This window comes from Bacillus sp. FSL K6-6540, assembly GCF_038007545.1.
Map to the genome: position 1 here is coordinate 5,803,747 of NZ_JBBOXH010000001.1, position 57,195 is coordinate 5,860,941.

At 51.7% G+C, this 57,195-nt stretch carries 55 protein-coding genes, 2 tRNA genes and 1 riboswitch (2 of these 58 cut by a window edge); of the genes, 11 read left to right on the plus strand and 46 right to left on the minus strand.

The window, feature by feature from the left end:
• Together MHH82_RS25765 and metA are read right to left on the minus strand one after the other, a co-directional pair.
• Nucleotides 1-803 carry the 5' portion of a PLP-dependent transferase gene (locus MHH82_RS25765; RefSeq protein WP_145040488.1) on the minus strand. Its footprint begins 382 nt before the window's first position, so only the first 803 of its 1,185 coding nucleotides appear in the window; the start codon lies at nucleotides 801-803; its stop codon lies beyond the left edge, outside the window.
• A gap of 24 nt (nucleotides 804-827) precedes the next feature.
• Entirely contained in the window at nucleotides 828-1,745 is a 918-nt protein-coding gene (gene metA / locus MHH82_RS25770) for a homoserine O-acetyltransferase MetA (RefSeq protein WP_015737127.1), read from the minus strand.
• A 131-nt stretch (nucleotides 1,746-1,876) separates the two neighbouring features.
• Nucleotides 1,877-2,005, minus strand: a riboswitch (SAM riboswitch).
• Nucleotides 2,006-2,447: 442 nt separating this feature from the next.
• Here metA and corA point away from each other — a divergent pair.
• Entirely contained in the window at nucleotides 2,448-3,383 is a 936-nt protein-coding gene (corA, locus tag MHH82_RS25775; RefSeq protein WP_009594304.1) for a magnesium/cobalt transporter CorA, read from the plus strand.
• A 153-nt stretch (nucleotides 3,384-3,536) separates the two neighbouring features.
• Here corA and MHH82_RS25780 read toward each other — a convergent pair whose 3' ends face one another.
• From MHH82_RS25780 to MHH82_RS25840, 12 genes are all read right to left on the minus strand, one after another.
• Complete coding sequence (locus MHH82_RS25780) at nucleotides 3,537-4,562, minus strand: HRDC domain-containing protein (protein WP_340968470.1); 1,026 nt, start codon at nucleotides 4,560-4,562, stop codon at nucleotides 3,537-3,539.
• A gap of 185 nt (nucleotides 4,563-4,747) precedes the next feature.
• Complete coding sequence (locus MHH82_RS25785; protein WP_096776417.1) at nucleotides 4,748-5,644, minus strand: ROK family protein; 897 nt, start codon at nucleotides 5,642-5,644, stop codon at nucleotides 4,748-4,750.
• 401 nt (nucleotides 5,645-6,045) lie between these two features.
• Nucleotides 6,046-6,336, minus strand: coding sequence for a hypothetical protein (locus MHH82_RS25795; RefSeq protein ID WP_340968474.1), 291 nt, complete (start codon nucleotides 6,334-6,336; stop codon nucleotides 6,046-6,048).
• Between the two features lie 15 nt (nucleotides 6,337-6,351).
• Nucleotides 6,352-7,248 carry a 5'-3' exonuclease gene (locus MHH82_RS25800; RefSeq protein WP_015737130.1) on the minus strand — a complete coding sequence of 299 codons (897 nt, stop codon included), beginning with the start codon at nucleotides 7,246-7,248 and terminating at the stop codon, nucleotides 6,352-6,354.
• Nucleotides 7,249-7,551: 303 nt separating this feature from the next.
• Nucleotides 7,552-7,908 carry an arsenate reductase family protein gene (locus MHH82_RS25805; RefSeq protein ID WP_340968476.1) on the minus strand — a complete coding sequence of 119 codons (357 nt, stop codon included), beginning with the start codon at nucleotides 7,906-7,908 and terminating at the stop codon, nucleotides 7,552-7,554.
• On the minus strand, nucleotides 7,905-8,969 hold the full coding sequence (locus tag MHH82_RS25810; RefSeq protein WP_340968477.1) for an RluA family pseudouridine synthase: 1,065 nt from the start codon (nucleotides 8,967-8,969) through the stop codon (nucleotides 7,905-7,907). Before MHH82_RS25810 ends, MHH82_RS25805 begins: the two co-directional genes overlap by 4 nt.
• Before the next feature lie 3 nt (nucleotides 8,970-8,972).
• Entirely contained in the window at nucleotides 8,973-9,533 is a 561-nt protein-coding gene (locus tag MHH82_RS25815; protein WP_340968479.1) for a cob(I)yrinic acid a,c-diamide adenosyltransferase, read from the minus strand.
• Nucleotides 9,534-9,757: 224 nt separating this feature from the next.
• A complete protein-coding gene (locus tag MHH82_RS25820) occupies nucleotides 9,758-10,021 on the minus strand; it encodes an aspartyl-phosphate phosphatase Spo0E family protein (RefSeq protein ID WP_009590300.1) in 264 nt (87 codons plus the stop codon).
• Between the two features lie 118 nt (nucleotides 10,022-10,139).
• The gene (locus MHH82_RS25825; protein WP_015737134.1) at nucleotides 10,140-11,345 is read right to left on the minus strand and encodes an aminotransferase class I/II-fold pyridoxal phosphate-dependent enzyme; all 1,206 of its coding nucleotides are present in this window, start codon (nucleotides 11,343-11,345) and stop codon (nucleotides 10,140-10,142) included.
• 14 nt (nucleotides 11,346-11,359) lie between these two features.
• A complete protein-coding gene (locus tag MHH82_RS25830) occupies nucleotides 11,360-11,860 on the minus strand; it encodes an Lrp/AsnC family transcriptional regulator (RefSeq protein WP_009590307.1) in 501 nt (166 codons plus the stop codon).
• A gap of 191 nt (nucleotides 11,861-12,051) precedes the next feature.
• On the minus strand, nucleotides 12,052-12,438 hold the full coding sequence (locus MHH82_RS25835) for a spore coat protein (RefSeq protein WP_009590302.1): 387 nt from the start codon (nucleotides 12,436-12,438) through the stop codon (nucleotides 12,052-12,054).
• Nucleotides 12,439-12,478: 40 nt separating this feature from the next.
• Nucleotides 12,479-12,715, minus strand: coding sequence for a hypothetical protein (locus MHH82_RS25840; RefSeq protein WP_009590298.1), 237 nt, complete (start codon nucleotides 12,713-12,715; stop codon nucleotides 12,479-12,481).
• 139 nt (nucleotides 12,716-12,854) lie between these two features.
• Between MHH82_RS25840 and MHH82_RS25845 the strand changes: the two genes are divergently transcribed.
• Entirely contained in the window at nucleotides 12,855-14,081 is a 1,227-nt protein-coding gene (locus MHH82_RS25845) for an NAD(P)/FAD-dependent oxidoreductase (protein ID WP_340968485.1), read from the plus strand.
• Nucleotides 14,082-14,251: 170 nt separating this feature from the next.
• Here the strand turns inward: MHH82_RS25845 and MHH82_RS25850 are convergent, their stop codons facing one another.
• From MHH82_RS25850 to MHH82_RS25865, 4 genes are all read right to left on the minus strand, one after another.
• Entirely contained in the window at nucleotides 14,252-15,460 is a 1,209-nt protein-coding gene (locus tag MHH82_RS25850; RefSeq protein WP_340970156.1) for an MFS transporter, read from the minus strand.
• 138 nt (nucleotides 15,461-15,598) lie between these two features.
• On the minus strand, nucleotides 15,599-16,162 hold the full coding sequence (locus tag MHH82_RS25855; protein WP_015737139.1) for a hypothetical protein: 564 nt from the start codon (nucleotides 16,160-16,162) through the stop codon (nucleotides 15,599-15,601).
• A gap of 161 nt (nucleotides 16,163-16,323) precedes the next feature.
• Nucleotides 16,324-16,743: a DUF350 domain-containing protein gene (locus tag MHH82_RS25860; RefSeq protein ID WP_009590305.1), complete on the minus strand. Its 420-nt coding sequence runs from the start codon at nucleotides 16,741-16,743 to the stop codon at nucleotides 16,324-16,326.
• Between the two features lie 110 nt (nucleotides 16,744-16,853).
• A complete protein-coding gene (locus MHH82_RS25865) occupies nucleotides 16,854-19,223 on the minus strand; it encodes an endonuclease MutS2 (RefSeq protein WP_340968488.1) in 2,370 nt (789 codons plus the stop codon).
• A gap of 156 nt (nucleotides 19,224-19,379) precedes the next feature.
• Between MHH82_RS25865 and MHH82_RS25870 the strand changes: the two genes are divergently transcribed.
• Nucleotides 19,380-19,739, plus strand: coding sequence for a phage holin family protein (locus MHH82_RS25870; protein ID WP_015737141.1), 360 nt, complete (start codon nucleotides 19,380-19,382; stop codon nucleotides 19,737-19,739).
• A 322-nt stretch (nucleotides 19,740-20,061) separates the two neighbouring features.
• On the plus strand, nucleotides 20,062-20,448 hold the full coding sequence (locus tag MHH82_RS25875) for a cytochrome c oxidase subunit II (protein ID WP_009593061.1): 387 nt from the start codon (nucleotides 20,062-20,064) through the stop codon (nucleotides 20,446-20,448).
• 93 nt (nucleotides 20,449-20,541) lie between these two features.
• On the opposite strand, the gene zapA is transcribed toward MHH82_RS25875, so the two are convergent.
• From zapA to MHH82_RS25945, 14 genes are all read right to left on the minus strand, one after another.
• Nucleotides 20,542-22,539, minus strand: a complete 1,998-nt coding sequence (zapA, locus tag MHH82_RS25880) for a cell division protein ZapA (RefSeq protein ID WP_340968491.1) — start codon at nucleotides 22,537-22,539, stop codon at nucleotides 20,542-20,544.
• Nucleotides 22,540-22,798: 259 nt separating this feature from the next.
• Nucleotides 22,799-25,249, minus strand: coding sequence for a phenylalanine--tRNA ligase subunit beta (gene pheT, locus MHH82_RS25885; RefSeq protein ID WP_145040500.1), 2,451 nt, complete (start codon nucleotides 25,247-25,249; stop codon nucleotides 22,799-22,801).
• 29 nt (nucleotides 25,250-25,278) lie between these two features.
• Nucleotides 25,279-26,313: a phenylalanine--tRNA ligase subunit alpha gene (gene pheS, locus MHH82_RS25890; protein WP_340968494.1), complete on the minus strand. Its 1,035-nt coding sequence runs from the start codon at nucleotides 26,311-26,313 to the stop codon at nucleotides 25,279-25,281.
• A gap of 451 nt (nucleotides 26,314-26,764) precedes the next feature.
• Nucleotides 26,765-28,633, minus strand: coding sequence for a ribosomal protection-like ABC-F family protein (gene abc-f, locus MHH82_RS25895; RefSeq protein WP_340968496.1), 1,869 nt, complete (start codon nucleotides 28,631-28,633; stop codon nucleotides 26,765-26,767).
• A 590-nt stretch (nucleotides 28,634-29,223) separates the two neighbouring features.
• Nucleotides 29,224-29,294, minus strand: a tRNA-Gly gene (locus MHH82_RS25900).
• Between the two features lie 78 nt (nucleotides 29,295-29,372).
• Nucleotides 29,373-29,446 (minus strand) — tRNA-Pro (locus MHH82_RS25905).
• Between the two features lie 183 nt (nucleotides 29,447-29,629).
• A complete protein-coding gene (locus MHH82_RS25910; RefSeq protein ID WP_009593056.1) occupies nucleotides 29,630-30,595 on the minus strand; it encodes an aldolase catalytic domain-containing protein in 966 nt (321 codons plus the stop codon).
• Between the two features lie 78 nt (nucleotides 30,596-30,673).
• Nucleotides 30,674-32,191, minus strand: a complete 1,518-nt coding sequence (locus tag MHH82_RS25915) for a leucyl aminopeptidase (protein ID WP_340968499.1) — start codon at nucleotides 32,189-32,191, stop codon at nucleotides 30,674-30,676.
• Nucleotides 32,192-32,269: 78 nt separating this feature from the next.
• Complete coding sequence (locus MHH82_RS25920) at nucleotides 32,270-33,394, minus strand: ATP-binding protein (RefSeq protein WP_009593063.1); 1,125 nt, start codon at nucleotides 33,392-33,394, stop codon at nucleotides 32,270-32,272.
• Between the two features lie 325 nt (nucleotides 33,395-33,719).
• Nucleotides 33,720-34,127, minus strand: a complete 408-nt coding sequence (locus tag MHH82_RS25925; RefSeq protein ID WP_015737147.1) for a hypothetical protein — start codon at nucleotides 34,125-34,127, stop codon at nucleotides 33,720-33,722.
• 276 nt (nucleotides 34,128-34,403) lie between these two features.
• A complete protein-coding gene (locus MHH82_RS25930) occupies nucleotides 34,404-34,943 on the minus strand; it encodes a peroxiredoxin (RefSeq protein WP_009593058.1) in 540 nt (179 codons plus the stop codon).
• A 173-nt stretch (nucleotides 34,944-35,116) separates the two neighbouring features.
• The gene (leuB, locus tag MHH82_RS25935; protein WP_015737148.1) at nucleotides 35,117-36,193 is read right to left on the minus strand and encodes a 3-isopropylmalate dehydrogenase; all 1,077 of its coding nucleotides are present in this window, start codon (nucleotides 36,191-36,193) and stop codon (nucleotides 35,117-35,119) included.
• A 655-nt stretch (nucleotides 36,194-36,848) separates the two neighbouring features.
• Complete coding sequence (locus tag MHH82_RS25940) at nucleotides 36,849-37,241, minus strand: hypothetical protein (RefSeq protein ID WP_340968502.1); 393 nt, start codon at nucleotides 37,239-37,241, stop codon at nucleotides 36,849-36,851.
• A 92-nt stretch (nucleotides 37,242-37,333) separates the two neighbouring features.
• Complete coding sequence (locus MHH82_RS25945) at nucleotides 37,334-37,615, minus strand: hypothetical protein (RefSeq protein ID WP_340968504.1); 282 nt, start codon at nucleotides 37,613-37,615, stop codon at nucleotides 37,334-37,336.
• 136 nt (nucleotides 37,616-37,751) lie between these two features.
• On the opposite strand from MHH82_RS25945, the gene MHH82_RS25950 reads away from it, so the two are divergent.
• Nucleotides 37,752-38,732 carry an aldo/keto reductase gene (locus tag MHH82_RS25950; protein ID WP_009589355.1) on the plus strand — a complete coding sequence of 327 codons (981 nt, stop codon included), beginning with the start codon at nucleotides 37,752-37,754 and terminating at the stop codon, nucleotides 38,730-38,732.
• A 258-nt stretch (nucleotides 38,733-38,990) separates the two neighbouring features.
• Here MHH82_RS25950 and MHH82_RS25955 read toward each other — a convergent pair whose 3' ends face one another.
• The 4 genes from MHH82_RS25955 to ilvB all read right to left on the minus strand — a co-directional run bounded on the left by MHH82_RS25955 (nucleotide 38,991) and on the right by ilvB (nucleotide 44,081).
• Nucleotides 38,991-40,529 (minus strand): 2-isopropylmalate synthase, encoded by a 1,539-nt coding sequence (locus MHH82_RS25955; protein ID WP_009589363.1) that lies wholly within the window; start codon nucleotides 40,527-40,529, stop codon nucleotides 38,991-38,993.
• A gap of 164 nt (nucleotides 40,530-40,693) precedes the next feature.
• Nucleotides 40,694-41,686 (minus strand): ketol-acid reductoisomerase, encoded by a 993-nt coding sequence (gene ilvC, locus MHH82_RS25960; protein ID WP_009589347.1) that lies wholly within the window; start codon nucleotides 41,684-41,686, stop codon nucleotides 40,694-40,696.
• 165 nt (nucleotides 41,687-41,851) lie between these two features.
• Nucleotides 41,852-42,337: an acetolactate synthase small subunit gene (ilvN, locus tag MHH82_RS25965; protein WP_009589349.1), complete on the minus strand. Its 486-nt coding sequence runs from the start codon at nucleotides 42,335-42,337 to the stop codon at nucleotides 41,852-41,854.
• A 1-nt stretch (nucleotide 42,338) separates the two neighbouring features.
• Entirely contained in the window at nucleotides 42,339-44,081 is a 1,743-nt protein-coding gene (gene ilvB / locus MHH82_RS25970; protein ID WP_015737150.1) for a biosynthetic-type acetolactate synthase large subunit, read from the minus strand.
• A 609-nt stretch (nucleotides 44,082-44,690) separates the two neighbouring features.
• Between ilvB and MHH82_RS25975 the strand changes: the two genes are divergently transcribed.
• A complete protein-coding gene (locus tag MHH82_RS25975; RefSeq protein WP_340968509.1) occupies nucleotides 44,691-45,140 on the plus strand; it encodes a GNAT family N-acetyltransferase in 450 nt (149 codons plus the stop codon).
• On the opposite strand, the gene MHH82_RS25980 is transcribed toward MHH82_RS25975, so the two are convergent.
• The 6 genes from MHH82_RS25980 to MHH82_RS26005 form a co-directional block, all read right to left on the minus strand.
• Nucleotides 45,141-45,461: a hypothetical protein gene (locus MHH82_RS25980; RefSeq protein WP_340968511.1), complete on the minus strand. Its 321-nt coding sequence runs from the start codon at nucleotides 45,459-45,461 to the stop codon at nucleotides 45,141-45,143.
• 204 nt (nucleotides 45,462-45,665) lie between these two features.
• On the minus strand, nucleotides 45,666-46,025 hold the full coding sequence (rplT, locus tag MHH82_RS25985) for a 50S ribosomal protein L20 (protein WP_006212255.1): 360 nt from the start codon (nucleotides 46,023-46,025) through the stop codon (nucleotides 45,666-45,668).
• 30 nt (nucleotides 46,026-46,055) lie between these two features.
• Nucleotides 46,056-46,256, minus strand: coding sequence for a 50S ribosomal protein L35 (gene rpmI, locus MHH82_RS25990; RefSeq protein WP_007127239.1), 201 nt, complete (start codon nucleotides 46,254-46,256; stop codon nucleotides 46,056-46,058).
• A gap of 26 nt (nucleotides 46,257-46,282) precedes the next feature.
• Nucleotides 46,283-46,777 carry a translation initiation factor IF-3 gene (gene infC, locus MHH82_RS25995; RefSeq protein WP_009589332.1) on the minus strand — a complete coding sequence of 165 codons (495 nt, stop codon included), beginning with the start codon at nucleotides 46,775-46,777 and terminating at the stop codon, nucleotides 46,283-46,285.
• Between the two features lie 280 nt (nucleotides 46,778-47,057).
• Complete coding sequence (locus MHH82_RS26000) at nucleotides 47,058-48,296, minus strand: glycosyltransferase family 2 protein (RefSeq protein WP_009589322.1); 1,239 nt, start codon at nucleotides 48,294-48,296, stop codon at nucleotides 47,058-47,060.
• Between the two features lie 271 nt (nucleotides 48,297-48,567).
• Entirely contained in the window at nucleotides 48,568-48,732 is a 165-nt protein-coding gene (locus MHH82_RS26005) for a hypothetical protein (RefSeq protein ID WP_015737153.1), read from the minus strand.
• A 230-nt stretch (nucleotides 48,733-48,962) separates the two neighbouring features.
• Here MHH82_RS26005 and MHH82_RS26010 point away from each other — a divergent pair, with 230 nt between their 5' ends.
• On the plus strand, nucleotides 48,963-50,090 hold the full coding sequence (locus tag MHH82_RS26010) for an MGDG synthase family glycosyltransferase (RefSeq protein WP_340968516.1): 1,128 nt from the start codon (nucleotides 48,963-48,965) through the stop codon (nucleotides 50,088-50,090).
• 119 nt (nucleotides 50,091-50,209) lie between these two features.
• Here MHH82_RS26010 and trmB read toward each other — a convergent pair whose 3' ends face one another.
• The gene (gene trmB, locus MHH82_RS26015) at nucleotides 50,210-50,923 is read right to left on the minus strand and encodes a tRNA (guanosine(46)-N7)-methyltransferase TrmB (protein WP_340968518.1); all 714 of its coding nucleotides are present in this window, start codon (nucleotides 50,921-50,923) and stop codon (nucleotides 50,210-50,212) included.
• Between the two features lie 191 nt (nucleotides 50,924-51,114).
• Complete coding sequence (locus tag MHH82_RS26020) at nucleotides 51,115-51,297, minus strand: hypothetical protein (protein WP_015737155.1); 183 nt, start codon at nucleotides 51,295-51,297, stop codon at nucleotides 51,115-51,117.
• A 310-nt stretch (nucleotides 51,298-51,607) separates the two neighbouring features.
• Here MHH82_RS26020 and MHH82_RS26025 point away from each other — a divergent pair, with 310 nt between their 5' ends.
• From MHH82_RS26025 to MHH82_RS26040, 4 genes are all read left to right on the plus strand, one after another.
• Complete coding sequence (locus tag MHH82_RS26025; RefSeq protein WP_340968520.1) at nucleotides 51,608-52,561, plus strand: TIGR01212 family radical SAM protein; 954 nt, start codon at nucleotides 51,608-51,610, stop codon at nucleotides 52,559-52,561.
• On the plus strand, nucleotides 52,561-53,151 hold the full coding sequence (locus MHH82_RS26030) for a class I SAM-dependent methyltransferase (protein WP_340968522.1): 591 nt from the start codon (nucleotides 52,561-52,563) through the stop codon (nucleotides 53,149-53,151). Before MHH82_RS26025 ends, MHH82_RS26030 begins: the two co-directional genes overlap by 1 nt.
• Nucleotides 53,152-53,225: 74 nt before the next feature.
• On the plus strand, nucleotides 53,226-54,194 hold the full coding sequence (locus MHH82_RS26035) for a type I phosphomannose isomerase catalytic subunit (protein ID WP_015737157.1): 969 nt from the start codon (nucleotides 53,226-53,228) through the stop codon (nucleotides 54,192-54,194).
• Nucleotides 54,195-54,249: 55 nt separating this feature from the next.
• Nucleotides 54,250-55,215, plus strand: coding sequence for an alpha/beta hydrolase (locus MHH82_RS26040; protein ID WP_036659998.1), 966 nt, complete (start codon nucleotides 54,250-54,252; stop codon nucleotides 55,213-55,215).
• 141 nt (nucleotides 55,216-55,356) lie between these two features.
• Here the strand turns inward: MHH82_RS26040 and MHH82_RS26045 are convergent, their stop codons facing one another.
• Both MHH82_RS26045 and MHH82_RS26050 read right to left on the minus strand, forming a co-directional pair.
• A complete protein-coding gene (locus MHH82_RS26045; RefSeq protein WP_015737159.1) occupies nucleotides 55,357-55,533 on the minus strand; it encodes a hypothetical protein in 177 nt (58 codons plus the stop codon).
• A 215-nt stretch (nucleotides 55,534-55,748) separates the two neighbouring features.
• A protein-coding gene (locus tag MHH82_RS26050; RefSeq protein WP_340968525.1) for a B12-binding domain-containing radical SAM protein crosses the window boundary here: on the minus strand, nucleotides 55,749-57,195 show its 3' portion. The gene runs 326 nt beyond the window's last position; 1,447 of the gene's 1,773 nt are visible here — the last part of the coding sequence; the start codon falls outside the window, past its right edge; it ends in the stop codon at nucleotides 55,749-55,751.

Below are 57,195 nucleotides of genomic sequence, written 5' to 3' on the forward strand. Positions count from 1 at the left end.
AAAAAGGATGCCACCGCGGTTGCATTCGATTCGTGCCGGTCCATGCGAAGCGCAAGTGTCTTCATCCCCCTCATTAACTGGTAGGAATCGGAAGGACTCAGCACCGCCCCGATGGAGTTATGAAGGAAGGCCATCTCCTCGGATAATTCCTTGCCCTTCGTCACGATGATGCCTGCCAGCACATCGTTATGCCCTCCCAGATACTTGGTGGCGCTATGTATGACGATATCCGCCCCAAGCTCGATGGGTCTCTGGAAATACGGGGTTAGCAGCGTATTATCCACGATGCTGATCAATTGATGGCGTCTTGCCCACGTACAGACGGCTTCGATATCCGTAATCATCATGAGCGGATTCGTCGGCGTTTCGATAAATACGGCCTTCGTGTTCGGTCGTCTGGATCCTTCCAGCGCATCCAAGTCGTTTGTATCCACGTAGGTTGCCGTTACCCCGAACTTGGACATGATCCGCTCCAGCAGCCGATACGTCCCTCCGTACAGATCGAGCGACACAATCAGGTGATCGCCTTGACCGAACAGCGCAAAAATCGTCTGAAGGGCCGCCATGCCCGAGCTGCAGGCAAAGCCGGCGTCACCGGATTCCAGCTCGGCGCAAGCATCCTCGAGTACCGAACGTGTCGGATTCTTGGTGCGGGCATAATCAAACCCCGTGCTCTGGCCTAATTTAGGATGGCGGTATGCCGTAGCCTGATAAATCGGAAAATTCACTGCTCCCGTTACCGGTTCCTGCACCGATCCGATCTGTGCCAGCCGGCTCTCTATATTCAAAGGTTTCTTCTCCATCACAAACTCTCCTCCCGTACGCTGTTAAATTTGCGGACCGATATCATATGGCGTTTCCTGATATACATAGTAATTGAGCCAATTAGTGAATAATAAGTTTGCATGCGCGCGCCATATGGACGGAGGCGTTCTTGTTGGATCGTCGTTCGGGTAATAGTTGCGCGGCAGCGCGATGTCCATGCCTTTGGCAACGTCCCGGTCATACTCCCATTTCAGGGAGTCCGCATCATACTCGGAATGCCCTGTGGCAAAAATCTGCTTGCCGTCCCGGCTGGACACCAAATAAATCCCTGCTTCCTCGGACTCGGACAGGATGACCAAATCATCCACGCCTGTTATGTCTTCGCGCCGAACTTCCGTATGACGGGAATGCGGAACAAAGAACATTTCGTCAAATCCGCGGAGCAGCTTGGTACACGCTTCATTGATCGTATGCGGAAATACGCCAAAGCACTTTTCCTCGAGGCTGTATTTCGGCACGCCGTAATGATAATAAAGCCCGGCTTGCGACGCCCAGCAGATATGGAGCGTGGAGGTTACATGGGTCTTGGTCCATTCAAAAATTTCAGTAAGCTCATCCCAGTAATTCACTTCTTCGAACTCCAGCTGCTCGACCGGAGCTCCTGTAATGATCATGCCGTCAAAACGACGGTTCTTCACTTCTTCAAAGGTTTTGTAAAATGATTTCAAATGCTCGGCCGACGTATTCTTCGATACGTGGGAACTCGGGTGAAGAAGGACGACATCCACCTGGAGCGGGGAGTTGCCGATCAATCGCAGCAGCTGGGTCTCCGTCGTTTCCTTGGTTGGCATCAAATTGAGGATCGCAATCCGCAGCGGGCGGATATCCTGATGAAACGCGTGACTCTCATCCATGACAAAAATGTTTTCTCCAGCCAGAACTTCCTTTGCCGGCAGGGCATCCGGAATTTTAATTGGCATCTCGGCTCACTCCTTCGAAATATGAAATGATACATCCATAAAGCTGTGAGAAAGAGCGTTAGACTGTATAAACGCAAGAAGACCTTTCTCGAAGTAGAGAAAGGTCATCATATACGTATCACAATGCGCCTCTCTCATCTGTCAGGCTATACAACGGCTTATACAATCGTCGTATCTCCTGCAAGAATTAGCACCGTGCGATGTTGCCGCCGGTTGCCGGGTTTCATAGGGCTAGTCCCTCCACCTGCTCTTGATAAGATTTCGCTTTATTCAGTTGTTTGGAATTGTTTCGTAATTGATACCTACTTTAAATCATCCTCAATTTTTCGTCAAGAACCTTTTCATGAGTTTGTCACACTTCACCAAAGGTTTCCATACCCTATATCATGGCCCTTGGACTGCTCCGGATTTCACTTGAAAGGTCCTACACCCGGCGTTATACTAGACAAGTGCTGTTTAAAACCGAGTATGAAAGAGGTGACATGGAAGATGGACGGTGACCCGAGCCAGAAACTGGATGCACAAGACGCACAACCGCATAGGATCAAGATCAGCTTACCGGCAGAGGGCAGCGTTATTTTTCATGCGCTTTTTATCGTATTCTAACCTTCCTCGATTTATGCCCGTACACCGGTGGGCTGATATCCTGTGCCTTAACTGCTTGACTTAAGCAGCTTGGATTAGACAAAGGAGTGATATCAGATGAAAATCCGGTTGGTCGATTCGGGCGTATTTACCCCTGTTGATGACATCGAAATGACGCTGACAGCTCCGGCCAGCGGCTTCTACTGGCTGGATGCGGACGTGGATGATTTAGCCGAACTGCAGCCCCTCTTCTCCCTGCATGATCTTGCCGTTGAGGATTGCCTCAGCGAAGAGGAGCAGCGTCCCAAAATTGAAATATACGAGAACCACTATTTTATCGTCGTGAACAGCATCCGGTTTGACGACGAAGAGATTTTCCTTCGGGCATTGAATGTTTTCCTGGGCAGGCATTTTATTATTACGGTGACCAAGCAAAAGATCCATGAGCTTCGCACCGTCAAACCGCTTCTCTGGGAGGATGAAGTCAGCACGCCTGACCGCTTCCTCTATCTCTTGATCGACCTCGTCACGGACAACTACTTCTCCGTAGGGGACCGAATTGAAGCACGGATTGAAAAGCTGGAGGAAGACATTCTGATGCATACCAAAAAATCCCATCTCAGCGAAATCATCGGTCTGCGAAGCGAGATTCTTTGGTTGAAAAAGGTGCTTGGACCTCAGAAGGAAGTTATCAATACGCTCAACAAAAAAGATCTTCGGCTGATCGATGACCAGCTGCAGAAATACTTCAGCGATATCTATGAAAATGCCGTTAAAATTTCCGAAACGTTCGAGACCTATCGGGATCTCATGGGGAACCTTCGGGAAGCCTACCAATCCAGTATCGCCAATCGGGCCAATGAAATCATGCGCGTGTTTACCGCTATTACAACGATCTTTATTCCATTGACGCTGATTACGGGCATCTACGGCATGAACTTTGAGTATATGCCGGAACTTCATTGGAGATATTCCTATTATGTGGTTATCGGCATCATGGTTTTTGCCGGCGCGCTCATGTTTTATCTGTTCCGTAAAAAGGATTGGATATAAGACACCCTGGTCAAAAGGGGCGAGTATTGACCGGATCACAACGGTTCATACGAACCGCCGCAACTACAACTCAATTTACAAGCACGGCGAATTAGCATCAGGACGGATCTCCCTGCAACCGGGAGAATCCGTCCTGACTTCGTTTAAGGCAGATTAACCGGCATTCGCTTTGCCGGGCTGATCCCGCCGAAAGCGGATCCGTATGAGACGAAGCCGCTCATACAGCCTCTCCGTTCCGCCCAGCTCTTCTGATTCTGCGTTCTCGGCTTGTCCCTGTCCGTATACCCGCTGTAACACAGGTTTAAGAAACGTATCGCCCAACTCTTCAAACGCCTTCCATACGTTTTCCTGCTCCGCAGCCGTCATCGTGTTCAATTCGACCTGGAGCAGTTGCTCCGTATCATAGCCTTCCTTCTCAAGCCCTTCCAACTCCTCGACCAAATCCCGACGCGACAGCGAGGTACGCGCTTCAAGCTCGGTCAGCGAAGCGCCCTCGGCTATGCCAATCAGCATCGCACGGCGGGTTCGGAAGCGTTCAAGCTCCTGCTGATATCTCTGTTCCTTCTGTTTATACAGCCAGGACAAGAACTCCTCTTCCGGCAGCTGCGCATCCACCCAATCCAGGGGAAACGTTGTGGTTCGCTCGGTTTTCGCTGTAATTTCCAGCCATTCCACCCCGTGCTCCGAAGCCTTGCTAACCCCGATTCCCGGAAGCTGCAGCAGCTCTTCCTCACTCTGGGGAACAAAGGCGCTGATCATGCGCAGCACCCGGTTGCTGGCAATGAAATAGGGCGCTTTTCTTCCGGATGCGGCCTTTCTCCTGCGCCAGGCGCACAACTCCGTGTACAGCTCCTCCGATCCATACAGCTCGCTGTAACACTGCAGTTTCTGAGTGCCGAGATTCTTGCTCACGGTCTCCCCCGGTTCATGGAATACCCCTTCGATTAGCGGGCGGAAGCCTTCTCCGAGCTTCTTCGCAAGCTGGTGCCGATACACGCATAGCAGCTCATTCCATGAGTTGCCTTCATACCATTCGTCATCGGAAACTTCACCGTCCGGTTCCATATTCCGCCAGCCGAGTCGCCATCCTCCTTCTTCCTCGCCGATCCATACTTGGGCCGAACGGAGATGACCTGACTCATCCGCTCCGCTCATCCGATTCATGAACACAATTTGCATCCCTCGATAACCTCCCGTTTACACAATCAGCATAAAGGCGGAACAACGCAAAAAAGCACCTCTCCTCCGCGCAGCGGCAAGAAAGGTGCTTCCTTCGTTCCATACATTATACTGTTGAAACTATAATACCATAATCTGTAATAGAATCCAATCCATTTTGAACTTGCCCTATATAAGAAATCAGGCTAAGCTTGAATGCTTTTGGCTTCATCCACTGCCAGCTTGGCCAATGCCAATGCGCCGCAGAGACCCGCATTATCGCCGAGCATCGGCGGAACGATGAATTGATCGATCCCGTCATGAAGGCTTGGATGCTGAACATATCCTGCCAGGAGCTCTTGAAGCTTCGTGCGGATCAGCGGGAACAGCTGCTCCTGCTTCATCACGCCTCCACCCATCACGATCCGCTGAGGGGACAGGATGAGGACATAATTCATCAGCGCTTGAGCGAGATAATAAGCTTCCATCTCCCAAGCCGGATGATCCGGCGTCAATTCCACGCCGGGAACACCCCAGCGTTTGCCCAGAGACGGTCCCGCAGCAAGCCCCTCCAAACAGTCTGCATGATAAGGACAGGTTCCTTCATATTTGTCTTCGGGATGACGGCGGACGTAGATATGCCCCATCTCCGGATGGGACAGGCCGTGAATCAGTTCGCCGGATACCACTGCACCTGCCCCTACTCCCGTTCCGATGGTGATATAAAGACAGCTGTCCAGTCCCTGGGCCGCCCCCCACGTATATTCTCCAAGAGCCGCTCCATTTACATCGGTATCAAACCCGATCGGAACGTCAAAACGCTCTTCCAATGCTTTGACGATATTGTAATTGCTCCAATGCGGCTTCGGCGTCGTTGTAATGCAGCCATAGGTCGGGCTGCCTTTCACCGGGTCAATTGGTCCGAACGAACCGACTCCGATCGCCTCTATATCCTTATCCGCAAAAAAGTTAAAGACGTTTGCCATGGTTTCTTCAGGGGTTGTCGTCGGAAAGCTCACTCGCTCCACAACCGTTCCATCCTCCGTACCCACGCCGCAAACGAACTTGGTTCCTCCTGCTTCAATTGCTCCAAGTAAACTCATGCTTCTTCCATCCTCTCCACGATGTGCTGTGCCTTGTTCTCTATATGGTTGCTAACAAGCTCTATTCGAAGCATATGTAAACATTGTGCTCCCGTCAAGTCTGCCTGCCTCTTTCTCTGCCTCTGCCCGTTCCGAGACGCGGGAGTAACAGCCATGAGAACAAAACAATAACCGTCACCACGCCCATGCCGGCCCGCTTTCGCCATTGCTAACCGCAACGTAAATCGCCGTGGGCAGCGTTTGCGTGACGCACGGTATATTGCTTGCAACCCATCCAGGTTGCCTCAAATTCGCCTAAACCTCCGGCAAAAGCCAGAAAGAACGCCGATACGCCTGCCTCGCGGACCTGCGGCAGCGCGGATCCAGCTGTTTCTGCTCAGTACCATTAGCGGACGGAAAGCCTACCACAATTGCAGGAGCATCAGCTGCGTTTCGCCGGCCGTTCTGCCGACAAACGCGCGCCGGGACATCCAGCGTGCCGCCGCTGATCCCAGTATAAAGGCACTGATGCTGGACAGCAGTGATGTTTTTATCGACTGCCATTCCGGCAACCCGAGCCGAGCATTTTCGTCGTGGTCACGACGACGGCTCCACAAACACAATCCAGCCACCATGAAGACGCCGCTGATTTCAGGCTTCCTGGTGAATTGAAGAAGTGCCCCGGCCTGCTGCGGATGTCTCCGGTACGACACCTTCGACCGAAGCGGCTAGGAAACCACCGCCACCCCAAAAAGATGGCCAAGACTCTTCATTTCCAGCTCCTCCAGTTTGGTTAACGCACGTTCGTGATCCACGCTCAGGCGGCACAAATCGAGCTCGCATTCCATTGGAACCTCGCAATGAATTTCGGCCAGGGCCCGGGACAGATGCAGCATCTCCAAATCCGCTTCGATCTTGGTGCGAACCCCTTTGGTCAATGAATCGAGATTCGCAAGGATGCCCTCCACGGATTCATATTCCTGGATCAGCTTGACAGCCGTCTTCTCGCCGATCCCGCGTACGCCCGGATAATTGTCGCTCGTATCTCCCATCAGGCCTTTTACATCGATCACCTGTCTTGGTGAAAGCCCCTTTTCGGCATAAAGCGTCTCCGGTGTATAGTGCATATAATTGCCATGCCCCTTTTTCATAATGATGACCGAAGTCGAATCGTTCACGAGCTGAAGCAAATCGTGGTCGCCCGACAGGATCATGACGTTCATGCTATCGCCGAACCGTCTGGCAAGCGTACCGATGCAGTCATCGGCCTCATAACCCACAACGCCCAGATTCGGGATCCCGAGGCATTCCGTCACGTCGCGAACCAGCGAGAACTGCGGAACCAAGTCATCCGGCGCTTCCGGACGATTGCCTTTATACGAGGCGAATTGCTCCGTACGGAATGTTTTTGAGCCCATATCCCAGCAGCAAGCTACATGGGTAGGCTGAAATTTATCGATGGCATCCCACATATACCGCAGGAAACCGTAAATCGCGTTGGTTGGCACACCCGCTTTGGTACGACGGATATAACCGCTGGACGCGGTTGCATAATAAGCACGAAATAATAAAGCCATCCCGTCGACGAGCATTAAGGATGGTTGTGGATTGGGTATCACGGTCATGATCGCTCCTAACTTTAACTTCTCTGGTATAACCTTAAAATATACCTTGTCATTATACCATATCCTTATATGGACTTGGGCTTGTCACAGGGTATTTCTTTGAATTTCCTATCGTGGGCTGTTCACAAAAAAAGAACATTCCGATGGTCGAAAAACCATGGAATGCTCTGCCTTCATCAGCAGGACGACATCGTTACCGGCGAATGGCTGCCCTTCGGCAAACCGATTCCGCGACTCTCGTAATCAATCACTAGCCGCAGCCTGTCTTTTGTGTCTGTCATGTCCCAAAAACGACCGTTACTTCTACCATGCCTCCTGATATTGCTCCGCTTTGAAGCCGACGGTTACTTTGCTGCCGTCGGTCACGATCGGACGCTTGATCAATCTTCCGTTGGAAGACAACAGTTCGATCTTCTCCTCATCGGAAAGGCCGGGCAGCTTGTCTTTCAGGTTCATTTCCTTGTATACCTCGCCGCTCGTATTGAAAAATTTCTTTAGCTCCAGTCCACTCTTGGCGATCAGGTCGGCTAACTCATCCTTCTTTGGCGGTTGTTCGAAAATATGTTGAAGCTCCAGCTCATGTCCTTCGTTCTGCAGCCATTTCACGGCGTTACGGCAAGTCCCGCATTTCGGATATTGATATACTTTCAGTTTGCTCATTCAATAGGTTCTCCCTCTAATGTTGTAGTGTTACATAATGAAGTGACAGCTTCTTGCGCGAGCGCTAATCTCAATGATTTCATGTCCTCAGGCAGCGGGGCCGTGAATACCATCGTCTTCCCCTCAATCGGATGCATCAGCGTCAGGCTTGCCGCATGCAGCGCCTGCCTGTCCATATAGCCGTCCAGCCTCATGATCGTTGCGGCTAACGGATCCAATGACCCGACGGCCCCATTGGAATCCTCATCCCTCTCCGGCGCATCCGGTAACAATTCCTGATCGCTGTATACGGGATGCCTGTACATCTGATCTCCGATCAATGGACAACCGATGCTTAGCATATGCACCCGAATTTGATGCGTCCGGCCTGTTTCGAGCTTCAATTCAACCAAGGATGCGGAGGGGTAAGTTTCGCGTACCCTATACCGCGTAAGCGAAGGATATCCTTCCGGAGTTACGATGCGCCGGTGGGGCTCCAACGGATCCCGATCAATCGGACCGTCAATATCGCCTGTCTGCGAAGAAGGTCTTCCATGCACAAAAGCGACATACCTCTTATCGACGGTGCCGGCAATCATTTGTTCGGAAACATGCTGATGAATATACGCATTCTTCGCGATTACCAGTACGCCGGAAGTCTCCTGATCGAGCCTGTGAACCGCTCTGAACCGGTAATTCCAGCCCTTCTCCTGCCAATAATGAACGACCCCGTTGGCCAGCGTGTCGGTGTAATGCCCATGCGTGGGATGCACGATGACCCCTGCCGGCTTGTTCAAGACAAGCAGATGCTCATCCTCGTACAGAATATGAAGTTCCATGGGCTGGGGCAGCATATCGTTGGAACGTTCCTGCTCCATCCGAATTTCGACCAAATCGCCCGCTTGCACTTTAACGCTAATATATACGCGGGTCCCGTTCAGCATAATGCCCTGCTCCGTCAATTTGAGGCGGGAGAGCAGCTTGCGGGATACCCCCATTCTTTTTTGCAAAATGGTCTTAAGCAGCATGCCGTCTTCGTGTGAAGGCACGACATAGCGGATTGGCGGATAGTACAGACTCATCTATTACCGGAACACCTTTCCGCTTCGCTCATATTCAACATCAGGTATCCCGGCATGCACATTGGCTGCCCGTGCGGCAACAAAGAAATAATCGGACAACCGGTTCAAGTACCGGCGGACCTCCGGATTGATCTCGGTGGTTCGCTGCAGCGTAACGGTCAACCTTTCTGCGCGGCGGCATACGGTCCGGCATACATGCAGCGAAGAAGACAAGGCGCTTCCGCCCGGCAGAATAAAGCGCTCAAGCGGAGGGTTCTTCTCTTCGAATGCATCCAGCCACGCCTCCAGACGATCCACAAGCTCGGCACCGACCTTGAGTTTATCCTCCCGCGGCCTCGCATAAGCCAGATCCGAGCCGCAATCGAACAGTTCATGCTGGATTTGAACGAGCTGAAGATACAGCTCCTCAAAATCGGCTTCCTTGGCCACGCACACGGCCTGACCGACAAAGCTGTTCAATTCATCGATCGTGCCGTACGCTTCGATGCGCGGATCATCCTTGGGCACGCGACCGCCAATAATCGAAGTCTCCCCCGCATCTCCCGTTCTTGTATATACCTTCATCACATCTTCCTCCATTTCATATCTTGAACGAACACCACAACATCTTATTATGCTCACTATAGCATAATTTCGGATCACGTTCCCGCTGCGGCCGAATAAACCCAAGGCCGATAATGCCTGAGGGAAGTGCTTTAGGTTGGCGTTTGGATTTAAACACAAACAAGGCTGAACCACGAGTATTCTCACTCTAGGAACAGCCTTGTATTATTTAATGGTGAAATATTTTAGAGTTTCTTTTTGGGATGGGCCTTCATATATTCGTTGATCTTCAGATCCAGCAAACTGCTGATCTCGATCACGATTTCCGACGTGAAGGACTGCTCTTCCAAAAATATTTGCTCCATCTTCCGGCGGAGCATGTGAATTTCGTCTTCCAAGGTAATTTCCTGAGGAGTGGATTTGGCTGATTTAATTGACCATTTACCGTGATTATTGTCTTCAGCCGTATAATCACCACGGTAGTTTGACAATTCATAATCACAAAACACTGGTGATCCCTCCTTGGAAAGTAAAATTCTGCCCCCAAAATAAAATTATAACATAATTTTCGTCAATGAAAAGTGAATCTTTTGTTAATTCAAGGAAAAAGTTCAACGAATTCCTTGCCTACTTTATTTTTTCAACAAAATTGCCCATTCGCTCCAATGCCTCATTCAGTTGAGCAATGGATGTAGCATAAGAACAGCGAATGAAACCTTCCCCGCCAAGCCCGAAAGCAGTGCCCGGCACTGCGGCCACTTTGGCTTCGGTCAGCAATCGCTGAGCAAATTCTTCAGAGCCGAGTCCCGTTCCCTTGATGCTTGGGAAGGCGTAGAACGCTCCCTGGGGTTCGTGGCAATCCAGACCGATCTCCCGCAGCCCCTGCACAACGAGTCTGCGCCGCTGGTTATAGGATTCAACCATACGGTCCTTCTCCCCCATGCCGTTACGCAATGCTTCAAGCGCGGCGACTTGCCCCATGGCCGGTGCACACATGACCGTATACTGATGAATTTTCAGCATGGCGGCAATGAGATCCGTATGGGCGCACACATATCCCATACGCCAGCCGGTCATAGCAAACGCCTTAGAAAAGCCGCTGACCAGTATGGTGCGGTCCATCATGCCGGGCATCGAGGCAAAGCTGACATGCTTGCCTTCATACGTGAGCTCGGCATAAATTTCATCGGAAATCACTATCAGATCGTGCTTTTCCACCACTTCCGCAATCGGAAGCCAATCCTCGTAGGTCATGATCGCCCCTGTCGGATTGCTCGGATAACAGAGAATCAGAATCTTTGATTTGGGCGTGATTTGCGCTTCCAGCGCCTCGGCCGTCAGTTTGAAATGATGCTCAGCCGTCGTTTCGATGCCGACGGGCACGCCGCCGCCGATTGAAGCGATCGGCGAATACGAAATGTAACACGGTTCCGGAATCAGAATTTCATCTCCGGGAACAATCAAGGCCCGCAGCGCCAGATCAATCGCTTCACTGCCGCCCACGGTTACGATGATTTCATTCGCAGGATTATAGGTCACATGAAAGCTGTCGTTCAAATATTCCGCGATCGCTTCCCTCAGCTCCGGCATGCCGGCATTGGACGTATAGCCCGTAAACCCGCGTTCCAATGAATATACGCACGCTTCTCGTACATGCCACGGCGTAACGAAATCAGGCTCCCCGACGCCTAGCGTGATAATATCCTTGTTTCCGCTGACGAGATCGAAAAATTTTCGGATTCCGGAGGGTTGAATATCCCTGACTCTAGGCGCCAAATAGGAGCTCATCGATTTCCTGTTATTTTCTGCAAGCTGCTGTTCGTTCAAAATCATAGCACACGCTTCCTTTACGGCGAGATCAGGAGACGATTGTCTTCTTGACGTTCTTCAAAAATAATCCCGTCTTGTTTATATTTTTTCAAAATGAAATTCGTTTTGGTCGATAAAACAGAATCAATAGGCGACAGTTTCTCGGAAACAAAATTGGCCACCTCGCGCAGGTTACCGCCTTCCACTTCGACCAGCAGGTCGTAGGCGCCAGACATCAGATAAACCGACTTCACCTGCGGGAACAAATAAATCCGTTCCGCGATTCCTTCAAAGCCTCTTCCGCGCTCAGGCGTTATCTGAACCTCGATCAGCGCCGTAACCTTCTCGTCCTCCACCTTGCCCCAATTGACAACGGTGGCGTACTTGACAATGACGTGATCTCGTTCAAGCTCCGCAATGGAGGTCTTTACTTCTTCCTCTTCTACACCGAGTAGAGTAGAGAGTAGAGCCGGCGATCTTCTCGCGTCCTCTTTCAGCAGGTCAAGCACCTTCAGTTTCAATTCGCTTAGCTCTTCCATGTACGTATCCTCCAGCACTTATTCCGAATAACCGCTCGTGACACACAGTTTTGTCGGAACAGAGATTAATACTTATATTACAATAACTTACACGGGATGTGCAAAAGAAAAAAACCGATGCATGCCCGCAGCGAAAGCTGGAGGTGTCATCGGCGAAATCGTTGCGTTAACCATAGGATGGTTGGGTTACATTACATATAAGGAGCAGGGGATACATTGGTTGCATGGGGCTCAACGTTCGGATTGTGCGCATACGCGCCCATGCTTGAAGTTTTTTGATTAATCGTTTCCCGAGTTTTTTGTACGGACTGCTGCGCTTGTTTATGCTGCTTGTCCACGTCGTATTTCAGCGCATGCGTGCCTGCGGTGTACATGTTCTGCTGCTTCATCATATTAAAGAATTCGCCTTGCAGACTCAGCGTATCCGTGGTCAAATTGGTAAACATTTGACGCACGTCAGGGCAAGTGGCTTCCGTCGTGGCTGTCGTATATTCTCGAACGGCCCGTTTCAGCTCTCCCAGTATCGGGCTGAGCAAATCCTCTTCGGGCAGGAATGAAGATCCGTTAGGGGTTGCCATCGTAGTTCCTCCTTTGGGTTGTAGGTTATGCACTGTCCGCTTACTGCGGCTGGTTGGGCGCAACGCTGCTGTGGGTCTGAAGGGAGTTCACCAACATATCAAGATGCTGCTCATGTCGCTTGACGAATCCAAGCAGTGCCTGCTGAATGGCAGGGTTCTGACTGGCTGCCGCCGTAGCGGCACAATGCTTGGCCAGCATGGTCTCGTTGGAGATGCAGTCCACGATATAATCCAGCTCTTTTGAAGTGAGAGGCTGTAATTGCTGATTGGGTGTCATACGGTTCGTTGTTCCCCTTTCCATTTAGGTTGACAGGACCTAGTATGCCACCGTTGTACAAATCTATGTCGCAAGATGTCATGAAATGCGGAAGGAACGACCAAACTAATTGCGATGTGACGAGGAGAGGGGATGGATCATGTTACTGACCGGCGGAACAACGCCCTGGAAATATTTAAACACCGAACCGGTAAAAAAATACCCCGCGCTCTCGGATCGGCTTACCTGCGACGTGCTGGTCGTCGGAGGCGGTATCAGCGGTGCCCTGATGGCCTATGTCCTGAGCGTGCAAGGCGTCGACGCCATACTCTTGGAGAAAAATCGAGTATGCGAGGGCAGCACTTCCGCCAATACGGGACTGCTGCAAATCTCCAACGACTGTCCCCTTTCCGATTTGATTCAACATTTCGGCGAGGACCGGGGTACTGCCTTCTACAGGATGTGCAGAAATGCCATACGTCGGCTCACTGAAATCGCGAATACGTTGTCAAGGGATTCCGGGTTGATCTCTCGAAGCAGCCTCTACTATGCCAGCAACCCTCAAGATATCGGCTTGATTCGTCATGAGTATGACCTCCTCAAACGCAAGGGCTTCGACGTGCAGTACTGGAACCGCGATGATGTGAAGGCTAAATTTCCGTTCTCAAAGGAAGCCGCCATCTATACCCGCGGCGATGCCGAAGTCAATCCCTACCGTCTCGGACATCATCTTCTTCAAGATGCCGGCGATCAGGGGCTGCGAATTTATGAAAACAGCGAAGTGAAAGAAACCAGGTATACAGACAACGATGTCACCGTCATGACGGATCAGGGAAGCGTTTCAGCCAAACACGTGATCTGGGCTACCGGGTACAGCACCCAAGAATGGAAGCCGGATTATCAAGTGGATCTCCTCAATACCTACGCCATTATGACCGAGCCTGTTCCCGATCTGTCTTCGTGGTATGAGCGGGCTCTCATATGGGAGACCGACCGTCCATATCTCTATTTCCGAACAACGCCGGACCGGCGGATCATGGCCGGCGGACTGGATGAGCCGCTGCCTCCTTCAGGCAAACCGGAGGAATACGCCGAGCCAAGAAGCCAGAGACTGCTGAATGAAATTCATAAGCTGTTCCCTACGATGACGGACCTGAAAATGGCATGCAGCTGGGCTGGCGTGTTCGCCTCCACCAAAGACGGCATCCCGCTGATCGGCAGACATCCGCAGTATCCGCACAGCTACTTCATCGAGGTTTATGGCGGAAACGGTATGGTTTACAGCATGATCGCCGCCGATCTCCTGGCCGAGACGATTGCCGGCAGAGAGCCCGAAGAACTGAAGTGGTTCTCGCTGAGGCGTCCGATCGACCTGAACTTCACATAAATTTAAGAAGGTATCCCCTAATAGGCCCAGCGGCCTTGGAGATACCTTCTTTGCGTTTGTACGATTTGCCTCCGCGCCGCGGCTTACTATTTTAAAAAACGCCGCTGACCTGCGCTATCCAACTTTCGCTCATTGCATGATCTCCCTGACTCACATCGTTGCCATCAGGCTCAGGCGGCTTGTCCTTTGGTAGGAAACAGCTTTCGTATGAACAGCCAAGATCCGATGGGGGACGCTCCCAGAAACAACAGCAGCAATGTTATCGTAAACGTATCCTGCCTGAATGACAGTACAAGAATGAAAACGAGCAAGCCCGTAATTCGGCCTATCGTCAGACTGAGTTCCCGGAGCACGACCAGCTCCACACGTTTCTCCACGTTTTCCTGATTCACGCCCATGAGATCGAAGCTGGCCGATATAGCCGGCATCATGTACAGCGGAATGAAGAGCGACGTCCCGATTCCCAGCACCAGCAGTGTAGTGTAGTTGACCGTAAACAGAAGCGGCATGATGACAAGCAGCATCAATACGGAACCAACCAGCATGCCGGTTTTACGGAATTTGGGCTTGAACCATTTCCCGCAGGCCCAGTAGCTGACCAGTGAAACAGCCGAAGTAATTAAAGCGAATTGCCCCAGCTTGGACTCCTGATCCGTCGCCACGAAAACAAGCAGCGTGATGAGAAAGGAGAACACGCCCTCCCGGATTCCCTGAACAGCCAAGCCTAATACCGCGTATTTCCAAACGCCGCCCTCCTTGAGGCGGCTTACCCCTTCCAGCCAGTGATAATCGCTTTGAACCGGCCTTTTGCGCAGAAAAAAGCTCATGACCACCGTTACGGCGAAGATGGCCATCGACACGGTAAAAATAAACCGATAGCCCTGATCCCCATGCATCAGCGTGATGATCCAGCCTGCCAGCCACGGACCGATAATCCCCGTTATGGAGCCCAGGAGCCCGATCCAGCCATTAAACCAGTCCCGGTTCTCCGCACTCGACACCTCGAAGTAAACCACATTAAAGGCCAACCAGAACAATCCTAAAGACACACCGAACAGCAGGCCGAGCGGCCAAATGTAATGGACGGCGTCCCTCCCTGCCCACAGCACGCATAGATAAAACAAGCCGGACACGGCAATTCCCAGGCGAAGCGCATTCATTTTGTTATGCTCCTTCACCCATTTGCCGGCGGCCCAGAACGTCAGGCCAAGCGCCACCTGCTGCGCAATCGTGAACCAGCCGAGCATGGTGTAATCCTGGCGGCTTTTCCATAAGTATACGTTGAGGAACGTACCCGACAATGCGCTCGATAGAATAAACAACCCATGAACCGATAACAGAAGCATAGCCTGGGGGTCCTTTGTCAACTTCATATACAGTTCCTCCCTTGCCCTTTCACTTGAAGTCCAAGGTATTTTACCCCTTCGCGCTCCACTTCATGAACAAAAAAAAGGAAACCGCCGCCGGCAGTTTCCTTAAGTCATCCGCGGGATCGGCAACAGCGCCGCTCCGCAACTCTATTCCTTTTTATGGATAAAACTCTTGATCATCCGAAGCCGGTCGTTCTCTGCCAAATTGTACTGCACATGGAAGCATCCGGGACATACATAAACGTTCAGATCGTACGGTGGCTGCAGAATGGGAGCTTGGATCAAGGGTGCGTGAACCGGCTGGAAGCCTTCTCCGCTCACGTGCTGCGTTCCTGCATGGAGCATATACTCTCGGCAATGCAGACACTCGGGTACTTCCTCTTGTTGGTCCAGGATCCCCTCCACCGTCTCCTCGAATGCAAAAAGATCGTGATCTTCCCCGTACTTATCCACGGTGCGAAGCGATGACAGCGATTCATGGTCGGAGCCCCAGATGCGATGAAGATCGCGCGCCTCCTCGTCGGAAGGCTCATAAGCCTCTTCATATTCCTCCACGACGTCCTCTTCATCTTCATCTTCATCTTGCAATGCGATATTCAATGTGCGGTAGCCTTTAAGCTCATTCGCGCAGTGAGGACAGGTATCCTCGGGACCTATCTCCTCATCCCATACAATCTCACTTTGGCACCATGGGCAAACCGTCGGTTCCATCGGTCATTCATCCCTTTCTTTATTCAAACGGCCATGAATGGCCCTGTTTACGTTATTTTTATTGAGACATTAAGTATACAATACCTGCCACGAAAAAAATCATGGCTGCCGCAAACAATATCCTCGGTAAATATTTCATCGTTCTTTTCCTCCCGAAGCCCTTAAGTAATGCTCGCTCCAATAATGTAAGACAAAGATACGGTGATAAGAAGCACGATCAGGCCCACTGCCCGATTATCCTTGCCAATCTCTTCATCGACCGAAAACACAGGCGTCAAGAATTCAAGCAGCCAATAAGCCAATAAAAGCAGTATAAACCCGAAGAACGACCATTTAATCATGCCGTAAATGGACGTATTAGCCGTGATGCTATACCGCATCACGTTACAAATGCCAAAGACCTTGCCGCCGGTCGCCATGGCCGCGGCAACATTTCCTTTGCGTATTTCATCCCAGCAATTGTACTTGGTAACCAATTCAAAGCAATACAAGTAAACAATAAGTGCAAGTATCGCAACCGAGAAATAGCCGACGAGCACCCCAAGCGGATGGGTCAGCAAATGATCAATCGCTTCCGTCATTCCCTTATTTCCTCCCTGATAAACGGGATGCGGCACCTTTCGCATCCCGTCGTTCTGAACCCTATTGATGATATGTTATACGATTGAAGGAGAAAACGGTTCCTGATTTCTTATTTCAACTCGGCAATCGTAACGCCATTGCCGCCTTCGCCGTAATTGCCTAAACGATGGCTCTTGACATGTTTGTGCTTGCGCAAATAATCCTGAATGCCGGTTCGCAAAATGCCGGTTCCCTTGCCGTGAATGATGTAGATCTGTCCCAGATTCCCCAAAAACGCCTCATCAATGAACCGGTCCACCTCGATCAACGCTTCTTCCAGGTTCGCTCCCCTTAAATCCAGCTCATTCCGGATGTTGGCATCGCGGGTTCGCTTCAGGACGGTGGCATGCTGTTTCGGTGCCTGCTTGGCATTGGCCGCCGGATTCGACAGCAGCTCCAAATCGTCCAGCGCGACCTTCATCTTCATAATGCCAAGCTGAACGACGGCTTCCTTCGAGCCGGACATCTCCACGACATGCCCCTTCTGATTCAGGCTGTATACCCGAACCTCATCCCCGGGCTCGATGCTGCGCTGCTGCTTCGCAGAACGCTGGCCGCCCGTTTTCTTGCCCTGCTGCGGCTCGGCGTCATCCAGGCGCTTTCTGGCCGCGATCAGCTTGTGCTCCTTAACGGAAGCCCCTTCCTCCTGGGCAATCTTGCGCAGGTCCGCAATGATTTCCTCGGCTTCGCTCCGCGCCTTGTCCACGATCTGTCTTGCTTCCGCCCGAGCCTTATCAAAGAGTTTGTCTTTCTGCTCCTCGAGCTTCTGAAGCTCCTGCTGGTGACGTTGACGCAGTTCCTCCATTTCCTTCCGGACCTGTTCCGCCTTCTCACGCTCCACTTCAGCGGTATGCCGGTTCTCCTCGAGGGACGCAATCATATGCTCCACCCGCTGATCCTCTTCCTTCACTTCCCCGCGGGCGAATTCCAGAATGGATCCCGGCAATCCCAGACGTTCTGCAATAGCAAACGCGTTACTTCTTCCAGGAACGCCCACCAGCAGCCGATAAGTCGGACTTAGGGTATTGATATCGAACTCCATGCTGGCATTGATCACGCCTTTGCGTTCATAGGCGTACGCCTTCAATTCGGAATAGTGCGTCGTCGCGATCATGCGGCAGCCCATGCGGTGGATATGCTCCAGAATGGAAATCGCCAGAGCCGAACCTTCCGCCGGGTCGGTCCCCGCCCCCACTTCATCGAGCAGGACCAGGCTCTTCGGCGTCATCTGGCTTAAGATGCGGATGATGTTGGTCATATGGCTGGAGAAGGTACTCAGGCTCTGCTCAATGCTTTGCTCATCGCCAATATCCGCGTAGATCGCATCGAACACGCACATCTGGCTGCCTTCTTCGGCCGGGATAAACAGTCCGGACATCGCCATCAGGTTTAATAAACCGATCGTTTTGAGCGTAACCGTCTTACCGCCGGTATTCGGGCCCGTGACGATGATGGAGGTATAGGAATTGCCCAATTCCACGTCCAGCGGCACGACCTGGTCCGTCGGTATGAGCGGATGTCTGCCTCTGCGCAGCTTAATATATCCTCTGTCGTTCATACGCGGGAGCGAAGCCTTCATCACATGAGCCAAACGGGCTTTGGCAAAAATAAAATCGAGCTGCCCGATCAGATCGACGTCGATGGACAGCAGTTCAGCCTGCTCGCCGACCTGGGCGGTCAGCTTCTGCAGAATCACTTCGATCTCCCGCTCTTCCCGCATCCGGGTCTCGCGCAGCTTGTTGTTCATCGCCACGATGGACTCCGGTTCGATGAACAGCGTCGCGCCCGAGCCGGACTGGTCGTGCACGATACCGCCGAAGTGGGAGCGATACTCCGCTTTGACGGGAATGACGAATCGGTCGCCGCGAATCGTAATCAGCTGGTCCTGCAGCATCTTCGCCACCGATTGCGAACGGATCATGGATTCCAGCTTCTCGCGGATGCGTACCTCTCCGCCTCGCAGCTCCCTCCGAATTTGCGACAGCTCCGCGCTTGCGGAGTCCAGCACCTCGGCCGTTTCATCGATGCAGAGCCGAATGGCATCCTCCAGCGGCTTCTGCTCCGAAATAAGATCGCTTAAATTAAAGAGAATATCAATCTTCTCATCCTCATGAATCGCAGCGATAAACCGTTTGATTCGTCGCGACCCGTGAATCGTGTTCGACGTGGCAAGCAATTCATGCGGATTCAGCGTGCCTCCGATTCGGGCCCGCTTCAAAGCATCGTTGATGTCGGTAATGCCGCGGAAGGACGGGTTGCCCTTAAGCCTGTCTACGGTGTAAGCCTGGTCGGTGGCCGCGAGCAGATCCTTCACGGCTTCGAGGTCGGTCTCTGGCATTAACCTTTCTGCCCTCAAACTTCCCATGGAGGTTTGGGTATATTGCGTCAATGTATTTAAAATTTTCCGGTATTCTAAAGTGTGCAAAATCTTGTCGTTCAAGAAGTTCACAACTCCTCTCAATCAATGCCTATATTATATCGAACGCCATGCGAAATCGCCATGGAATCCAAAATCCTTCCACACATAACCTTACGTCCGATTGAACAAAATAAATTCTGCGTAACATTCCAGTCTTATTCTAAGGAGGCAGGTACCATGCAATTTCTCGGGCATGTCGTTCGATTTATCGTAGCCGCGCTCGTCCTTATGGTCGTCGGATGGATCGTCCCTCAATTCTCCGTCGGCGGATTCGGAAGCGCCCTGCTGCTTGCACTCGTCATCGCCCTGTTTGGCTGGGCTATCGAGGGCATCTTCGGCAAAAAAGTCACGCCGTTTGGACGCGGCATCGTGGGCTTCATTGTGAGCGCGCTTGTCATTTACCTGGCCCAGTTCATCGTCGGAGGCGTTAGCGTCTCCATTCTGGGTGCTCTGCTTGCTGCACTGGTCATCGGGATCATCGATCTGTTCATTCCGATCTCCACCCCGTTTGAAGCAGGCAAAAACCGCAAAGAATAAGATAGAAGGCCGCCCGCTTCTGTCAAAGGATCCTGACGGAGTCCTGTTCCTGAACGATCCCGGTTCGCGGTTAAATCCATCGATGCATTCCCCACAACAGCCCCCTGTTGCTATATGACAGGGGGTTGTCCGTGTTCGAGCAAGTTCCCGTCCTCTGTGACTATGTTTCCCCTACATTATAACGTAAATCCATAAAATTCGTTGCAAACGCTTCACGTTCACCAATTTTTCATAACAGGCATGTGCGTCGACTCCCGTTCTGAGCTATCATAAAGATTGGAAATTAATTTTCACAATTATTTCATAGTCAGGAGAGATTATAGTGAAAAAAGGCATAGCACTACTTGTTTCATGTATGCTCCTTTTTGTATTGGCGGCCTGCGGCGGAAACCAACAAGAGTCCGAGGGCAATTCGGGGATCACGGATACCGGCGTAGCACCGGAAGCAGAACTCGTGATTAAAGGCTCCAACTTCCAATTTGACCAAGCCGAATATCACCTCAAAAAAGGGGTGCCCGTCAAGATTACTTACGAGAACGAAGACGGCAACCACGGCGTTATGATTCCTGCGCTTGGCCTGCAGCTGGACCGAAAGAACAACTCAACCGTCGTTACGCCTGACAAGGCAGGAGAATTCGAGGTTTCGTGTTCCATTATGTGCGGAGCCGGTCACAGCAAAATGATATCCAAACTGATCGTCGAAGAATAGCAGGGCTTGCTATGCAAAATGAAAACCTCCGGATCGCCAGAGTTTCCTCTCTCTGATCCGGAGGTTTTTTCAGGTTCACATCTTCGTCATGGCCTAACGCTGATCCTGCTCAATCAACTCGATCCATTCATTATATTCAACTTGGAGCTTCGCATACTCTTCCTTCAGCTTGCGGTGTTCTTCTTCAAGCTGCGCGGCTTGCTCCGCCTTCAATTCCTGTTCTGCCTGCAGCAGCCGATACTGGTGCATAACCAGCTCGTACTGTTCGCCAAGCTCGGAATACTGCTGTGCCGCTTCGCTTTTCTCGCCTTCCAGACGGTCGCAGACCTGACGCGCGGATGCAATCTCCTGCTGCCACGACTGAAGCTCTTCTTCCAGCGCAAGCTTGGTTCGTTTCCACTCATCGCGCTCTGCGGCCAGCTTCTCGCTGTCTGCAGCCAGCTGTTCCCGTTCCGCCATCCATTGCTGGTATTGGTCCTGCCAATGAACGGCGCGCTCTTCGGACTCCCTCAGCTGCTCGGCAAGTTCGCTTGCACGCTCTTCGCTGGCGGTCGCCTTCTTGCGAAGCTCATCGAGCTGATTCGACACCGTATCGTATTCTTCTTCCAGCATGGCGTAGAGTTTGCCGGTCTCTTCCTCGCGGATTCCCGCGTCCTGGGTGAGTTTCTCCAGCTCTTCGTTGCGGAGCTGGAGCTCCTTCAATTCCTCCTGGGCGCTTCGCCGCTCGGAAAGGATCCGGTCCGCTTCGTCCTTCATCACATGGATTTCATCCTGAAGCCCCTTCATTCCCTCTTCCAGGCTTTCGTTCAATTCCATCAGCTCGACGATTCTCATCTCGAGCTCGCCGGTCTCCTCCTTGCGCTGATCCGCCAGCGTCCGCCAGGATTGCAGCTCGCTGCTTAGACGCTGCAGCTCTTCCTGCTGCTTGCGGGAGGTCTGATTCGCATCCACCACAAGCTTTTGCAGACGTCTACGCTCTTCCTCCGACTTGCCGGATTCCTGCTTCAGTGCCTCGAGTTCCTTCGCCAGCCCTTCCGCCTTCGTACGGAAGGAACGCAATTCCTGCGAGGAAGCTTCAGCTTGCTGCTTGGACGAATGGAGCTCTTCCTTCAGCTTGTCCGATTCCGCTTTTACCGTGTTCAGTTCCTTCTCCGCGGTCGTTAACCGCGAGTGCAGCTGGCCGCCGCGATTGCGCTGCTCAGCAAGCTGTTTCTCCAGATCCTGCACGGTCTTCGAGTGCTGCTGCTCCAAATCCTGCAAGGTTTTCGAGTGCTCCAGCTTCAGATCCTGCACCGTCTTCGTGTACTTCTGCTCCAGATCCTGCACCGTCTTCGAATTCTGCTGCTTCAGATCCTGCACGGTCTTCGAGTGTTGCTGTTCTTTCAGAAGCGCCTCTTGTTTATAAGTGCTCTCCTGTTTCTTCAACTGCTCCGCCAGCTTCTCTTCAGCCTGCTTCGCTGAAGTCCGCAAACTCTGTTCCAGCTTCTCGACGGCCTGCTTATGCGTGAGCGCCGACTGTGAAATTTGCCCTTCATAACGGCGTTTCATATCTTCCATCGCCTGCTTGTGGCCGCTCTCCAGCTTCTCGCGCTGCTCCTTAAGACGCACCTCAAGCTGCTGCTTCTCCTTCAGAAGTTCCGCCACGCGGTCCGATTCCTTCTGGAGCAGCTCCTTCGTACGCTCCGACTCCGCCGTCAGGTTCTCCTTGGATTTCCTGTATTCTTCAGCCAGTGTTGTCTGCTCCGCCAGCTTGCGCTCCAGCTGCTCCAGCTGCTGACGATGTCTCTCCTGCTGCTCGATTTGAAGTCCCTGCACCTTGGCCAGTTCCGTTCTCAGCTCATTCCGCTCGGCCGTCATCTGCTTGGCCTCGTTCTGATACTCCAACTTCTGCAAAGCTTCTTCAGCCATATGTACCGCGGCAAGGACGGCAATGCGCGGGGTATCCAATCGGGAGTGCGCCTTGGAGATGGTACGCATGCGATCATCCACGTAATTGGCTACCTGTCTGGTATAATCACTGCTGTTTCCAACGAGTTTATAGGAAGTTCCGTAGATGTCTACGGTAACGCTTTTACGGTCAGATGTAGTCAAAATTGTGCCCTCCTTCTATTATGTGTAAATTCTATGATGTCTGAAATGGTCTATCCTCTGCATCCATTATATATGAGATAACATCTACAGACGAACCTCTAGAGTACAGACCGAAGTGTGGTATATGATAACACAGTTTTGTGCTTATAATTATGAACCCTGCGGGCCTTCCGATGCAAATCCCAGTTCAATTTAGAGCAAAAAAGCCCGCATCGAATCTCTGATGTAATGGATTCGATGCGGACGTTCACAATTCCTGCTATTTTCTTAATTCTGCGCCAAAAGTTTGCTGAAGGGCAGCGACTGCTTTTTCCGTAACCCCGGCAACCTCTTCATCGGTCAGCGTCCGCTCCTGATGGCGGTACGTCAAGGAGATCGCAACACTCTTCTTGCCTTCTCCCAGCTTGCTGCCCGTGAAGACGTCAAACACCTGAATCTGCTGCAGAAGCTCTCCGGCGTTCTCTCTGATGACTTGCATCAGGGAACCGGCTTCTACTTCCTCATTCACCACGATGGCAAGATCCCGCTCCATGCCCGGGAATCTAGGCAGATCGCGGTAAGCGACGCGGGCATTGGTCAGATCATAGAGCGGCTCAAGCAGGATCTCGGCGGCATAGGTATCTTCCAAATCCAGCTCCTGCTGCGTCTTTGGATGAATTTGTCCGAGCACCCCGAGCAGATGTTTGTTCTCGCCCTGACCTACGTAAACGGAAGCGGAACGTCCCGGATGGAAGCCTGCCGGCCCGTTCGCTTCGTAAGCAATGTCGTCAGCGCGAATGCCGAGATAATCGAGCACCGTTTCAAGCGCACCCTTCAAATCGAAGAAATCCACTTTGGCCGGCTGGACGTTCCACTGCTTGCTGCCTTTGCGTCCTGACAGCAGCAGACCGAGAACCGGACGCTCCTGCGGCTGCTTGGTCAACGTCTCCTCCTGCGTGTGGAACAGGTTCCCTATTTCAAACAGGGCCAGGTCCGGCTGCTTGCGGTTATGGTTATACACCGCGATATCCAGCAGCTGCGGCAGCAAGCTAGTACGCAGCACGCTGCGGTCCTCGCTCATCGGCATCGCCAGCTTAACCGCCTTCCCGCCTTCCGATAGGGAAGTGAACACTTCCGCTTGCTGCGGATGAATGAAGGAGTAACCCAGAACCTCCTGGAATCCGCTGTGCGTCAACAGACGGCGAAGCGAGCGGCGGATGGCCTGCGCTTCCGTCAACGAACCCGGCGTCGTCGGTCCTTCAATCGCCGTGGTCGGAATGTTGTCATAGCCATACAGGCGGGCAACCTCTTCGATCAGGTCTACATCGAGCGTAATATCGCCGCGGCGGGAAGGCACTTGGATATCCACCAATCCCTGGCCCGCATCCCCGCTAGGGAAATGCAGTCGGGAGAAGATCGTTTTGACCTCAAGCAAAGACAGCTCCGTGCCCAGATAACGATTGAGCTTCTCCAGCGACAACGTAATCACGGACGGCTCGGTATGCGCACTTCCTGCTTCGACGATTCCTTGATGCACGGACCCGCCGGCATATTTCGCCATCAGTGCAGCCGCTCGGTTCAAAGCAGGGATCACTGCGGCCGGATCCACTTCCTTCTCGAAGCGGGAGCTTGCCTCTGAGCGAAGTCCCAGCTGACGGGAGGTTTTGCGGACGGTGCCGCCATCGAATTTAGCGGACTCCAGGAAAATATTCACCGTTCCGTCCGTTACTTCGGAGTCCAGGCCGCCCATAACGCCAGCCAAGGCCACCGGTTTGCCGCCTGCCGTAATCACAAGCATATGCGGCTCCAGGCGCCGCTCCGCGCCATCCAGCGTCACCATCGTCTCGCCGGCCTCTGCCAAACGCACGTGAACCGCCCCGTCTTTCAGCTGATCCGCATCAAAAGCATGCAGCGGCTGGCCGTATTCCAGCATCACATAATTGGTAATATCCACGATGTTATTGATCGGACGCACGCCGGCTGCCATCAACCGGTTTTGCATCCACAGCGGGGAAGGAGCGATCGTTACCCCCGTGATATAGCGTGCAGCATAATGGCTGCACTGCTCATCCGCGCCGATCGTAACCGAGATATGATCGGCTGCTGCATCATGAACCTCCAGCATTTCCTTCTCCGGGTTCGGCAGGCTCAGCTCGCGGCCGAGGATGGCGCTCACTTCGTAAGCCGTGCCCAGCATGCTGAGGCAGTCGGAACGGTTCGGCGTCAGGTCCAGCTCCAGAATTTCATCGTTCAGGCCCAGCACATCCACAATCGGTTTGCCGATCTCCGTGTCAGCCGGGAGCACCAAAATCCCCTCCTGCAGCTCTTTGGGCAGCAGTTTGTCATTCATGCCCAGTTCCTTGGCTGAGCAAATCATGCCTTGGGACAGCACGCCGCGCAGCTTGGCTTTCTTGATATCCAGCCCGCCCGGCAGCTTCGCGCCCACAAGCGCTACCGGCACCTTCTGGCCAGCATCCACGTTTTTTGCTCCGCATACGATCTGGAGATCTTCTTCCTGGCCTGCATCGACGACGCACACGTTCAGCTTATCGGCATCGGGATGCTTCTCCTTGCTCTTGACGTAGCCTACGACCACGTTGTTAATGCCTTGATTCCGTTTCTCGATCACATCGATTTCAATGCCGGCCGATGTAATGCGGCTTGCCAAATCCTCTGAGGTTACGCCTTCGAGCGAAATATAATCGGACAACCAATCGGTTGAAACTCTCATTGTCTATTCACTTCCCTTTATCGTTAAAATTAGATCCGCGTGAACTGATTCAAGAATGCCGTATCGTTGTTGAAGAAGTGGCGGATGTCATCCACGCCGTATTTCAGCATGGCAATCCGCTCAACCCCCATACCGAAAGCAAATCCGCTGTACTTCTCAGGGTCATAGCCGCCCATTTCGAGCACCTTCGGATGAACCATGCCGCAGCCCAAAATCTCTAGCCAGCCCGTTTGCTTGCATACGCGGCAGCCGCTGCCGCCGCATTTGACGCAGGATACGTCCACTTCCGCGCTGGGCTCCGTGAATGGGAAGAAGCTTGGACGCAGACGGATCTGCGTGTTATCGCCGAACATTTCCTGAACGAATTGCAGCAGCGTCCCTTTCAAATCGCTCATGCGAATGTTCTCGCCGATCACGAGGCCCTCGATTTGATGGAACTGGAACGAATGGGTCGCGTCATCGTCGTCCCGGCGGAATACGCGTCCGGGACAGATGATTTTGACCGGCGCTTTTCCTTGCATCGACAGCATCGTCCGGGCTTGCACCGGGGAAGTCTGGGTCCGCATCAGCAGATCTTCCGTCAAATAGAAGGAATCCTGCATGTCGCGTGCCGGGTGGTTCTTCGGCAGATTGAGCGCCTCGAAATTGAAATAGTCCGTCTCCACCTCGGGTCCTTCCGCTACGCGGTATCCCATCCCGATGAAAATATCCTCGATATCCTGGATCACCTTGCTGAGCGGATGCACCGCACCTTGGCTGAGCTTGCGACCCGGAAGGGTCACGTCCACTTTCTCTGCGCGCAGACGCTCTTCGGTTTCCTGCTGCAGGAACGCTTCCTGCTTGCCGGAAATGACTTCCTCGATCGCGCCGCGAACGTCATTGGCCACCTGGCCGATAACGGGACGCTCCTCTGCGCTGAGTGCTCCCATGCCGCGCAGGATTTCCGTCAGGGCCCCTTTTTTGCCAAGGTATTTCACCCGCAAATCATTCAGCTGGTGCGGATCGTTAACATCCTGCAATTGCGCCAATGCTTCCTGCTTTAAAGCTTCCAATTTTTCCTTCATGGCTATTCGCACACCCCTTTGTAAACTCCATCATTGTTCTGAAAACAAAAAAGGCCTCTCCTCCCGAAAAGGGACGAAGAGACCGTGGTACCACCCTTGTTAACATGCATCATACTCTAACCAAGACGGTAAAAGCCTTGGGCACGAGTATGCCTCATCATGCTCACTTGACCGACGTAACGAATCGGACCCGTTATCCCCTACTCAACCGGCGGGCTGCCGTGTTCAGGGAACTGCTCCGGAGCGAACTTCACCAGCCTGATTCTTTGAGGGACACTCTCAATCCACGGCATCCCTTCCCTGTAAAGAGGCACTGGCTACTTTTCTCCATCCATGCATTTAGAACTTATGCAAATATATAGGGTTTATTATATGCAACCTTTCGGCATATGGCAAGTTTCATTTCCCCATTTTAACCTCATCGGACCGATTTTAATCGGGATCCTTGGGCTCAATCCGACAAAAGCCCGGCAAGCTCGGCCCGCAGCTCCCTAATTTCGGCAAGCCAGCTCGCCTCGTCCCCGGCCTCAAGTCCATCAGCGGATAACCCCAGCAATTCCTGAATCCGGTACTCAAGCGCCATTCGGCGATTGTCCTTCTCGGTATCTCCCTTGATCATCCCGGTTCGCGCAGCCTGTTCCTCCTCCTCGCCAACGCTTCCCTCGAACCATGCGGGAGCTTCCCCGGGCTTCAGCGTAAGCAGCCGGTTCGCGATTTTGCGCACCAGATACCGGTCATGCGATACAAGCGCGATTGCGCCCGGAAAGCTTACGAGCACCTGTTCAATCACCTCTCGGGTATCCACGTCCAGGTAATTCGAGGGTTCATCCAATACGAGGAGATGCGCCCCGCTGAAATACAGCTTGAGAAAAGCCGTTCTGCACTTCTCCCCCATGCTGAGCTGTCCCATCTTCTTAAACACGTCGTCTCTCCTGAAGAGAAACGAGCCCAGCAGGGTACGCGCACGGCTCTCCGTCATGCCGGGAATGACAAGAAGGCTGTCCAGCAGCGTGGTTTCCGGTTCAAGCCCCTCAAGCTCCTGCGAAAAATAGCCGATCTTGACGGAAGGATTCCGGGTAATCCGGCCCTCCTGCGGATCGATCTCCCCCAGCAGCAGCTTGAGCAGCGTCGTTTTTCCGCTTCCGTTGGGGCCTCTTACGGCCAGCCGGTCGCCGCGGTTCAAATAGAAGGTGAGCTTATTAAAAAGCTGTTGATCTCCGTATCCAAAACAGATGTCCTTCACTTGGACCAGGGTTCGGCCGCCGAATGTCTCCCCTTCCAGCTCCATGTTCAGCTTGGGCCCGCTGCGCGGCTTATCCACCCGCTCGGCTTCCAGCCGTTCCAGCGCTTTTTCCTTGGCATGGTATCTGGAGATGTTCTTCTTCGCTTTGGCCTTGTAGAAACTGGCGGTGATCTTGACTTCATTCACGTCCCCGGCAGCGTTATGCGCTTTATGGAACCATTCCTCGTATCTTCGGATCGACTCCTCAAGCGCCTTGCGGGCCAGCTCCTGCTTGCGATAAAGCGTCTCCTGCTCGCGCAGCTCGCGTTCCTTTTCGCGCCGGTAATCCGTGTATCCTCCCCGGTAACGCCGGAGTTCCTCCGACGTCAGCTCACAGACGGCGGTCGCCACCCGGTCAATGAATTCCCGATCATGGGATACAAACAGCACCGTTCCTTTATAGGTCGACACCAGCCACTGCTCCAGCCAGACCAGGCTTTCACTGTCCAGATGGTTCGTCGGCTCGTCAAGCAGCAGAAATTTCGGGGCCGACACCAGGAGCGCAGACAGCATCACCTTCGTCTTCTGGCCTCCGCTCAGCTCGCGATAGGACACCGGCCACACCTCCGGCCCGATGCCCAGCATCGTCATCGCTTTCTCCACCTCGGTCTCCCACTGGAAACCGTTCCGGGATTCATAACGCTCCAGCAGATTGCCATATAACTCAAGCAGCTGCTCCATTTCCGCAGCGCTGCCGCCGTTCATTCGCTGCTCGACTCCCGCAAGCCGAAGCTTCAGCTCCCATAACGTTGGATGACTGCGGCTGCGCACCGTATCGATCGCACTCATATCCCCTTCCTCCGGTTCATCCTGCTGTCTCAACCAGCCCCAGCGCTCTCTTGGAAGGATCGCCTCCACAACGCCGGAGGTCGGCTCAAGCTCACCGGCCAGGATGGAGAGGAGCGTTGTTTTGCCGGTACCGTTACGCCCATACAGCGCGATCCGCTCTCCTTCGGCCACTTCCAGCTGAATGCCTTCAAACAGCGGCTTTCCTTGAAGTTCCATGCTTATATCTTTCGCTTTTAGAATCATTGTCATATCGCCTCATCCTCTCTCTGTGAAAAACATCAAAAACCGCAGGCGATGGCCTGCGGCGGTTGTTATGAGAGAGGATTCGTTTGGATCTGAATAACGGGACGAATGCGCGCCACTGCTCAATTCTTCGGCTGTTCATTCCAGGCCAGCCCTGACGGGTATTGAAAGGGCCTTACCCTTCGCCCGTCAACAAAAGCAGCAATCCGTTCCGTATATGTGATTGGAATTGTATCAGAGTACCGTTTCCGACATAACAAAAAGAGGCACCCCAGTCACATTGTTCAGACACGCCAAATCTCTCCCTCTACCGCCGTAGAGAAACGCCTGCAAAACTACATGCAGTTGTTTTAGAGAAAAGGGTGTCTTACTTCATTGGACTAGGTTACCTCGCATTCTTGGAATGAAATTATGGCCATTATAACAGATATTTCTAAAATGTAAAAGGGCTATCTGCGGAGCCTGCATCCTATAACAGCCAGAGATCCTTGATATCTCAAGGATTTACTACTTTGCCCCGTCTAAGATAACAAGCAGCTTTTGCAGCCTGAAGCAACAAAAAAACCCTTGATACCAAGGGTTTCTGTCTAACTATAAGCGGGTGATGGGAATCGAACCCACGCTACCAGCTTGGAAGGCTGGAGTTCTACCATTGAACTACACCCGCATATCCACCTACAAAAGTGACGCTATGCTTTGGAGCATATGCCGATTACTATTTGCGAGGTCCTAAATCATAAGCGAATCGGGACGACACGATTTGAACATGCGACCCCCTGGTCCCAAACCAGGTGCTCTACCAAGCTGAGCTACGTCCCGATAATCAACATTTTGTCTTTTGAAGACAAAAATAAATATACCATGCGTGACACGCAATTTCAACATGTATTTTATGGAAAATGTATCATAGGCACTAGAAAGCAAGCAGCACCCTTCCGAATGGGGAAAGATGCTGCTCTTTCATACACTGATATAAGATGCAAGGACGCGCCCTAGCCATCCTTACTTCTTTTTGTCGAACGTCACTTCCGGCGTCGTCAATTTATCGTAAAAATCCACGATTTTGTCTTTATCGTCCGAAGCACGAAGTGCCATAGCGGAGCGCGGATGTTCGTCCAGGGTGCCTGTAATCATGTAGGGCATGATGTAACCCCACTCCTCTTTTTCGCGAAGAGGGATCATGAAGCGCTCAATAATGTCCAGTACCGGGCGCAGCTCGTACTTCGTGCCTTTCAAGTGGGTAACCAAAAGCTCGGTCGGACAGTTGCCGGCTGCGCGGCCCATGCCGTACACGGACGCATCCAGAAGCTCAACGCCGAGGTCGGCGGCTACCAGCGTGTTGGAGAACGCCAGCTGCATATTGTTATGGGTATGAACGCCAAGACGTTTGTTCGGCAGATGCGTCTTGAACTTATTTACCAGGTATTCCATGTCTTTATGATCCAGGCTTCCGTAAGAATCGACGATGTACACCACATCCACGACGCTCTCCCTGATCATCTCAAAGGCTTCCAGCAGCTCATTCTCCATCACGTTGGAGAGGGCCATAATGTTCAGCGTCGTCTCGTAACCGCGATCATGGAAGGTCTGAACCAGCGCAAGCGCCTTATCTACGTCTTTGATGTAACATGCAACGCGGATGAGATCCAGCAGGCTCTCCTCGCGCGGCAAAATATCATCCTCATCCACCCGGCCGATATCGACCAGTGCGGACAGTTTGGTTTTACCTTTATGGGGAATAACTTCTCGAAGGAATTCATCATCCAAAAAACGCCAAGGGCCGGCTTGATCAGCGCCTTTTAGCAGCTTAGGCGAATTTTTATAACCGATTTCCATATAGTCCACGCCAGCCTCATTCAGGCCTGCATATAAATTTTGCACGAATTCTACGCTAAAATCCCAGTTGTTCACCAGTCCGCCATCGCGAATGGTACAGTCTACAATCTTTGTCTGACTACTCTTAATCATTCTAAGCTAAACTCCTCTCGGCAATTTTCTCTTCATCATACTTGAATGCCGGTTGAAAAGTAAAGCATAACATGTGCATCAATCCTTGACGGCCTCGGCCTCTCGGAGTATCCAGTCGCTGATGGTTCGGACGAGCACGCCGGTTGCCCCTCTGGGATCCACTCCCCGCTCCTTGGACAAGTAAGCCGTACCTGCAATGTCGAAATGAACCCAAGGCAGCCCGTCAGCAAACGTGCCCACAAAAAGACCGCCCGTGATCGTCCCGCCTTCTCGCCCGGTTTGATTTCGCAAATCCGCCACCTCGCTCTTCAATTTATCCCAAAACTCCGGATAGGATGGGAGCGGCCATATTTTTTCGCCGGCCCTACGGGAAGAAGCGATAAGCTCCTGCAAAAAGGTTTCGTCATTGGTTACGGCGCCGGTGGCAATATCCCCAAGCGCCGAAACGACGGCTCCGGTCAACGTGGCCACATCAATCAGGCGCGAAGCGCCGAGCTGCTTGGCATGGGTTACGCCATCCGCGAGCACGATGCGGCCCTCGGCATCCGTGTTCAGCACTTCGACGGTACGGCCGCTCAGCGTCGTCACGATATCGCCGGGTTTAAAGGCGCCGCCGCTCATCACGTTCTCCGCAGACGGGATCACCATCACGACATTCGCCTTGGGACGAATACGCCCGAGAGCCTCCATAACTCCAAGCACTGTAGCCGCCCCGCCCATATCGCTGATCATATCCTCCATTCCGGCTGCCCTCTTCAGCGAAACGCCGCCGGTATCAAACGTGATCCCCTTGCCGACCAGGCCGATCACATCGTCCCATGTCTCCCGTCCCTGATAACGGATCGTAATCATGCGCGGCGGATGTATGCTGCCTTTCCCTACGGCCAAGAGGCCGCCCATTCCTTTCTCGACCATAGCTTCCTCATCCAGGACCTGTGCTTCGAAGCCGTACCGCTTCGCCAGCTGAAGCGCCTTCTGGGCCAAGTCTTCCGGTAACAGTTTATTGCCGGGAAGGTTCGTCAAATCTCGTGCCAGGCAGGTTGCTTCTCCAATCGCTTGGCCGAGCGACATGCCTTCCTTCCACGCGGCTTCATATTCCGCTTCCGCATTTCCTTCTATATAATAGAGGATTTCTTCTAAATCCGTATGTTCGGAAGCATCGCGTTTATAATGCGGTTTCCGGTAGCTTCCCAGTATAAAACCTTCGGTTAAAGCCTGAGCAGCGTCGCGGGGCGTCTGTTCGGCGGTGAAGCTGACCATCGTATGCGGAATTTGAATGGCCGCGCTGCGTATTCCCGATTTTACGGCCGCCTTCGCCGCTTGAGCTGCAACCAAACGCAGCTGCTCGGATGTCAGGATACCTTCGGGACGGCCTACCCATATTAACAGGCGCGATCCGCTCGAAATGCTCTCCGGCCATACGAATGACCGGTTGGCGGTGCCGTCGAACAGCCGGTTCTCCGCTAACTGCTTTAATAACGGGTCCCAGGCCGGGGAAATGCCGCCCTCCTTCGCTTGTTTTTTAGTAACGGGAACGATGATGGCATCCGCTTGTACTTGCCCGGCTGTTAAATTGCTTTCAAATGTCCATTTCATGTCTCTTCTCCTCCTAAAAAAGAAAAAGCCATTCCATTGGAACAGCTGCTCTTGTATTCAAATCGGTTGCATATCCTCTTAGACTTCCGACACGTCCAGCTTGGGAAACGTGATCACAAACTCGGTCCCGGCCCCAACCTGGCTATCCACGGCAATGGTGCCGCCATGGTTTCGGATGATGCTGTAGCTCACGGACAAACCAAGTCCCGTCCCGCTCTCTTTCGTCGTAAAAAAGGGATTAAAGAGGTGGTTCAGCGTATTCTGATCCATGCCGCCCCCGTTATCCGAAATGCAAATGTTAATATGTTTCCCCGTGTCACGGGCTGAAATATCAATCATCCCGGTAATGTTCTCGTCATGATGCTCATTTATGGCGTCGAGGGCATTTTTAATAATATTCAGAATCACCTGTTTGATCTGCTTGACATCAACGGAAATAAACGCAGGTGGGGTCTTATCGGTATGCAAATTGATCTGGCATCCCTTCATCAAGGCTTCGCTCTCTGTTAATAGAACAACTTCCTTCAATAATGAGGATACGGATACAATCTTGGTCTCTGGAGCCGAGGGTTTGGAGGAATTGAGAAATTCGTATATAATATCGTTTGCGCGATCGATCTCCGTTAGTATGATTCTGGCATACTCGTCCTTTCCCAAACTTACGAGATGCGGACGCAGCAACTGGATAAAGCCTCGAATGGATGTCAGCGGGTTTCGGATTTCATGGGCAATGGAAGCCGAGATTTTTCCCAGCATGGCCAGTTTATCGTTCTGATAAGCGGTTTGCTCAATTCGTTTGAAATCCGATACATCCTTCACGCTGATCAGGAAATCGCCTTCCATTTGGTCCCCATACGTCATCGTGATCAGCCACGATCTGCCGAATTCATCAACCAATTCATGGAATCTTCGGCGATGGAATACCGTTTCCCGAAAAATGCGAAGTATTTTTTTCTTCTTGAATCTGGAGAGCTGGGGATGACGCAATAGCTGGGTCAGCGTACAGCCTGTCAGCGATTTACGGGATACGCCTAACAGTTTTGCCATCTGCACGTTAACAAATGCCAACACTCCATCACTATCAAAGAGGATAATCCCGCTGTCGAGATTCTCCAGTATGTTCTCATACTTGTTCCTAATAAGCTGACTGGAATGAAATGAACGAATTGCCTGCAGCTCAGATTCACGGATTTGACTCAACAAGATGGCTCCCCCTTTTCTTGAAAAGTTGAACTCACCAAACCGACAAAAAACATGCGAAAAAAATGAGCTTGTCCGCCTCTGAATCAGAAGCAGCCCGAATCTGCTTCCTTCCATGATAGTCATCGAAACAAAGAAACGTCAATCAGAAATCCTGTCGAAAAATGGATAATTGCATAAAAATACCATTGTCATTACTTATGTACTTTGGTTTATGTAATTGATATAACACCCGTCATTGCACAGCTAATGTAAATGATTACCCAAATCCGCCTGATTTGAAACATTAAAAAAGCCCCGGGCATTCACGAGGCTTTATTAATCCTAATTAAGGCTGCTTTTGGAGTCGGAGCCTGCGCTGGCTCATCACGGCAAGCCGTCTTTTCAGTTCGCCCTGCCACTTCTCGTCCTCCATCCATTTGGCAACCACCAGGAGATCCAGCGACATATCAATCTGACTCTGAACAACCGTGAGCGGATCCTCCGACTCCCGATTGACCACATTCTCAAAAATGGCATCCTCATCTTCCATCACGTAATCCTGAAAATCCACTTGGGATGCACCGTCACCATGGGCATATTCAGCCAATATCTCATACTCATTCTCAACCCGATGATGAACCTCGACGCGATGGCAGACCGGACAAGACAGTAGGGGAACATTATGTACTTGAGTGCGATAATGCTTCAGTGTACCCTTTGTACCCATCATACTAGCCCCACAGCAAAAACTCATATCGTTCACCCTCCTTGTGTGGATTCTCAATCGTTTCAATATTGTATTCGCTTTCAGGCAGGCTAATTCCTTCATGAAAAAAACCTTGATTTAAAATTTTGGCATGATTTCCTAATCATAAGCCGGCCAACCTATTTATTTAATTATATATTAACGCAAGCGCGGTTTCCTAAACAAAAGTCTTCCCCTATTTCATCCAATAAAACCAAGAGTGAAAAAACCCCCATTACCTGGACGTAATGTCAGGTAATGAGGGTTGCTATTCATGAAATGGAATTACAGGTTGCTGTCGCCCGGCTTCCAGTTCATTGCGCACAATCCGCCGGATTGCAGTGCTTGAAGAACGCGAAGCGTTTCTTCTACGCTGCGGCCAACGTCGTTATGGTTAACAACTTGATATTTCAATTCGCCTTCTGGATCGATGATGTACAGGCCGCGCAGAGCAACGCCTTCTTCTTCGATCAGAACGCCGTAGTCTCTAGCTACGTTCTTGGTGATGTCGGAAGCCAGCGGGAAGTTCAATGCTCCCAGACCGTTAGCTTCTTTAGCTGTGTTGATCCAAGCTTTGTGGCTGTGAATCGAGTCAACGCTCACACCCAGGATTTCCGTATCCAATGCTTTGAATTGATCGTAAGCATCGCTGAGAGCCGTGATTTCAGTTGGGCATACAAAAGTGAAATCCAGCGGATAGAAGAAGAATACGAGCCATTTGCCGCGGTAGTCGGACAGGCTGACTTTGCCAAAATCTTTACCGTCACCTGATACAGTTTCCATTGTGAAATCAGGAGCCGCTTTACCAACCAAACGTTCTGCCATGATTGAATTCCTCCTTAACATATGTAAGAAAATACGTGTATTTTCTACATGGTATGTTCTATGAACATTTAATAGAAATGTTATCATCGAGGCTAATCAAAGTCAAGATTGTAGACGTTACTTTATTATAATTATTATAAATAAGAAGTTTTCTTGAACGTACGCTTCTTCTATTAACGGATAGCCGCGGCAATCAAATCGCCCATCTCCGTGGTGCTGAGCGCCTTGCTCTTATCAACGGCAATGTCTGCCGTCCGGTGTCCGGCATCAAGCACCTCGGCAACTGCGCGTTCAATGGCGTCAGCCGCATCCTCGTATCCGAACGTGAGGCGATACATAAGCGCTACGGAAAGAATCGTTGCGATCGGGTTCGCCAAGCCTTGGCCGGCAATGTCCGGAGCCGAACCGTGTACCGGCTCGTACAGACCGAAAGCTCCTTCGCCCATGGATGCGGATGCCAGCATGCCGATGGATCCTGTCAGCATGGCTGCTTCGTCGCTCAGAATGTCACCGAACATATTCTCGGTTACGATGACATCAAAGCTGGACGGGCGGCGCAGAAGCTGCATCGCGCAGTTGTCTACCAGCACGTGCTCCAGCTCGACGTCCGGGTATTCAGGGGCGATGCGGTTTACGGTTTCGCGCCACAAGCGGGACGTTTCCAGCACGTTCGCTTTATCGACGGAAGCCAGCTTCTTCCGGCGCTTCTGTGCAATCTCGAAGGCTTGATGCACGATGCGCTCTACCTCGGCGGTATTGTATACGCAGGTATCTACCGCTTCTTCTCCGCCTGCACCTTCGCGTCTGAACTTCTCGCCGAAGTATATGCCTCCCGTCAGTTCACGAACAACCATCAAGTCGGTTCCTTCCAGAACCTCGGGCTTCAGTGTGGATGCATCCTTCAAGCAGTCAAAAATGACGGCCGGACGCAGGTTCGAGAACAGGCCAAGCTCTTTGCGGATGCCGAGCAATCCGGTTTCCGGGCGAAGCTCCTTCGCGTTGTTGTCCCATTTCGGTCCGCCTACCGCACCAAGCAATACCGCATCGGCGCTTTTGCATACGCTCAGCGTTTCTTCCGGGAGCGGCGTTCCTTTCTCGTCGATCGCAATGCCGCCAAACAACGCATGTTCCGTCGTGAATGAAAGTCCGAATACCTCTTCGGTACGTTTAATGATTTTCTCCGCTTCCGCCACTACCTCAGGACCGATGCCGTCTCCCGCGATTACCGCGATTTTTTTCGTTTCTGCCATCCTTCGTCACTCCTTATTTATATATACACTGGTCGTATTTAATCATCTAGTTACTGTTGTAACATACTTCCCCCTCGATTGACCAAGATATAGAAACTATGAACTTAATTCGTTTTGCCTATAAGTAGGGGGAATGTGATCAGGGAGACGGCGTCAAAGAAGTTGTACAGAAGCTCGAAGAGCTAATTTCGCGAGAGCGACTTAATGCGAGTAAGACTTTATGCGAGAGCAGCTTAGCAAGAGCAGTTTATGCAAGGGCTTCGAAGAGTTAATGTGGGAAGCTCCGAGTACGTATCGTTCCTCCAATCGCTGTTGTCGCCGAATTTCTGGATTATATGTTAGGGGTTGAAATTCGGCTCCAAAGGCGACCGCTCCGCTTTTCCGGAATCGATTCGTCCTCTCCGCTGCTTCGAAGCTAATGGATTGGCAGGTCACTGGAGAAGAGCACATCTCCCTGACCACAAGGGTTGTGTGGGGGAGAAGAGCCGCCCTATGCAAAATGATTGGGCGGCTCTTGAAGGTTAACATCCGGAGGGTAACAACTTAAAGAGATTCTTGGTTGGTCCTAGTCTTTGTAGGTAGAGGAAGGAAAAAGGAGCAGGAACGAGACTAGCTGTAGGAACAAGGATATGGTATCGAAAAGGAGGGAGCAGAATTAGGAAGCTGATTGTAACAATTCGTTAAAATCTGGAGCCTGAATGGAATGCTTCTTCTGGAAATCGTTGAACAGCTTTTCCTGTAGCTCATAATAGCTGTCCATCCCCTTCGTGCTCTCGTCGGACAGAATATTTGCGATTAATCTACTGTTGTACAATGAGGTTTCGTAATCCTCATACACCTCCGCACTGTTCCAAAACTCTTCTTCCGTCTTACCCGAAATGCGAATTCGGTTCTCCATGATGTAAAGAATCAACCGGTGGTTGTCTTCATTGGGATCAGCTTCATCCAGCGCTGCTTTTTGAAATTCGATTTCCTCACTGACTTCTTTGGGCGTTACGACCACGCCCGACTGTCTGGCGTAATTCGCCGTTAGTTGCGTGATGACCATATCTTTCAGTAATGCGGCATCGGAAGGAATTTCTTTCACTTGGTTTAGGGCAAATATTAAGTCTCTGTTTATCCTCGCCAGAACAAATTCGTTCAGGGTATCTTCACGTCCTCTTTATCTACAACCCAAGTTGGGCTAGGATGATTTTGTAATTTGTCTTGAAGCACTTTCACCGAATCAAAGGTTTCCCTAATGATTTGTTTGTTACTTTCCGTTAGCGATATGGATTGAAGACTGGTCAGGTCAGACATGGTTTCCTTGAAATCAGTATCGACAGCAGTCTTGGGCTCTGTTTGGTTACAAGCGCTGATCATCAACGCCGAGGTTAACACAACAAGCAATGAAAGTATCCTGAAAGGAACTAATCGATTCATCCTACCCCTCCTCGTAAAATCAGTCCCTATCCATATTAACGTTTCCGAACGCCGTTAGTTACATTTTTCTGCCAATACGCTACAATAGGGGTGAATTTGCCTTATACCCTAAACGACCAAGGAGTGATCATCGATTATGAAGTACGCAGCTCTAGGTAAATCCGGCATGAAAGTAAGTCGTCTGTGTTTGGGGACGATGAATTTCGGTCCTGCCACGGATGAAAAGGAAGCCTTCCGCATCATGGATGCAGCGCTTGATGCCGGCGTCAATTTCTTTGATACGGCGAACATCTACGGCTGGGGCGAGAATTCGGGCCTGACCGAAACCATCATCGGACGCTGGTTTAACCAAGGCGGAGGCCGCCGCGAAAAAGTCGTTTTGGCTACTAAATTCTACGGTTCCATGAGTGATCCTCTGGATGGCCCCAACAATGAAGCCGGGCTGTCGAGCTATAAACTTCGCCGTCATCTCGAAGGGTCGCTGAAACGTCTGCAGACCGACCATATCGAGCTGTACCAAATGCATCACGTCGATCCTTCCGTCACTTGGGACGAGCTCTGGGGCGCTTTTGAGGTTGCGGTTCATCAAGGAAAAATCGGATATGTCGGATCCAGCAACTTTGCCGGCTGGCAGATTGCGGTTGCGCAGGCCGCGGCCCAAAGCCGTCACTTCCTCGGTCTCGTTTCCGAGCAGCACAAATACAGCCTGACCTGCCGATTGCCGGAACTCGAAGTACTCCCCGCTTCGCAGCAGCTGGGTCTCGGCGTGATTCCATGGAGTCCGCTGGACGGGGGACTGCTGGGACGCAATGCCCTTAAAAAAATCGAGGGCTCGCGCAGCGGAGGCAATGCGGAGCGCGTAGAGAAGCACCGCGCGCAGCTGGAACAGTTTGCCGCTCTCTGCCAAGAGCTGGGCGAACCGCAGGATAACGTCGCTCTTGCCTGGGTGCTGAAGAACCCGGCCGTTACCGGACCGATTATTGGGCCGCGCACGCTGGAGCAATTCGAAAGCTCCCTGCGCTCGCTTGAGATCGAACTCGATGAATCCGTGATGAAGCGCTTGGATGAAATATTCCCGGGTCCGGGCGGCGCCGCCCCGCAGGCCTACGCCTGGTAAGATCCAGGCTCCGTATCGACGCCTTAACGAAACCCTGTCTTATCTCGTTGATCAGCTGCATCAATCCGGTATCGGCCCTCTGCTATGAGGCCGTTTAAGGCTCGATGCTAGTGTCTTGATACCTGCATTCCACGTCTGGCCAACAGTTTAATAAAGCAAATAAAAGAGGAGCCGCTTCAATAGCGGCCCCTCTTTTTTTATGGCATGCACCTTCAGCGCTCATGCGGAGAGCAGATCTCCCGCCACGCCAAGTATGGATTACAGCGTAGCGCGCTCGCGCCGGCTAAACGTTTTGCGTTTCTCGATCAGGACGTTCACCGCATCGACGTAGGCACGTGCGCTCGCTTCCAGAATGTCGGTGCTCAAGCCGCGGCCTTGCGCGGCCACGTCGTTTTGGGACAGCACGACATGCACTTCACCTTGGGCATCCTTGCCGTGCGTTACCGACTTGATGGAATAGTCCGCAAGCGTAACCTCTTCTCCGGTCACCTTGTCGATCGCGTTATAGATCGCGTCCACGGAACCGTTGCCCTCGGCCTCTTCTTCAATCGTCTGATCTTCTGTTGCAATGCGCACCCGCGCCGTCGGCGTTGATTCGTTGCCGTAAGCAACAAAGATCGTTTCCAGCTTGAAGACCTCTGGCGTATCGATCAGTTTTTCCTCCAGCAGAGCCAGAAGATCCTCATCGGAAACTTCCTTCTTCTTGTCGGCCAGCACTTTGAATTTGGCGAATGCGTCATTCACCTGTTCTTCGGTCAGCTCATAACCCAGATCCAGCAGCTTCTCCCGGAAAGCATGGCGGCCGGAATGTTTGCCTAATACCAGCTTGCTTTCTTTGAGTCCGATGGACTCCGGGGTCATAATTTCGTAGGTTGTCTTCTCCTTCAGCATACCGTCCTGGTGAATGCCGGATTCATGGGCGAATGCGTTCGCGCCGACAATCGCTTTGTTGCCTGGCACGACCATGCCGGTCAGCTTGCTCACAAGGCGGCTTGTGCGGGCGATTTCGGTTAAGGCCAGCCCCGTCTTCGCTCCAAAGAATTCGGAACGCGTCTCGAGCGCCATCGCGATTTCCTCGATCGCGGTATTGCCTGCACGTTCACCGATTCCGTTGATCGTGCCTTCGATCTGATCGGCCCCGTTCAGAATGGCGGCAAGGGTGTTCGCCGTGGCCATGCCCAGATCGTTATGGCAGTGCGCACTCAGCTGAACCTTCTCGATATCCGGAACATTTTCCTTCAAGTATTTGAAGATGGCCCCGTATTCCGAAGGGTTCAAATATCCCACGGTATCCGGAATGTTCACGACATTGGCGCCTTCGCGCACTGCCATGGCGACGACCTCGGCCATGAAATCAAGCTCGGTCCGGCCCGCATCCTCCAGGGAAAATTCCACTTTGGAAAAGTACTTCTTAGCGTAACGGATCGAAGCCTGCGCCGTTTCCAGCACCTGCTGCTTCTCCATCCGCAGCTTGAACTTGCGGTGAATCGGCGAAGTGGCCAGGAACACGTGAATGCACGGGTCCTGGGCACCTTGAAGCGCTTCGCGAACCGCATCGATGTCATTCTCTCTGGAGCGTGACAATCCAATGACCGTAACGTCCTTCACCGCGCGTGCCACTGCATTCACAGCTGCAAGGTCACCGGGGGACGCCGCTGGAAACCCTGCTTCCATGCGGTCGATTTTCAACTTTTCGAGCTGAAGGGCGATTTCCACCTTTTCCCGAGTGTTCAAATTCACGCCAGGAGACTGCTCACCATCTCTCAGCGTTGTATCAAAGACATAAATCTTTCGCATGTCGGCACCTCCTTGAAGTTTATCTCATGACGTAAACATCCGGCGGCAGTTGATAGAATCCCCTGCCGCCGGCTGCTTAATCTGACGGATCCGGGCAGCAGCATCATCATCTCATGCCGGGCTGCCCCAAACCCCGAAGAATTCCTTATGAATTCTATATATTCTTATTTTTTGATCCAATGCATCATTTCGCGAAGCTCTGCACCCACCACTTCGATCGGATGCTCGGACTCGTTGCGGCGAGTAGCTGTCAGGAAAGCGCGTCCCGATTGGTTCTCAAGGATAAAGTCGCGGGCGAATTTACCCTGTTGAATATCAGACAGGACTTCTTTCATTGCCTTCTTGGTATCTTCGGTTACCACGCGAGGGCCTGTTACATAGTCGCCATACTCCGCCGTGTTGCTGATGGAGTCGCGCATGCTTGCAAGACCGCCTTCATAGATCATGTCCACGATCAGCTTCAGTTCATGCAGGCACTCGAAGTATGCCATTTCCGGCGCATATCCAGCTTCGGTCAACGTTTCGAAACCTGCTTTGACCAATGCGGATACACCGCCGCACAATACCGCTTGCTCACCGAACAAGTCTGTTTCGGTTTCTTCGCGGAAAGAAGTCTCGATAACGCCTGCGCGAGTACAGCCGATGCCTTTTGCATAAGCAAGACCGATCGCCTTAGCTTGTCCAGTCGCGTCTTTCTCGATTGCGATCAATCCAGGTACGCCAAAGCCTTCAACGTACGTACGGCGAACCATGTGACCCGGGGATTTAGGAGCAACCAGAAGAACGTCGTTGTCCTTAGGAGCTACGATTTGACCGAAATGAACGTTGAAACCGTGGGAGAACATCAGTGCCGCGCCTTTTTTCAGGTTTGGCTCGATGTCGTTCTTGTACACCGCTGCTTGCGTTTCGTCCGGCATCAGGATTTGTACTACATCCGCACGGCTAACGGCTTCCGCTACAGGGAGTACTTCGAAACCGTCGTTTTTCGCTTTGTCGAACGATTTGCCTTCACGAAGACCAATGACAACCTGAAGTCCGCTGTCGCGCAGGTTTTGCGCTTGGGCATGACCTTGGCTTCCGTAGCCGATAACCGCGATTGTTTTGTCTTTCAGCACGCTGAGTTCTGCATCTTGTTCATAATAAGTAGTAATTGCCATTTGTATAAGTCCTCCTTTGATTTTAAAGACCCTTCATGATGAGCGGGTATCTCAATAGACCGCTGCTTACCCGATCTGCTGAGACACCCGCTCATGCCATGCAGGTGTCTAACGCTTATATTGCAATAACTTTGTCATCCGGATAAAAAGAATAATGTTACATCATTACGCGTTACCGCGAATCATCGCGGTAACCCCGGTACGGGAAAGCTCCTGGATGCCATAAGGCTTAAGCAGCTCGATCATCGCATCGATTTTGACGGTATCGCCGACAACCTGAACCATCAGGTTGGTCGTGCCGATATCCACGACGGATGCGCGGAAGGTTTCGACGACGCCCATAATTTCCGGTCTTGCCGACGGCTCGGCTTTTACTTTGATCAGGGCGAGCTCCCGGGCAACCATCGGCTTCGAGCTTAGATTGATGACTTTAATGACATCGATCAGCTTGTAAAGCTGCTTCTCTACCTGCTCCAGCGTCGTTTCGTCTCCAGTGGTTACGATAACCATCCGGGACAAGCCGATTTCCTCCGACTGTCCCACGGTAATGCTCTCAATGTTAAAGCCCCGGCGTCCGAATAACCCGGATACGCGCTGCAGGACACCCGGCTGGTCATTCACTAGTACGGCAATGGTATGTTTTGTACTCATCTTACGCATCCCCCATCAGCATTTGATCGATTGTCGACCCTTGCGTCACCATCGGATACACGTTCTCGCCTTTCTCTACAACGAATTCAACGAGGACGGGTCCCGGCGTTTCCATCGCTTCGGCCCAAGCACGCTGTGCTTCTTCTTTCGTGGTGGCACGAAGTCCTTTGACACCGTAGGCTTCAGCAAGCTTGACGAAATCAGGGCTGCCTGCCAGATCGATATGGCTGTAACGGTTATCGTAAATGATCTCCTGCCATTGACGAACCATCCCAAGCACCTGGTTGTTGATGACAACGATTTTTACCGGAATGTTGTTGATGGCACAGATGGCCAGTTCTTGCGAACACATCTGCATGCCGCCATCCCCGTTGATCGAAATGACCAGGCGATCCGGATGCGCCATCTGGGCACCAATCGCGGACGGGAATCCGAAGCCCATCGTTCCGAGACCGCCGGAGGTGATCCAGGAACGCGGCTGGTTGAACTTGTAATACTGCGCGGCCCACATTTGGTGCTGGCCAACGTCAGTCGTTACAATGGCTTCACCCTTTGTGGTGTCGTTCAGCATTTCGATAACCCATTGCGGCTTCAGCACCGTATCCGAATCGACATAACGGAACGGGTATTCGGCTTTCCATTTGCTGATCTGGTCTCTCCAGGCATCAGCTTTCGCTGCGTATGGAACGAGCGGATTCAGCATCTCAAGCACGGTCTTCACGTCTCCGACAATCGGGATATCGGTCGGCACGTTCTTGCCGATCTCAGCCGGGTCGATATCGATATGAACGATCTTCGCATGTGGCGCGAAACCGTCGAGCTTGCCTGTAACCCTGTCATCGAATCTTGCCCCGATGTTGATCAGCAGATCCGACTGCTGAATACCATGGTTCGATGTGTAGGTGCCGTGCATGCCCGGCATTCCTGTCCACAGATCGTTGCCTGTCGGGAAGGCGCCAAGGCCGAGAAGCGTTGTCGTGATCGGAATCCCGGTTTTGTTCACGAATTCGTACAGTCCTTCGTGAGCACCGGAGTAAATCACGCCGCCGCCGGCAAGAATCATCGGACGCTCGGCCTCCTCGATCGCGCGGGCCAGTTTATCCAACTGAAGTTTGTTCGGCACCGTCCGAGGATTATATCCTCTCAGCTGGATTCGCTCTTCCGGCTGGAACAGCGTGGTTGCCGCCGATACATCCTTCGGAATGTCGATCAGCACCGGTCCTTTGCGGCCGGTTGAGGCGATATGGAAGGCCTCATGAATCACCCTTGGCAGATCCTTAACGTCCCTTACCAGATAGCTGTGTTTCGTAATCGGCATCGTGATGCCTGTAATATCCGCTTCCTGGAAAGCATCCGTACCGATCAGGGTTGTTGCAACGTTACCGGTAATAACAACGAGCGGAACGGAATCCATGTAAGCTGTTGCGATACCGGTCACAAGGTTCGTTGCCCCCGGTCCTGAAGTTGCTATGCATACGCCGACTTTGCCGCTTGCGCGAGCGTAACCGTCAGCGGCATGAATGGCACCTTGCTCGTGTCGGGTCAAGACATGGTTGAAATCCTTAAAACCATACATCGCATCGTAGATATACAGGACGGCTCCGCCCGGATATCCGAAGACGCACTCGACACCTTCGAGCAGAAGACTCCGAAGCAAGATTTCCGAACCGGTAATCACTTCAGGCTTCAACCATTTCTCTCGTAATTGTTCTGTAGACCGCACTTCTGGAGTTTGCGCGCTCATCAGTCATCCTCCTCTCAAATATTGGCACTCTTCTCTTTCATCCATGATTCAAGCAACAAAAAAACCTTCCGTCGCCACACCCGGAGTATCTCCGTGTGAGGGACGAAAGGTTTAGCTTCCGTGGTACCACCCATATTTGCCCTACACCTCGCAGTGCAGAGCCTCAGCAGGTATGAAGAACGCATGAACACAGCTCTTCAATATCTGCAGTCCGTAACGCGGACTAAGACGATTCCCCCTAATAAACGCTGTTACGACTTAATGCGATAAAGTCATAGCGTAGCATCTTTCAGGGAAACAGCTCCGAGGTGAGCTCGTATAAAAGGGGTTTTGGTGGTGGTTTCAGCTGATCCATCCACTCTCTGAGCAAAAGAGCCCTTTAAACTTCGTCCTCATCATTGCCGATTGGATATATTCGTTAAAATGTTTAGAAACATTATATGATTCATTCAATCCAGAAGTCAACACATTTATTTTACTTCCGATGAAAGGTTTTCATTCACATTGGGCGCAATTCCTCCGCCGCCTTGAAGCAAAACACCCTATGAAACCCTGCTACATATGATAAATGGAGCAGACTTAACCGCGGTGAAGGGAGGAAACAACACGATGATCCGTTACCGAAAACCGGACCAGGATGATCCGATGATTCTGCAGCTCATCGAGTCCCAACTCGTCCCGCTTTCCCATATGACCAAAAAAGAGCTGGACCTCATCCGCAAGGATATTCCCTCTCGTTTACGGCGCGGCGTGACCCTTGTCGCTTCGCCTCAGGATAACGAAAAAATCGTTGCTTTTATCCATTTCATGATGCACGGCGAGCTGCTGTATATCGATATGCTGGCCGTCGCATCCACCGCACAGCGAAAACGGTGGGGTGTCCGTTTGATGGAACATGCCGAACGTTTCGCTGTATCCCGCGGATGCCAACGTGCCAAGGTCATGGTGGACATCGGCAACCACACCGGCCTTCATTTTTACCGAAAGCTTGGCTATACGGTGACCAGAATGATCGAACCCAGCCGATGTTATGAGTTGGAAAAGATTTGGTTCCTCTAATTACCAGAAGAAGCCTGGCCCGAATCCTGGTCCAAAACCCGGTCCAAAGCCGCCGTAACCCGGTCCAAAGCCGCCAGGGTAGCCTCCAAACCCGCCGCCATATGCATAAGGTGCCGTACCAATGGCAAGAAGATCAAACAATGCGAGCGGAATAATCGCCTTGGTTTTCACCTTTTTCCCCTTGGTTGCCGGTTCCACATAAAGGCGGTTGCCGGAGACGCGTACCAGCTTGCCCGTCACCACAGTTCCGTTTTTCTTATACGCCACGATCTCTTTGCCCACGTATGATTTCACTTTCGCCTTGCTGACAGGCTTGTGCATAAGATCCCTCCTCAGGTAATATACATTTCAATTTATTCCGGAAGGAGTTCCCTTGCTTGTTTCATGGCCCTTACGATAGCAAAAGATAGGCGACTCTCTCCATGAGCCGAGCACCCGTGCCGCCGAAATGATGCATGATAGCCCGGGGACGCAAAATAAAAAAAACCGCCGTAATATTACGGCGGTTTTTTCATACACGTATAATTAAGCGTTCACTTTTTCTTTAGCTACAGTAGCCAAGGAATTGAACGCGTTCAGGTCATTCACAGCCAGATCAGCCAGCATTTTGCGGTTGATGTCCACGCCAGCAAGCTTCAGTCCATGCATCAATTTGCTGTAGGACAGACCGTTTTGACGAGCAGCCGCGTTGATACGAACGATCCACAATTTGCGGAAGTTACGCTTCGTATTGCGACGATCGCGGTATGCATAAACGAGGGATTTCATAACCTGCTCGTTCGCTGTTTTAAAAATGCGGTGTTTGGAACCGAAATAACCTTTCGCAAGCTTCAATACTTTTTTATGTCGACGACGAACGACAAATCCGCCTTTAACTCGTGCCATATCAAAAGACCTCCCAATAATTGTTGTTTACTATTTCAAGTTAGCCAGACCTTGCTTCAAACGTTTAACATCTCCAGGCGCCATGACAGGGCTATTGGACAATACGCGCTTCGCACGCTTGGATTTGTGGGAAAGCAAGTGGTTTTTGTAAGCTTTATAACGTTTAACTTTACCAGTACCAGTAATTTTGAAGCGGCCTTTCAGGCTGCTATGTGTTTTCATTTTAGGCATTGTAGTACTTCCTCCTCTAATTTCTCTTAGGCTTTTGGAGCCAAAATCATAATCATGCTGCGGCCTTCCAATTTCGGCTGACGCTCAATGACGCAGAGATCCGCCACTTCCGTTTTCACGCGCTCCAAAATCTTCTGACCGATGTTAGCATGGGTGATTTCACGGCCGCGGAAACGCACGGAGCATTTCACTTTATCGCCGTCTTTCAAAAACTTAACGACATTGCGAAGCTTGGTTTGATAATCATGCTCCTCAATGTTGGCTCGGAACCATACTTCTTTGATGTCCACAATTTTCTGGTTCTTCCGTGCTTCCTTCTCTTTCTTCTGCTGCTCATAGCGGAATTTACCGTAGTCCATGATGCGGCATACCGGCGGTTTCGCCTGAGGGGCCACGTTCACCAGATCCAGATTGAGATCAATTGCCATTTGCAGTGCTTCACGAATCGGCTTGATCCCGATCTGCTCACCTTCGGCACCAACCAAACGTACTTCTTTGGCCCGAATCTCGTCATTGATCATATGTTCCTTACTGATAGTCCTCCACCTCCAAATTACTTGTTGTTCCTGTTTGCAAAAAAATAAAGGGATGACGGGTTAACCACCGACATCCCTATTTGATACTCATCTCACAAATGAAATTGAATCCATTCATTGATTTCGTGATCAAACCAGCCAACGCATGTCGGTCAGGTGAGAAGCGGCGCTTCTGCTTGCAATCAGATATTCTGTTTAACAGACTAGAATAGTATAACAGGCCATCCTAACATCTGTCAACACAAATGGCATAAAAAACTTTGGATTAGCCTTGTTTGCTCTGAACTTCTTCAAGGCGCACAACCCGGGTATGCTCCGTATGGCTCCATTGCTTGTTGTTCTGCGTGAAGAACGCGTATACCGTGATGGGATACCACGACAGCAGATAAATCGGAAACAGCACCAGATACATATATACCTTCTTGTACTTCACCTTCTCCAGAATCATCGCAATCATGAACGTGAACACATTCGCCGCAATCGCCGTAAAGCTCAGCCACAGCGGTAAATAACCGTACAGGTTCGCGATGTTCGGACCATTGAAGAACGAGCTGTCAACCCAGATGATGGCCGTCAACAAGAAAGTCAGCAGCACGATGTAGACGTTGACTCCGTAGAGGGCCAAGTCCAACTTCACAAGGCTGCGCTCCTTAATGGCACGCCATAACAGCGGGAAGAAATAACGGCGGGCAACCGTAAAGTGACCCTGCATCCAGCGCAGACGTTGTCTGGCGGAAGCCTTAAACGTAAGCGGCTTTTCGTCGAATACCTTCGCGTCGTAGTTGAACTTCGGATACACGCCGCGCATGACGCTGCGCATGGTGAACTCCAAGTCCTCCACCAGACTGGTTGCGCCCCAGCCGATCTCCTTCAAGAGATTAGTCTCGAAGCACATTCCCGTTCCGCCGAGGAAGTTGGCCATGTTCAGATTGCTGCGGGACAGCTGCCACAAGCGGTTGATATACCAGTAGGAAACCCCGTAAGAGGCGGTGATCCAAGAATCCTCTGGGTTCTTGGTATCGATATATCCCTGGATAACTCTTGCTCCAGAGCAAAGATCGTTGTTCATTTCATTCAAGAAATTCGGATCCGCCAGATTATCCGCATCAAACATAACGACCGCGTCGTACTGGCGCGGCATCGCCCAGAGCTCTTTCAGCATCCATTCGATGGCATAGCCTTTGCCTCGAAGATTCTGATTCGTGCGCACGCAGGCGTTCATCCCGTGGGCACGGACGATCTCTGCTGTACGGTCTGTACAGTTGTCGCAAATGACAAATACGTCGTACAGATGTTTCGGATAATTTAGCTGTTTCAGGTTCTCCATTAATGCCCCGACAACCTGCTCTTCGTTATGCGCAGCAACTAACACTGCAAATGATTTATTGGGTTCAAACTGTTGTTTCTTTTTTCTTTTGACCAGACCAAACAAAGAGAATACGAACTGGTACACACCCACCGCGGCCAAGAATAGTTGGAGCGCGATAAAGATGGCGTCTGTCATGATTCTCCGTTACCCCCTTTTTATAACCCGAGAATGTTTGTTGTTTTTTTCTCTCTAAGTTCTTCGCATTTTTGTTGTTGCTATGACCCTGTGACTTGTGTCTGTCCTTCTAGTAGCCTCGGTGCCGCGGGGCAACTTCGCACGTCATACACGATTTTCCACACTTTTGAATCTTTTGTCAAAACCGTGGAATGCTCTAATTTACGGAAAAACTTCGTAAAAGAGCTCAGCTTGCATTCCAGTTTGCCAGCAAGCTTCGTTTCAAACGGCTTTAGTTCTTATTTTCATCCGTTTTCTTGCTTTTTATTTCTCTTGGCTGCCCATTTTTTCTTTTTCGACTTGTCCGCCAATAAATAAACGCAACAGACAACCAAAAAGTTTTCGTTTTTTTCAGTGCTCTTTCTCTAATAAACTTTTTGACGTCCGTTTGAATCATTGTAGCGGCATCTCCTACTCAAGTCAAAAGACCACGGACCCTGATTTTCTACAAAATGCGCGCTGCTGGCTAACTCCTTAAGTAGCAAGGGTCCAGCGAGAAGCTTGCCGAATCAATTGGCCGTTTCCGGGACCAAAGTCCCTTACCTGCAAGGGGGAAGTGGTTGATTTCTCTTCCCAAAATCGATATGTTAAAGTTAAAGAATAACGCTGCAGAACGGGTGAAAAGTAGTGGCTAAAAAAAGAGTCTTGCTGTTATCTGAAGGGTTCGGCGCAGGCCATACACAGGCCGCTCATGCACTCTCCAGCAGCCTGCGCCAGTTGTCCCCTAGCGTACAGACCAAAGTTCTCGAGCTCGGGAGCTTCTTGAACCCTAAAATCGCTCCACTGATCATTTCGGCCTACAGAAAGACCATTACGACTCGCCCAAGATTGGTCGGGTACATGTACCGCCATCAAAAATCCTTTAACCGTTTTACCGCTTTAGCGCTTCACCGAATGTTCTATACAAGCACCAAGAACGTGGTCAGGCAGCTCCGACCCGACATCATTGTGTGCACCCATTTCATACCAAGTGCGGTCATCTCGCGTTTGAAACGGCTGGGCACGAACGTGCCCCTGTGTACCGTTATAACCGATTATGATGCTCACGATACATGGATCAGCCCTGAAGTCGACCGATATTTCGTGTCCACGCCGGAAGTGAAGCGAAAGATGCTCAATCGCGGGGTTTCCCAAGCCAAAATTCAGGTCACCGGCATTCCGATCCATCCCGACTTCTGGACGCATCCGAGCAAGGAGGAGATCCGGGCGCGGTTTAACCTGTCCGATATGCCTACCGTGCTGGTGATGGGCGGAGGCTGGGGCATCATGAATGACGAAGTTGTGCATGAATTTCTGACCCGATGGCGAGAAGAAGTCCAGATCATATTTTGCCTCGGCAATAATGACAAGGGCCGCGAGGAGATGGAGAGCAATTCCAGGTTCCAGCATCCGAACATCCGGATATTGGGCTTTACGCGGGAGATCGACAAGCTGATGGAGGTGTCGGATCTGCTCGTTACGAAGCCCGGCGGCATGACATGCACCGAAGGCCTGGCCAAAGGAATTCCGATGCTGTTCCATCAGCCCCTTCCGGGACAGGAAGAAGAAAACTGCCAGTACTTCACGGCGCAGGGATTGGGAGAGCCCATCCATTCCCTGGAGGTTCTGGGCAAATGGATGAACAAGCTGCTTCATCAATACGACCTGATCCAAGAACAACGGGCGCAAAACTTGCAGGACATCGAACGCTTTCATCCCATGCAAAGCGCCCGCAGCATCATCGACATGCTGAAAAACGAAAAGGTGTACTCCTGAATAAGGAGCACACCTTTTTTGCTGCGTTTTATCCCGAGCAAATCACCCGAATGGATAGATTTTCTTCTATTATAATAGTTGTAAACGCTATCACAGAGAGAAACTATCACGTGTAAATGTTATTTTCCGTATTTTTCAAGGCGATTCTGATAGTATGAAGCAAGGGCTTCCTTGCCTACAATCGCCTCGCAGCGATGAATTTGCATGCCTTGGCCGACGAATTTCGTTTCGTATTCTGTCATGACATGCTCTTCGTTCAGCCCGTCACGATGCAGATCCAGCGAAATGTTCGTCATTTGCAGACCATAATCGGCAAATGCATTCAGGGAGAATTCGAAGAGCGTGACCGAATCGGTCTTAAAATGGATCTCCCCCCGCTCGTTCAGGATCCGGGAATACTTGTCCAGAAAGCGCGGATGCGTCAGACGACGGCGTGCATGCTTTGTTTTTGGCCACGGATCGCTGAAGTTCAAATATAACCGTTCAATTTCGCCGGGCTCAAAAACCTCCTCGACATTCTCGATATTAAACAGCGCCAGCTTCAGATTCGGCGGGGTATCGACTCCCTCCTGGGCCCAGACATTGCGCCCCTTCTCGCTTGCGCGGCGAATCAGCTCGTCGTACATGTCGACGCCGATGAAATTCACTTGCTGATGCTTGTAACTCATCTGGCTTATAAATTGGCCTTTGCCCATGCCGAATTCGACATGGATCGGAAGGTCGTTGCCAAATAACGAAGCCCACTTCCCTCTATATTGACCGGGGTCCAAAACGACCAGGTCTTCCTGCTGCTCCAGATTTTCCCGTATACCTTTTCTTCCGCGTAAACGCATGTCATACCTCCGAAACTTTCCAAGTAAATTTAGAATGATATCCCGATACTGCATTTATTGTGACGAAGTTGATCCCAAAAGTAAAGAGCCCCATAGAAAAAGGAACCTACGCTCTGCTCAACGCAGAGGCTTTAGGTTCCTTTTTCTTATATTTGGAATTGGGGTTCCGCGATAGTTAAACTGTGAATAGTCTACCTTTCTTCCGACGTAAAATCAAACGTCTTCTCAAAGGCAGCCCGAATCTTGCGACGTGCCGAAGCCTTGACTCCCTGGTCGGAGTTAAACTCCACGCCGGTAAGGGCTAGGGCTTCATTCGGGGTAAGCTCCACAGCGATTTTGTCTTTACTGTCATTCTTTACTGTCGATGAATTCATTCGTAATCACCTCACGGTATTATTGTATCCATGACGTCACACAAATATGAATCCTATCCGTTATATACCCATGCCAAAATTGCTTGAATCATCTTTTTATTTTTCTATTTTAAATATACCAATTATATGCAATCCATTCAAGTAACAACGTCTTAATTAGGCTTGAAGACCTGTATATAACGCAATCCTTTATTTTTTGTTACAATGGACGTAGCTGTTTCATTTAAGTAAAAGGCCAGTAAATTATGGGTTGCCGGGGCCTTGGCTGAACCTGTCTCAATTCAACTTAAGCGGCTATAAAGGAGCAAATATGAGCACACCACTTATACCCGCCCCGACCTTATGGGGCGACAAACGTTTTCATACATGGAATTACGAGATGCGCGGCCAGTTCCAGGAGAAGGTATTCAAGGTTATGCTGGATGCCGGCTTTACGTGTCCGAACCGTGACGGCACGATAGCCAAGGGCGGATGCACCTTTTGCAGCGCCCGCGGCTCCGGCGATTTCGCGGGAAGGCGGCGGGATGATCTCGTTACCCAATTCAACACCATCCGTGACCGGCAGCACCAGAAATGGCCGAACGCCAAATATATCGGCTATTTCCAAGCCTATACCAACACGTATGCTCCGGTCGAAGAACTTCGCGAATATTATGAAGTCATTCTGCAGCTGCCGGGGGTTGTCGGTTTGTCGATCGCCACACGTCCCGATTGCCTGCCTGACGATGTCGTGGAATACTTGGCGGAGCTGAACGAGCGAACCTATCTGTGGGTGGAAATGGGTCTGCAAACGATCCATGATTCCACTTCCGAGCTGATCAACCGGGCCCATGATACCGAATGTTATTTGGAAGCCGTCGAGAAGCTGCGCAAACATAATATCCGGGTCTGCACACATATTATTTACGGGCTTCCGCAAGAGGATCATGACATGATGCTTGCCACCGGCCGGGCGGTCTCCAAGATGGATGTGCAAGGAATCAAAATCCATCTGCTGCACCTTATGCGCAAGACGCCGATGGTGAAGCAATACGAAGCCGGGCTGCTGCGATTCCTGGAGCAGGACGAATACATCAGCCTTATCGTGGATAGCCTGGAGTTTTTACCTCCGGAAATGATCGTCCACCGCCTAACCGGAGACGCTCCCCGGGATCTCTTGATCGGACCGACGTGGAGTCTCAAAAAATGGGAAGTGCTTAACGGCATCGACGCCGAGCTCAAGCGCCGGGATACGTGGCAGGGTAAATTGTGGGGGGTATCCTGATGGGCTTCCTCTCGGTTTTGAGTTTTGCCCACAAACTGGTGTCCGAAAGGCTCCGTCCCGGAGACATCGCGCTGGATGCAACCGCCGGAACCGGAGCCGATACGCTGTATTTAGCCAAATGCACAGGCTCAAAGGGCAAAGTGTATGCCTTCGATATTCAAGAGCAGGCGCTGCAGCTGACTCGGGAAAGGCTGGACAAGGAGCCGACCGGCACCCTCGCGGAGGTTAGCCTTCTTCTTCAGAGCCATTCGCTTATGAGGGAGTGCGTACCTGAGATTGAGCACGGCCGCATGGGTGCGATCATGTTCAATCTCGGCTACCTTCCGGCGGATTCATCGGATAAACGGATCATGACGGAGACCGCCAGTACGCTCACGGCCCTGGAGGCTGCGATCGAGCTGCTCCGCCCCGGGGGCATTATCACCATCGTGCTGTATCCAGGCCACAAGGGCGGCGATGCCGAGGCGGATGCGGTCCAAGCTTGGGCGGGGGCATTGCCCCAGCACATAGTGCAAACGATTTTGTATCGCGGCCTTCAGCGTTCCGAAGCGCCATATCTCATTGCACTGGAACGAAAGAAGCCGATATGATATAAGTTCTAGGAGAGGTACCGCACTTCACATCCATAGAATATTCCAAACATGATGAAAGGTAGATGATTACAATGACAAAACCATATCCATTATTGTTCCAGCCTGAATTTAAAGAACGCGTGTGGGGAGGCCGGGCACTAGAGCAGTTCGGCTTGGATATTCCTGAAGGACATATCGGGGAAGGCTGGATGATCGCCGACCATCCGAACGGCACGACCAGCATCGTGAACGGCGAGCTTGCCGGACGCGGCCTGGATGAGGTCCGGGAGCAATTCGGGCGGGAATGGTTCGGAAGCAAAGGATTCTCCGAGGTTAACGGACGTTTCCCGCTCCTGATCAAGCTGCTTGACTGCAATGACAACCTCTCCGTTCAGGTCCATCCGACCGATGACTACGAAGGGCTTCCGAAGGGCGAGCTTGGCAAGACCGAAATGTGGTATGTGCTGGATGCTAAGCCGGACGCCAAAATCATATACGGCCTGAAAGAAGGCGTGAACCGGGAAACCTTGAAGGAAGCCATGGAAAACGGCACCGTTATGGACCAGCTTCAAGAAGTGTCCGTAAAAGCCGGAGATACGTTCTACATACCTGCAGGAACCGTGCATGCGCTCTGCGCGGGCGTTGTGGTGGCGGAAATCCAGCAAAACTCGGATACGACCTACCGGATTTTCGATTATAATCGACCGGGCCTTGACGGTAAGCCGCGCGAGCTTCATATCGAAGATTCCTTAAATGTGACGGCCTATGAAGGATCGGGCGCAACCACCATGAGCACGGAAGGAACGGCGCCGGGAGAATGGCTTGAGCTTGCCAAATCCCCGTATTTCGTCGTGGAAAAAGGCGTCGTGAGCGGTGCATGGTCCTTGTCCACTTCCGCGGAAAGCTTCACGATCGTGGTTGTATGCGACGGCCAAGGAACCCTCAGCTGGGATAACGGCTCCATCGATTACACGTCAGGACAGTGTTTCCTGCTGCCTGCGAATCTGGGGGCCTATACATTGGACGGGCAATCCACGGTTCTGCGTTCATATTTGCCTTAAACAGGGTATAAATAAATGATATAGACCATTCGTTCTTGTGGAGGTGCCAGCCCTAATGATGCAAACCGACACGTTTACGATGCTGAATACGCAGGGTATGCATGTTTTTGTATATGAATGGCTGCCCGGCCCGGATGATCCCGTTCGTGCCATCGTGCAAATCGCGCATGGCATGTGCGAAACCGGCAAGCGCTACGAGGAGCTTGCCGAATTGCTCACGGAGCACGGCTATGCCGTATACTGCAACGACCATCGAGGCCATGGGCTAACGGCCGGGCTTACGCATCTCGGCGATGCCGGGGAAGACGGCTTTGAAGGAATGATTGAAGACCAGCTGCTTCTTGCTTCCGAGCTCAAGAAGCGCCATACGAGCGTTCCGCATTATTTGATGGGGCACAGCATGGGATCCTTTTTGACGCAAAAAATCATCTGTTCGGACGGTGAATTATTCGACGGATTCATCCTGTCAGGCACCAACGGTCCCCAGGGACTGCTGACGTTCGGGATGGGCTTGGCGGCCGCGCAAATGCGCCTGCAAGGAAACACCCACCGGAGCCTGATGCTGAACGCCCTGGTGTTCGGTCCTTACAACAAAGGATTCGGTCCTATTCGCACGCCGTTCGATTGGCTATCCCGGGATGAAGCCGAAGTGGATAAGTATATCAACGACCCATACTGCGGCAAGGTGTGCACCGCTCGCTTCTTTCGCGATTTCTTCAAGCTGCTGTCACAGATCCACCAGCCTCAATTGATGAAATGTCTTCCGAAAGATAAGCCTGTCTATATTTTCTCGGGCGAGGATGATCCGGTCGGACACCGCGGCAAAGGCGTGCGGCGGTTGATCGAATTGTATCGGAAGCATGGCGTCCAGGACCTCGAATACCGTTTGTATCCGGGCGGCCGCCACGAAATGCTGCACGAGACCAACCGTGCCGAAGTGGCAGCCGATGTGCTCGACTGGCTCGAACGGCACACATCCGGCTCGGACAACGTACCGCAAGAATCGATACGAGTGATGTAACAAAGCGTGATGCCAAGACACATAAAAGGGATGCCCCGGGTTTTTGAAATCCAGGGCATCCCTTTTATTATGCTGCTAAGCAGTTCGTTAGTGTATACAGAACCTTTGAAATTGGCAGCGTAAAGGCTCAATCGAAGAACCTTACTCATCATCGCTCGGCGTGCGATCGATGATCAATTGCGTGACCTGAGTGTACTCTCCTTGCGCTACCTCGTCCTCGGTAGCCTCTTCGCGCAGATCGTCATTGGTTTCCATGCCCGGTGCGATGGTCGGCTCGTCAGACGAAAGCTGTTCTTGCCCCTTCCGATTGTCGTTCATAACATCCCCTCCTCATCGGTTGATGCCAATTAGAATACCGATGCCAGGGCTGTTTTATTCCTGAAACGCCTTTAGATAGGGCTCGTTATGATCGCAAAAGGGTCGCTAAAGAGCGGGGCCGCCGGTTCCTGGCAGCGGAAATTAAGCAATTACGCCAAAACAACCAATCCGTTTCACAACCAATCTCGGAAAAGGCTTGTCCCTCGTTTCCCCTATTATGCCTGCGTCGCTAACTCCAAAGGCATCGTGTAGTACTGGGGCTGCCCTGTTTCGTTCTGCTGGTACAATACCAGCAGCATCGTTGCGTGTACCGCATGGTCCGGATAGCCCGTACCACCTTGAATGGCATCGTCGAGGTTGAATGGCAGCACCTCGATCATCGCATGCTTCTGAAGATCACGCTCCGTAATCCCAAGATCGGCGAAATCGGCGGATAGTGCCGCGGGATCTTCCACGATTTTACGAACATTGGCGTTCCACTGCGCTTTGTCTTGGGCATGATCCCACCATATTTTGCGCGGCTTGTATTTATGGCCCAGGAAATAATCAAACTTCATCAGACCGGAGACCACATTCATGTTCGGCGTGTTCCGAAACTCCAGAAAGGCCGTTAACCGCGTAAACAGGTCCTCGAGCTGATGGCCGATTTTTTGCCAGCCCTGTCCTTCCCAGTAGTCGCCAAATTCTTGGAAGAAATCAAACGGCGACGTAAACTCATGCTTCATCAAATAATTGAGCGTATGGTCCATTCGGTGTGCATTCCAATACTTCTCCAGCACATCCTCCAGTCTCTTCAAACGGACGATATCCGAGAACGGAAGCACGTCGCTGCCAAGGATCTCATACGGAGCATGGTCCATGTAGGTGTAGTTATACTTGTCCGCATCGATCCGCAGCCCGGTTCCCCGCAGCATCTTCAGGAAGCCTAACTGCAGCTCCTCCGGTCCAAGGGCAAACACATCGTTAAACGTTTTGCGGAACGTATTGTAATCCTCCTCCGGAAGCCCTGCGATCAAATCCAAATGCTGGTCGATCTTGCGGCTCTCCTTGATCATCGTCACCGTGCGTGACAGCTTGGTAAAATTCTGGCGGCGCTTCACCAGCTCGTTGGTCGGATCATTCGTAGACTGCACGCCGATTTCAAACCGGAAAATGCCGGGAGGCGCATGGTTCGCCAAATATTCCAGCACCTCGGGACGCATGATATCCGCCGTAATCTCAAACTGGAACACGCAGCCGCCATGATTTTCAATCAGGAACTCAAACATTTCAAGCGCGTAATCGCGCTTAATATTAAAGGTGCGGTCTACGAACTTGATCAATTTCGCTCCGTTCTCGATCAGGTAGAGGATATCCGCCTTGGTCCGTTCAATATCGTAGTAGCGAACTCCCACCTCAATGCTCGACAGGCAGAACTGGCAGCTGAAGGGACAGCCCCGGCTGGTCTCAAAATAAACAACCCGCTTCCCGAGGTGCGGGATATCCTCCGGAAAACGATGCGGGGAAGGCAGCTCGGCCAGGATGCTTTTCGGTCTTCCCGGGTTCACGATAATTTCGTCCTGCTTGCGGTATGCCACGCCATATACGAAATGGAATTTCCGGTCCCCTTCGATCGTTTGCAGCAAATGGTGGAAGGTTTCCTCGCCTTCGCCCATAACGATA

What these genes read in the sequence shown, in the direction of transcription:
- MHH82_RS25870 (WP_015737141.1), top strand. Translation starts at nt 19,380, where the DNA reads ATGCAATTTCTCGGGCATGTCGTTCGATTTATCGTAGCCGCGCTCGTC.
- MHH82_RS26040 (WP_036659998.1), top strand. Translation starts at nt 54,250, where the DNA reads ATGATGCAAACCGACACGTTTACGATGCTGAATACGCAGGGTATGCAT.
- MHH82_RS26030 (WP_340968522.1), top strand. Translation starts at nt 52,561, where the DNA reads ATGGGCTTCCTCTCGGTTTTGAGTTTTGCCCACAAACTGGTGTCCGAA.
- MHH82_RS26025 (WP_340968520.1), top strand. Translation starts at nt 51,608, where the DNA reads ATGAGCACACCACTTATACCCGCCCCGACCTTATGGGGCGACAAACGT.
- MHH82_RS26005 (WP_015737153.1), bottom strand. Translation starts at nt 48,732, where the DNA reads ATGATTCAAACGGACGTCAAAAAGTTTATTAGAGAAAGAGCACTGAAA.
- MHH82_RS25800 (WP_015737130.1), bottom strand. Translation starts at nt 7,248, where the DNA reads ATGACCGTGATACCCAATCCACAACCATCCTTAATGCTCGTCGACGGG.
- ilvB (WP_015737150.1), bottom strand. Translation starts at nt 44,081, where the DNA reads ATGAGCGCGCAAACTCCAGAAGTGCGGTCTACAGAACAATTACGAGAG.
- MHH82_RS25910 (WP_009593056.1), bottom strand. Translation starts at nt 30,595, where the DNA reads ATGATTAAGAGTAGTCAGACAAAGATTGTAGACTGTACCATTCGCGAT.
- MHH82_RS25860 (WP_009590305.1), bottom strand. Translation starts at nt 16,743, where the DNA reads ATGACGGAAGCGATTGATCATTTGCTGACCCATCCGCTTGGGGTGCTC.
- MHH82_RS25825 (WP_015737134.1), bottom strand. Translation starts at nt 11,345, where the DNA reads ATGATTTTGAACGAACAGCAGCTTGCAGAAAATAACAGGAAATCGATG.
- MHH82_RS25855 (WP_015737139.1), bottom strand. Translation starts at nt 16,162, where the DNA reads ATGGAACCGACGGTTTGCCCATGGTGCCAAAGTGAGATTGTATGGGAT.
- leuB (WP_015737148.1), bottom strand. Translation starts at nt 36,193, where the DNA reads ATGGCAGAAACGAAAAAAATCGCGGTAATCGCGGGAGACGGCATCGGT.
- pheT (WP_145040500.1), bottom strand. Translation starts at nt 25,249, where the DNA reads ATGAGAGTTTCAACCGATTGGTTGTCCGATTATATTTCGCTCGAAGGC.
- MHH82_RS25975 (WP_340968509.1), top strand. Translation starts at nt 44,691, where the DNA reads ATGATCCGTTACCGAAAACCGGACCAGGATGATCCGATGATTCTGCAG.
- MHH82_RS25945 (WP_340968504.1), bottom strand. Translation starts at nt 37,615, where the DNA reads ATGAATCGATTAGTTCCTTTCAGGATACTTTCATTGCTTGTTGTGTTA.
- MHH82_RS25955 (WP_009589363.1), bottom strand. Translation starts at nt 40,529, where the DNA reads ATGCGAAAGATTTATGTCTTTGATACAACGCTGAGAGATGGTGAGCAG.
- rplT (WP_006212255.1), bottom strand. Translation starts at nt 46,025, where the DNA reads ATGGCACGAGTTAAAGGCGGATTTGTCGTTCGTCGTCGACATAAAAAA.
- pheS (WP_340968494.1), bottom strand. Translation starts at nt 26,313, where the DNA reads ATGAAGGAAAAATTGGAAGCTTTAAAGCAGGAAGCATTGGCGCAATTG.
- MHH82_RS25930 (WP_009593058.1), bottom strand. Translation starts at nt 34,943, where the DNA reads ATGGCAGAACGTTTGGTTGGTAAAGCGGCTCCTGATTTCACAATGGAA.
- ilvN (WP_009589349.1), bottom strand. Translation starts at nt 42,337, where the DNA reads ATGAGTACAAAACATACCATTGCCGTACTAGTGAATGACCAGCCGGGT.
- ilvC (WP_009589347.1), bottom strand. Translation starts at nt 41,686, where the DNA reads ATGGCAATTACTACTTATTATGAACAAGATGCAGAACTCAGCGTGCTG.
- MHH82_RS26045 (WP_015737159.1), bottom strand. Translation starts at nt 55,533, where the DNA reads ATGAACGACAATCGGAAGGGGCAAGAACAGCTTTCGTCTGACGAGCCG.
- infC (WP_009589332.1), bottom strand. Translation starts at nt 46,777, where the DNA reads ATGATCAATGACGAGATTCGGGCCAAAGAAGTACGTTTGGTTGGTGCC.
- trmB (WP_340968518.1), bottom strand. Translation starts at nt 50,923, where the DNA reads ATGCGTTTACGCGGAAGAAAAGGTATACGGGAAAATCTGGAGCAGCAG.
- abc-f (WP_340968496.1), bottom strand. Translation starts at nt 28,633, where the DNA reads ATGACAATGATTCTAAAAGCGAAAGATATAAGCATGGAACTTCAAGGA.
- MHH82_RS25835 (WP_009590302.1), bottom strand. Translation starts at nt 12,438, where the DNA reads ATGGCAACCCCTAACGGATCTTCATTCCTGCCCGAAGAGGATTTGCTC.
- MHH82_RS25980 (WP_340968511.1), bottom strand. Translation starts at nt 45,461, where the DNA reads ATGCACAAGCCTGTCAGCAAGGCGAAAGTGAAATCATACGTGGGCAAA.
- MHH82_RS25950 (WP_009589355.1), top strand. Translation starts at nt 37,752, where the DNA reads ATGAAGTACGCAGCTCTAGGTAAATCCGGCATGAAAGTAAGTCGTCTG.
- MHH82_RS25830 (WP_009590307.1), bottom strand. Translation starts at nt 11,860, where the DNA reads ATGGAAGAGCTAAGCGAATTGAAACTGAAGGTGCTTGACCTGCTGAAA.
- rpmI (WP_007127239.1), bottom strand. Translation starts at nt 46,256, where the DNA reads ATGCCTAAAATGAAAACACATAGCAGCCTGAAAGGCCGCTTCAAAATT.
- MHH82_RS25780 (WP_340968470.1), bottom strand. Translation starts at nt 4,562, where the DNA reads ATGCAAATTGTGTTCATGAATCGGATGAGCGGAGCGGATGAGTCAGGT.
- MHH82_RS26020 (WP_015737155.1), bottom strand. Translation starts at nt 51,297, where the DNA reads ATGAATTCATCGACAGTAAAGAATGACAGTAAAGACAAAATCGCTGTG.
- MHH82_RS25925 (WP_015737147.1), bottom strand. Translation starts at nt 34,127, where the DNA reads ATGAGTTTTTGCTGTGGGGCTAGTATGATGGGTACAAAGGGTACACTG.
- MHH82_RS25845 (WP_340968485.1), top strand. Translation starts at nt 12,855, where the DNA reads ATGTTACTGACCGGCGGAACAACGCCCTGGAAATATTTAAACACCGAA.
- corA (WP_009594304.1), top strand. Translation starts at nt 2,448, where the DNA reads ATGAAAATCCGGTTGGTCGATTCGGGCGTATTTACCCCTGTTGATGAC.
- MHH82_RS25810 (WP_340968477.1), bottom strand. Translation starts at nt 8,969, where the DNA reads ATGAGTCTGTACTATCCGCCAATCCGCTATGTCGTGCCTTCACACGAA.
- MHH82_RS25785 (WP_096776417.1), bottom strand. Translation starts at nt 5,644, where the DNA reads ATGAGTTTACTTGGAGCAATTGAAGCAGGAGGAACCAAGTTCGTTTGC.
- MHH82_RS25805 (WP_340968476.1), bottom strand. Translation starts at nt 7,908, where the DNA reads ATGAGCAAACTGAAAGTATATCAATATCCGAAATGCGGGACTTGCCGT.
- MHH82_RS25840 (WP_009590298.1), bottom strand. Translation starts at nt 12,715, where the DNA reads ATGACACCCAATCAGCAATTACAGCCTCTCACTTCAAAAGAGCTGGAT.
- MHH82_RS25915 (WP_340968499.1), bottom strand. Translation starts at nt 32,191, where the DNA reads ATGAAATGGACATTTGAAAGCAATTTAACAGCCGGGCAAGTACAAGCG.
- metA (WP_015737127.1), bottom strand. Translation starts at nt 1,745, where the DNA reads ATGCCAATTAAAATTCCGGATGCCCTGCCGGCAAAGGAAGTTCTGGCT.
- MHH82_RS26035 (WP_015737157.1), top strand. Translation starts at nt 53,226, where the DNA reads ATGACAAAACCATATCCATTATTGTTCCAGCCTGAATTTAAAGAACGC.
- MHH82_RS26000 (WP_009589322.1), bottom strand. Translation starts at nt 48,296, where the DNA reads ATGACAGACGCCATCTTTATCGCGCTCCAACTATTCTTGGCCGCGGTG.
- MHH82_RS25940 (WP_340968502.1), bottom strand. Translation starts at nt 37,241, where the DNA reads ATGGTCATCACGCAACTAACGGCGAATTACGCCAGACAGTCGGGCGTG.
- MHH82_RS25815 (WP_340968479.1), bottom strand. Translation starts at nt 9,533, where the DNA reads ATGAAGGTATATACAAGAACGGGAGATGCGGGGGAGACTTCGATTATT.